Source organism: Faecalibacterium sp. Marseille-P9590, assembly GCF_017377665.1.
Taxonomy (GTDB): Bacteria; Bacillota; Clostridia; order Oscillospirales; family Ruminococcaceae; genus Faecalibacterium.
Window position 1 is genome coordinate 1 of the sequence record NZ_JAFREF010000001.1, and the last position, 57,126, is coordinate 57,126.

At 58.1% G+C, this 57,126-nt stretch carries 55 protein-coding genes and 1 other annotated feature (1 of these 56 only partly in view); of the genes, 42 read left to right on the forward strand and 13 right to left on the reverse strand.

The features are described from left to right. From J3349_RS00005 to nrdR, 3 genes are all read left to right on the forward strand, one after another. Positions 1–935: PLP-dependent aminotransferase family protein (locus tag J3349_RS00005; protein WP_207675895.1), on the forward strand; the 935-nt coding region annotated here is incomplete at its 5' end. 156 nt (positions 936–1,091) lie between these two features. Continuing rightward, a complete protein-coding gene (secF, locus tag J3349_RS00010) occupies positions 1,092–3,425 on the forward strand; it encodes a protein translocase subunit SecF (protein ID WP_207675896.1) in 2,334 nt (777 codons plus the stop codon). Between the two features lie 46 nt (positions 3,426–3,471). After that, the gene (nrdR, locus tag J3349_RS00015; protein WP_149793336.1) at positions 3,472–3,933 is read left to right on the forward strand and encodes a transcriptional regulator NrdR; all 462 of its coding nucleotides are present in this window, start codon (positions 3,472–3,474) and stop codon (positions 3,931–3,933) included. Between the two features lie 408 nt (positions 3,934–4,341). Here the strand turns inward: nrdR and J3349_RS00020 are convergent, their stop codons facing one another. Further along, positions 4,342–4,710 carry a DUF4363 family protein gene (locus J3349_RS00020; protein WP_158394472.1) on the reverse strand — a complete coding sequence of 123 codons (369 nt, stop codon included), beginning with the start codon at positions 4,708–4,710 and terminating at the stop codon, positions 4,342–4,344. Between the two features lie 10 nt (positions 4,711–4,720). Continuing rightward, positions 4,721–5,413, reverse strand: coding sequence for a DUF421 domain-containing protein (locus J3349_RS00025; RefSeq protein ID WP_158394473.1), 693 nt, complete (start codon positions 5,411–5,413; stop codon positions 4,721–4,723). Between the two features lie 72 nt (positions 5,414–5,485). On the opposite strand from J3349_RS00025, the gene J3349_RS00030 reads away from it, so the two are divergent. From J3349_RS00030 to J3349_RS00040, 3 genes are read left to right on the forward strand one after another with little or no spacing between them, the layout of a single operon-like run. Continuing rightward, positions 5,486–6,931, forward strand: coding sequence for a spore germination protein (locus J3349_RS00030; RefSeq protein ID WP_207675897.1), 1,446 nt, complete (start codon positions 5,486–5,488; stop codon positions 6,929–6,931). Continuing rightward, positions 6,932–7,774 (forward strand): hypothetical protein, encoded by an 843-nt coding sequence (locus J3349_RS00035; protein ID WP_207675898.1) that lies wholly within the window; start codon positions 6,932–6,934, stop codon positions 7,772–7,774. Next, positions 7,771–8,745 carry a hypothetical protein gene (locus tag J3349_RS00040; protein WP_207675899.1) on the forward strand — a complete coding sequence of 325 codons (975 nt, stop codon included), beginning with the start codon at positions 7,771–7,773 and terminating at the stop codon, positions 8,743–8,745. The genes J3349_RS00035 and J3349_RS00040 overlap by 4 nt, the downstream gene beginning before the upstream one ends. Here J3349_RS00040 and J3349_RS00045 read toward each other — a convergent pair. From J3349_RS00045 to J3349_RS00055, 3 genes are read right to left on the reverse strand one after another with little or no spacing between them, the layout of a single operon-like run. Beyond that, on the reverse strand, positions 8,742–10,091 hold the full coding sequence (locus J3349_RS00045; RefSeq protein ID WP_207675900.1) for an ATP-binding protein: 1,350 nt from the start codon (positions 10,089–10,091) through the stop codon (positions 8,742–8,744). The genes J3349_RS00040 and J3349_RS00045 overlap by 4 nt on opposite strands. Beyond that, entirely contained in the window at positions 10,088–10,777 is a 690-nt protein-coding gene (locus J3349_RS00050; RefSeq protein ID WP_149793343.1) for a response regulator transcription factor, read from the reverse strand. The genes J3349_RS00045 and J3349_RS00050 overlap by 4 nt, the downstream gene beginning before the upstream one ends. Further along, complete coding sequence (locus tag J3349_RS00055; protein ID WP_158400666.1) at positions 10,774–12,570, reverse strand: Na/Pi cotransporter family protein; 1,797 nt, start codon at positions 12,568–12,570, stop codon at positions 10,774–10,776. Before J3349_RS00055 ends, J3349_RS00050 begins: the two co-directional genes overlap by 4 nt. A 369-nt stretch (positions 12,571–12,939) precedes the next feature. On the opposite strand from J3349_RS00055, the gene hprK reads away from it, so the two are divergent. From hprK to tyrS, 28 genes are all read left to right on the forward strand, one after another. Beyond that, on the forward strand, positions 12,940–13,875 hold the full coding sequence (gene hprK, locus J3349_RS00060) for an HPr(Ser) kinase/phosphatase (RefSeq protein WP_158394480.1): 936 nt from the start codon (positions 12,940–12,942) through the stop codon (positions 13,873–13,875). 25 nt (positions 13,876–13,900) lie between these two features. Then, positions 13,901–14,839 carry a UDP-N-acetylmuramate dehydrogenase gene (murB, locus tag J3349_RS00065; protein ID WP_207675901.1) on the forward strand — a complete coding sequence of 313 codons (939 nt, stop codon included), beginning with the start codon at positions 13,901–13,903 and terminating at the stop codon, positions 14,837–14,839. Positions 14,840–14,857: 18 nt separating this feature from the next. Continuing rightward, the gene (gene rapZ, locus J3349_RS00070) at positions 14,858–15,721 is read left to right on the forward strand and encodes an RNase adapter RapZ (RefSeq protein ID WP_158394482.1); all 864 of its coding nucleotides are present in this window, start codon (positions 14,858–14,860) and stop codon (positions 15,719–15,721) included. A gap of 15 nt (positions 15,722–15,736) precedes the next feature. Next, positions 15,737–16,678, forward strand: a complete 942-nt coding sequence (gene whiA / locus J3349_RS00075) for a DNA-binding protein WhiA (RefSeq protein WP_207675902.1) — start codon at positions 15,737–15,739, stop codon at positions 16,676–16,678. Further along, positions 16,675–20,187: a DNA polymerase III subunit alpha gene (locus J3349_RS00080; protein ID WP_207675903.1), complete on the forward strand. Its 3,513-nt coding sequence runs from the start codon at positions 16,675–16,677 to the stop codon at positions 20,185–20,187. Before whiA ends, J3349_RS00080 begins: the two co-directional genes overlap by 4 nt. Positions 20,188–20,364: 177 nt before the next feature. After that, positions 20,365–21,339, forward strand: coding sequence for a 6-phosphofructokinase (gene pfkA / locus J3349_RS00085; protein WP_015564104.1), 975 nt, complete (start codon positions 20,365–20,367; stop codon positions 21,337–21,339). 153 nt (positions 21,340–21,492) lie between these two features. Continuing rightward, complete coding sequence (gene ligA, locus J3349_RS00090; protein WP_207675904.1) at positions 21,493–23,487, forward strand: NAD-dependent DNA ligase LigA; 1,995 nt, start codon at positions 21,493–21,495, stop codon at positions 23,485–23,487. Between the two features lie 130 nt (positions 23,488–23,617). Further along, on the forward strand, positions 23,618–24,499 hold the full coding sequence (locus J3349_RS00095; RefSeq protein WP_207675905.1) for an ATPase, T2SS/T4P/T4SS family: 882 nt from the start codon (positions 23,618–23,620) through the stop codon (positions 24,497–24,499). After that, positions 24,496–24,948, forward strand: a complete 453-nt coding sequence (locus J3349_RS00100; RefSeq protein ID WP_207675906.1) for a hypothetical protein — start codon at positions 24,496–24,498, stop codon at positions 24,946–24,948. Before J3349_RS00095 ends, J3349_RS00100 begins: the two co-directional genes overlap by 4 nt. A gap of 21 nt (positions 24,949–24,969) precedes the next feature. Then, positions 24,970–25,164, forward strand: a complete 195-nt coding sequence (gene spoIIIAC, locus J3349_RS00105) for a stage III sporulation protein AC (protein ID WP_015564106.1) — start codon at positions 24,970–24,972, stop codon at positions 25,162–25,164. Positions 25,165–25,175: 11 nt separating this feature from the next. After that, positions 25,176–25,541 carry a SpoIIIAC/SpoIIIAD family protein gene (locus J3349_RS00110; protein WP_207675907.1) on the forward strand — a complete coding sequence of 122 codons (366 nt, stop codon included), beginning with the start codon at positions 25,176–25,178 and terminating at the stop codon, positions 25,539–25,541. Further along, entirely contained in the window at positions 25,538–26,626 is a 1,089-nt protein-coding gene (locus J3349_RS00115; protein WP_207675908.1) for a stage III sporulation protein AE, read from the forward strand. The genes J3349_RS00110 and J3349_RS00115 overlap by 4 nt, the downstream gene beginning before the upstream one ends. After that, positions 26,623–27,111, forward strand: a complete 489-nt coding sequence (locus J3349_RS00120) for a hypothetical protein (protein ID WP_207675909.1) — start codon at positions 26,623–26,625, stop codon at positions 27,109–27,111. Before J3349_RS00115 ends, J3349_RS00120 begins: the two co-directional genes overlap by 4 nt. Beyond that, positions 27,108–27,611, forward strand: a complete 504-nt coding sequence (locus J3349_RS00125; protein WP_207675910.1) for a stage III sporulation protein AG — start codon at positions 27,108–27,110, stop codon at positions 27,609–27,611. The genes J3349_RS00120 and J3349_RS00125 overlap by 4 nt, the downstream gene beginning before the upstream one ends. Positions 27,612–27,656: 45 nt before the next feature. Further along, positions 27,657–28,277: a SpoIIIAH-like family protein gene (locus tag J3349_RS00130; RefSeq protein WP_207675911.1), complete on the forward strand. Its 621-nt coding sequence runs from the start codon at positions 27,657–27,659 to the stop codon at positions 28,275–28,277. Between the two features lie 109 nt (positions 28,278–28,386). Then, on the forward strand, positions 28,387–28,773 hold the full coding sequence (locus J3349_RS00135; RefSeq protein ID WP_149793355.1) for an Asp23/Gls24 family envelope stress response protein: 387 nt from the start codon (positions 28,387–28,389) through the stop codon (positions 28,771–28,773). Between the two features lie 80 nt (positions 28,774–28,853). After that, positions 28,854–29,288, forward strand: coding sequence for a transcription antitermination factor NusB (gene nusB / locus J3349_RS00140; RefSeq protein ID WP_015564113.1), 435 nt, complete (start codon positions 28,854–28,856; stop codon positions 29,286–29,288). Beyond that, positions 29,285–30,226 carry a glycoprotease gene (locus tag J3349_RS00145; protein ID WP_158403100.1) on the forward strand — a complete coding sequence of 314 codons (942 nt, stop codon included), beginning with the start codon at positions 29,285–29,287 and terminating at the stop codon, positions 30,224–30,226. The genes nusB and J3349_RS00145 overlap by 4 nt, the downstream gene beginning before the upstream one ends. Beyond that, on the forward strand, positions 30,214–31,437 hold the full coding sequence (gene xseA / locus J3349_RS00150) for an exodeoxyribonuclease VII large subunit (RefSeq protein ID WP_207675912.1): 1,224 nt from the start codon (positions 30,214–30,216) through the stop codon (positions 31,435–31,437). Before J3349_RS00145 ends, xseA begins: the two co-directional genes overlap by 13 nt. Continuing rightward, positions 31,415–31,636, forward strand: coding sequence for an exodeoxyribonuclease VII small subunit (gene xseB / locus J3349_RS00155; protein WP_242699438.1), 222 nt, complete (start codon positions 31,415–31,417; stop codon positions 31,634–31,636). The genes xseA and xseB overlap by 23 nt, the downstream gene beginning before the upstream one ends. Before the next feature lie 29 nt (positions 31,637–31,665). Next, on the forward strand, positions 31,666–32,556 hold the full coding sequence (locus J3349_RS00160; RefSeq protein WP_207675913.1) for a polyprenyl synthetase family protein: 891 nt from the start codon (positions 31,666–31,668) through the stop codon (positions 32,554–32,556). Between the two features lie 121 nt (positions 32,557–32,677). Beyond that, positions 32,678–33,151, forward strand: a complete 474-nt coding sequence (locus tag J3349_RS00165) for a divergent PAP2 family protein (RefSeq protein ID WP_158394496.1) — start codon at positions 32,678–32,680, stop codon at positions 33,149–33,151. Positions 33,152–33,196: 45 nt separating this feature from the next. After that, positions 33,197–35,080, forward strand: a complete 1,884-nt coding sequence (gene dxs / locus J3349_RS00170) for a 1-deoxy-D-xylulose-5-phosphate synthase (RefSeq protein ID WP_207675914.1) — start codon at positions 33,197–33,199, stop codon at positions 35,078–35,080. Next, on the forward strand, positions 35,077–35,880 hold the full coding sequence (locus J3349_RS00175; protein ID WP_207675915.1) for a TlyA family RNA methyltransferase: 804 nt from the start codon (positions 35,077–35,079) through the stop codon (positions 35,878–35,880). The genes dxs and J3349_RS00175 overlap by 4 nt, the downstream gene beginning before the upstream one ends. A 32-nt stretch (positions 35,881–35,912) precedes the next feature. Beyond that, on the forward strand, positions 35,913–36,764 hold the full coding sequence (locus J3349_RS00180; RefSeq protein WP_207675916.1) for an NAD(+)/NADH kinase: 852 nt from the start codon (positions 35,913–35,915) through the stop codon (positions 36,762–36,764). A 21-nt stretch (positions 36,765–36,785) separates the two neighbouring features. Next, positions 36,786–37,274 (forward strand): arginine repressor, encoded by a 489-nt coding sequence (locus J3349_RS00185; protein ID WP_149793363.1) that lies wholly within the window; start codon positions 36,786–36,788, stop codon positions 37,272–37,274. A 16-nt stretch (positions 37,275–37,290) separates the two neighbouring features. Beyond that, positions 37,291–38,958, forward strand: coding sequence for a DNA repair protein RecN (gene recN / locus J3349_RS00190; protein WP_207675917.1), 1,668 nt, complete (start codon positions 37,291–37,293; stop codon positions 38,956–38,958). A gap of 52 nt (positions 38,959–39,010) precedes the next feature. Next, positions 39,011–39,259 (forward strand) — a binding site (T-box leader). Positions 39,260–39,322: 63 nt separating this feature from the next. Further along, positions 39,323–40,543 (forward strand): tyrosine--tRNA ligase, encoded by a 1,221-nt coding sequence (gene tyrS, locus J3349_RS00195; RefSeq protein WP_158394501.1) that lies wholly within the window; start codon positions 39,323–39,325, stop codon positions 40,541–40,543. 123 nt (positions 40,544–40,666) lie between these two features. On the opposite strand, the gene J3349_RS00200 is transcribed toward tyrS, so the two are convergent. The 5 genes from J3349_RS00200 to asd form a co-directional block, all read right to left on the reverse strand. After that, the gene (locus J3349_RS00200; RefSeq protein WP_158394502.1) at positions 40,667–41,134 is read right to left on the reverse strand and encodes an ACT domain-containing protein; all 468 of its coding nucleotides are present in this window, start codon (positions 41,132–41,134) and stop codon (positions 40,667–40,669) included. A gap of 43 nt (positions 41,135–41,177) precedes the next feature. Then, the gene (locus J3349_RS00205) at positions 41,178–42,455 is read right to left on the reverse strand and encodes a CapA family protein (RefSeq protein ID WP_158394503.1); all 1,278 of its coding nucleotides are present in this window, start codon (positions 42,453–42,455) and stop codon (positions 41,178–41,180) included. A gap of 55 nt (positions 42,456–42,510) precedes the next feature. Beyond that, a complete protein-coding gene (gene dapB, locus J3349_RS00210; protein WP_015564124.1) occupies positions 42,511–43,269 on the reverse strand; it encodes a 4-hydroxy-tetrahydrodipicolinate reductase in 759 nt (252 codons plus the stop codon). A 75-nt stretch (positions 43,270–43,344) separates the two neighbouring features. After that, positions 43,345–44,238 (reverse strand): 4-hydroxy-tetrahydrodipicolinate synthase, encoded by an 894-nt coding sequence (gene dapA, locus J3349_RS00215; RefSeq protein WP_149793369.1) that lies wholly within the window; start codon positions 44,236–44,238, stop codon positions 43,345–43,347. A 47-nt stretch (positions 44,239–44,285) separates the two neighbouring features. Further along, entirely contained in the window at positions 44,286–45,368 is a 1,083-nt protein-coding gene (gene asd, locus J3349_RS00220; protein WP_149793370.1) for an aspartate-semialdehyde dehydrogenase, read from the reverse strand. Between the two features lie 152 nt (positions 45,369–45,520). On the opposite strand from asd, the gene queA reads away from it, so the two are divergent. The 8 genes from queA (at position 45,521) to J3349_RS00260 (ending at position 52,848) form a co-directional block, all read left to right on the forward strand. Continuing rightward, positions 45,521–46,549, forward strand: a complete 1,029-nt coding sequence (queA, locus tag J3349_RS00225; RefSeq protein WP_207675918.1) for a tRNA preQ1(34) S-adenosylmethionine ribosyltransferase-isomerase QueA — start codon at positions 45,521–45,523, stop codon at positions 46,547–46,549. A gap of 111 nt (positions 46,550–46,660) precedes the next feature. Next, the gene (gene tgt / locus J3349_RS00230; RefSeq protein WP_207675919.1) at positions 46,661–47,806 is read left to right on the forward strand and encodes a tRNA guanosine(34) transglycosylase Tgt; all 1,146 of its coding nucleotides are present in this window, start codon (positions 46,661–46,663) and stop codon (positions 47,804–47,806) included. A 72-nt stretch (positions 47,807–47,878) separates the two neighbouring features. Next, positions 47,879–48,187, forward strand: coding sequence for a preprotein translocase subunit YajC (gene yajC / locus J3349_RS00235; RefSeq protein WP_149793373.1), 309 nt, complete (start codon positions 47,879–47,881; stop codon positions 48,185–48,187). Between the two features lie 67 nt (positions 48,188–48,254). After that, complete coding sequence (locus J3349_RS00240; protein ID WP_207675920.1) at positions 48,255–48,641, forward strand: TIGR04086 family membrane protein; 387 nt, start codon at positions 48,255–48,257, stop codon at positions 48,639–48,641. A 57-nt stretch (positions 48,642–48,698) separates the two neighbouring features. Then, positions 48,699–49,454 (forward strand): hypothetical protein, encoded by a 756-nt coding sequence (locus J3349_RS00245; RefSeq protein WP_207675921.1) that lies wholly within the window; start codon positions 48,699–48,701, stop codon positions 49,452–49,454. Positions 49,455–49,537: 83 nt separating this feature from the next. Next, entirely contained in the window at positions 49,538–50,950 is a 1,413-nt protein-coding gene (radA, locus tag J3349_RS00250) for a DNA repair protein RadA (RefSeq protein ID WP_207675922.1), read from the forward strand. Between the two features lie 18 nt (positions 50,951–50,968). Next, positions 50,969–52,162: a tyrosine-type recombinase/integrase gene (locus J3349_RS00255; protein WP_207675923.1), complete on the forward strand. Its 1,194-nt coding sequence runs from the start codon at positions 50,969–50,971 to the stop codon at positions 52,160–52,162. Continuing rightward, positions 52,159–52,848: a hypothetical protein gene (locus J3349_RS00260; RefSeq protein WP_158400625.1), complete on the forward strand. Its 690-nt coding sequence runs from the start codon at positions 52,159–52,161 to the stop codon at positions 52,846–52,848. The genes J3349_RS00255 and J3349_RS00260 overlap by 4 nt, the downstream gene beginning before the upstream one ends. Positions 52,849–53,207: 359 nt before the next feature. On the opposite strand, the gene J3349_RS00265 is transcribed toward J3349_RS00260, so the two are convergent. The 3 genes in view from J3349_RS00265 to recO are tightly spaced (at most 33 nt apart) and all read right to left on the reverse strand, a layout consistent with a single transcriptional unit that may run on beyond the window. Continuing rightward, positions 53,208–54,041 (reverse strand): N-acetylmuramoyl-L-alanine amidase, encoded by an 834-nt coding sequence (locus J3349_RS00265; protein ID WP_207675924.1) that lies wholly within the window; start codon positions 54,039–54,041, stop codon positions 53,208–53,210. Between the two features lie 4 nt (positions 54,042–54,045). Beyond that, positions 54,046–56,457, reverse strand: coding sequence for an endonuclease MutS2 (locus tag J3349_RS00270; RefSeq protein WP_207675925.1), 2,412 nt, complete (start codon positions 56,455–56,457; stop codon positions 54,046–54,048). 33 nt (positions 56,458–56,490) lie between these two features. Then, positions 56,491–57,126 carry the 3' portion of a DNA repair protein RecO gene (recO, locus tag J3349_RS00275; protein ID WP_207675926.1) on the reverse strand. Its footprint extends 111 nt past the window's final position, so the window shows 636 of its 747 coding nt (coding positions 112–747); the start codon falls outside the window, past its right edge; its stop codon occupies positions 56,491–56,493.

Below are 57,126 nucleotides of genomic sequence, written 5' to 3' on the forward strand. Positions count from 1 at the left end.
CCGAGTCTCCCTGTCCCTGGTCTCAGGTAGAGAAGCGCAAGTTCCTCTGCCCGGTACCCGGCTATGACCGCCACTTCGCCATCACCGAGGAGTTCGGTTTTGAGCTCATCAGCGTTCCCATGACCCCGACCGGCCCTGATATGGACGTTGTTGAGAAGCTGGTAGCTGAGGATGATACCATCAAGGGCATCTGGTGTGTGCCTCAGTATTCCAACCCCGACGGCTACACCTACAGCGACGAGACCATCGACCGCTTCGCCAAGATGAAGACTGCTGCTCCCGACTTCAAAATTTTCTGGGATGAGGCTTACATCGTCCACCACCTGACGGACGAGATCATCGAGACTCCTGTCCTGCTGAACGAGTGCAAGAAGTACGGCACTGAGGACCGCGTCTTCATGTTCACCTCTACCAGCAAGATCACCTTCCCGGGCGCAGGCGTTTCTGCGCTGGCCTGCAGCGAAGCTATGATGAAGTACATCTGCAAGCGCTTCTCGGTCATGATCATCAGCTATGATAAGATGAACCAGCTGCGCCATGTCCGCTTCCTCAAGAACAAGGAAGGCGTTCTGGCCCACATGGCAAAGCACCGCCGCCGTCTGGTACCCTGCTTTGATGCCGTCAAGACGGCCTTCAACGAGGAGCTGACTCCCTGCGGAGACATCGCCCACTGGACGAACCCCAAGGGCGGCTACTTCATCAGCCTCTACGTCATGCCCGGCTGCGCCAAGCGTGTGGCCCAGCTGTGCAAGGACTGCGGCCTGACCCTCACCGGCGCAGGTTCCGCTTACCCCTATCACAAGGACCCGGACGATGCCCATCTGCGCATCGCGCCCACTTATCCCAGCCTGGACGAAGTGGAGACTGCGTCCGACCTGCTCTGTGTCTGCGTCCGTCTGGCCGCAGTCGAGAAGCTGCTGGCTGAGAACGCCTGATTCATCGCACAAGATCCCCGCTGTGCTGCCGTTCTGACGGCGCAGCGGGGATTTGGAAGTTGTTTTCATAGCCAGAGTGCGCCAAAAGGCAGTTCAGGCGGTGTGCAATGGTTATGAAAACAGCTTCTTATTATATTTGGAGGTTTCCCGATTCATATGAAAACTAAAGGCAAAGCATGGCAACTTGTCCTCACTGTGCTTTTGATCGCGGCGTTCGTCTATACGGCATTCTTTGGCGTCGCAGTCAAGTACGGTGATGTGACCACCACCTACATCAAGGGCGCGAAAGACATCCGCTTCGGTGTGGACATCAAGGGAGGCGTCAACGTCACCTTCGTCCCCTCTGACGGCTACGACGCCACCGACGACCAGCTCGAGGCAGCTCAGCTGGTCATCGAGAACCGTCTGGTCGCCCTCAACGTGACCGACTATGAGCTGTATGTGGACAATAACTCCGACAGCCTCATCCTCGAGTTCCCGTGGCAGTCGGGCGAGACGGAGTTCGACCCCGAAGCCGCCATTGAGGAGATCGGCACCACCGCCTATCTGACCTTCCGCGAGGGGAGCAGTGCAGACGGTGAGCTCGTCCTCGATGGCTCGATGGTGGAGAGCGCAGCTGCCCAGTATGGCCCCGTCAACGGCAGCAGCTCCGAGTACTATGTGGCGCTCAAGTTTACCGATGAGGGCGCCAAGGCATTCGGCGACGCGACCACCCGCCTGTATCAGACGGGCGGCACCATCAGCATCTGGCTGGATGACGAGAATGTCAGCACCGCCAGCGTCAACGCCGCCATCACCGACGGCTCTGCCATCATCACCAGTTCTGCGTCGAACCCCTTCACGCAGGAGGACGTCGTCAAGATGGCCCGCCAGATCAACTCCGGCTCTCTGCCCTTTGCGCTGACGGTGGACAGCTACTCCACCATCAGCCCGAGTCTGGGCGAGAACAGCCTGAGCGCCATGGTGCTGGCCGGCGTCATCGCCTTCGCCCTCATCGTGGTTCTGATGACGGCTCTGTACCGTCTGCCCGGCTTTCTGGCCTGCATCGCTCTGGCTGGTCAGGTGGCGGCTACGCTGGCCTTCGTCTCCGGTTACTTTCCGGTGTTTGAGAGCTTCACCCTGACCCTGCCCGGCATCGCCGGCATCATCCTTGCCATCGGCATGGGCGTTGACGCCAATGTTATCACTGCCGAGCGCATCAAGGAAGAGCTGCGCAGCGGCAAGAGCCTCGACGGCGCCCTCAAGAGCGGCTTCGCCCGCGGCCTGACTCCCATCATCGACGGCAACGTGACCATCGTCATCGTCGCCATCGTGCTGATGGGTGCCTTCGGCCCATCTGACGGCTTCTTCGCCAAGGCTCTGCACTTCGTCTTTTTCGCCTTTGGCCCCTCGACCGCAGGCACCATCTACGCCTTCGGTTACACGCTGCTCACCGGCGTGCTGCTCAACTTCGTGTTCGGTATCTTCGCTACCCGTACCATGATCCGGGGCGCTGCCGCTATCAAGGCTCTGCGTGACCCCCGCCTCTACGGTGCCGATGCTCCCGGCAAGACCCCGGCAGAGAAGAAGCAGGTCAACTTCGTTGGCCTGCGCAAGCGCTTCCTGACCTTCTCCGCCTGTCTGATGGCAGCTATCGTCCTCTGCGCTGTGGTGCTGGGCGTCCATCTGGACACCGAGTTCACCGGCGGTGCGATGATCACTCTGAGCTACGAGAACAGCTTTGAGATGTCTGCCGTCCAGAAGACCGCCTCCGAAGCGCTGGGCAGCAACGGCCTGACCCTGCAGACCGGCGAGAACGTCGCGACAGGGGAGCAGACTCTGAAAATTTCGATGCCCGGCACCGAGACTGTCACCACCGACGAAGTGCAGACCCTGCTGGACTCCCTGAATGAGAGCTACCCGGATAACTCCTTTGCACAGCTCTCTCTGAGCAATGTCAGCGCCGCAATGGGTACCAAATTCCTCCAGAAGAGTCTGGTGGCCGTGGTGTTCGCACTGGTCCTCATCCTTGCCTACATCGCCTACCGCTTCAAGAATATCGGCGGCCTCACCGGCGGCATGATGGCTGTTCTGGCCCTGCTCAATGACCTGATGGTGGTGTTCGGCACCTTCGTGCTGCTGCGCGCCCCGCTGGACGGCAACTTCATCGCCGCCATGCTCACCATCCTCGGCTACTCCATCAACGATACCGTCGTCGTCTACGACCGTATCCGTGAGAACCGCGGCCTGCTGGGCAAGAAGGCCAGCTTCGAAGAGCTGGTCAACCATTCCGTCAACCAGTCTGCCCGCCGCACGATCATCACCACCGTCACCACGGTGATGGCTCTGGGTGTGATGTGCATCGTCTCCAAGCTGTACGGTCTGGACAGCATCTTCACCTTTGCCTTCCCCCTGATGATGGGTATGCTCAGCGGCGTGTATACTTCGCTGTGTATCTCCACTTCCGCATGGGTGGCTTGGAGCGAGCGCAAGGGCGCAAAGAAAAACTGAGCTTCTATCCTGACGCAAATCTGTCCTGAATCTAGGAGGAACGACCATGAAATGCCCCTATTGTGGCGCTGAGGAATCCAAAGTCATCGACTCCCGCCCTACCGAAGACAGCGAGCGCATCCGCCGCCGCCGGGAGTGCCTGAACTGCCATATGCGGTTCACGACCTACGAGGTCGTGGAAACGGTGCCGCTCATCGTCATCAAAAAGGATAACTCCCGTGAGCCGTTCGACCGGCAGAAGCTGCTCAACGCGATGCTTCGGGCCTGCGCCAAGCGTCCGGTGAGCTACGAGTCTCTGGAACGCGCCGTCAGCAGCATCGAACAGACCCTGATGAGCACCTATGACCGCGAGGTGACGAGTGTGCGCATCGGTGAGCTGACCATGCAGGAACTGAAGAAAATCGACGAGGTGGCCTATGTCCGCTTTGCCTCGGTCTATCAGCAGTTCGCGGACGTCGAGAGCTTCTTCAATGAGCTGAAAAAGCTGATGGGCGACCGTAAGAAATAAAGTGTAAAAAGCACGAGCACCCCATTCTCTGCCGCAGGGCAGGGGATGGGGTGATTTTTTGTGCCTTCATGCCTGGCGGGCTTCATCGATGTGGCATGGCCGAACAGCGTGAAACAACTGTTGTGGATGGTCCTTTGCCAGCTTGGAGGCATGTGCTTTTTATCGTGGCAGGAGGCAAACGAGGGGGCATGATTTCGCGCTATATAAAAAATCATATAGTCTGGAACCACCGATGTAAATTTGCACAAGGCAAAATTATTACACTATAAAATATCGGTGATAAAGCAAAAAACACGAAATAGCTATAAATAAAATCCTTCTTATAAGACTGGTTTCGGACTAGAACAGAATGAATGCATTTCGAATAATATAGATTACACGAAATATAATCACGTTTGAACGATTTAATTATACAAGCCTCCGCGACAGCCATTCCAGGGTCTCCACCTGAACCTGCGCCCGGCGCAGTTCACCAAATGCTTCCTCGGGGGCGCTCAGTTCGAGATGTCCGTCCGCGGCGCGAAGGGCGGCTTCCAGTTCCGTGAAGTCCTGTGTGCGGAGCAGGTGATTCATCCCTTCCCGCATTTTGTCGCAGAGTTCAGCACCCTCGGCCAGTGCCTGCCGCGCGGAAGGGAGGTCCTCGTCCCGGATAGCCTCCATGGCGTCGTCGATGTCGTCCGAAATATCCTCTGCAAACTTCTGCACCCGCCAACTGCTGTAAAAGGCCACACCCAGCAGCACTGCCACGATGCACAGACACGCATAAATTCGCTTCATCCCACACCTCTCACCGGGAGCTGCCCTTGCGGCGGCTCTCTTTTTTCAGCAGAAAATAGTCTTCCGTCTCGTTGCCCACTAAAAGCAGGATTTCTTCCGGCAGCAGGGTGTTGGCCTGCGCCGTCCGTTCGAGCCAGTCCTGGTCTTTGCCGCACCAGTGCAGATTTTCTTCGAGCACCTGTCCGTCCAGCACGAAAGGGATGGTCGCATGGCTGTGCTCCACTTTCAGCTGTAAGTCGGCGAGGGTAGCGGTCTCTTTTTCGGGGCGCAGTGCCGCCGAAAGACTGCCATTCGTCTCCACTACGGCGTAGGAGACGTCCCGGGGATCGAAGATGTTTTTGCCACGCAGCGCTTCCATCAAATCAGCAGTCGTCAGCCGGAGAGTGCGCAGAGCGTTCTGGTCGATTTGTCCGTCTAAGATGACCGTCTTGGGGCGGCCCGACATCAGGTTGAAAAATTTCTGGCTGCGGAAGCTCAGCGCCGACCCCAGCAGCTCCAAAGCCGCGATGAGGAAGAGGGGAATGAGGCTGGCCGTCACCGGCACTTCTTCTGACTCGATGGAGATGGACGCCAGATTTGAGATGAGGATAGTAGATACCAGCTCTTCGGGCTGCAGTTCGCCCAGCTGACGCTTGCCCATCAGCCGCATGGCGAACAGAACGCAGAGATAGATGAGCAAAGTACGGAAAATCAGAAGCTTCACGAGAAGGCCCTCCTTGTGGGTTGAATAAGCGCCGCCGGCGAGGGAATACTGGCAGGCAAAGGGGGATACCGTATGCTGCAGCTTTCCTCGTCGCTGGAAAAAAATCTGGCGGCGCTTAACGCTAGGTTTGGCGCTTCGGCGGATTTTTATGCCAAGCGCATTGAGCTTTATCACTGCCCGGGGGCCATCGTCCTTTTCGACAATATGGCCAGCCTCGAGTCACTCTGGTCGCTTTTACTGGACGCCGCTACCCGGCATACGCCCAGCCTCGAGCCGGAGCGGATGCCTCACAGCGGTACGCAGGTGTATGAGCTTCTGATGCATCACTCCGGTCTGCCCGCCGAGGACGGCCCGGTCAAGGACATGGACGACCTCATCCGCCGCATGACCGCCGGCATGGCCGTGCTTCTGCTGGACGGGTGCAAAAAGGGGCTTGTCTTCTCAGTTCAGGGGCTGAAATCGCGCTCGGTGGAAGAGCCCTCCGGGGAAGGAAACCTCCGTGGTTCCCGGGAGGGCTTTGCCGACCTGCTGCGGGTCAACCTGAGTTTACTGCGCCGCCTCATCCGTACCGACACCCTTGTAATGGAGACCGCACAGGCCGACTGTGCCATGAAGACCGAATATGCCATCTGCTACTGCAAAGACAAGGCCAGCAAGACGGCGGTGGCGCGGGTGCGCCGGACGCTCCAGGAGGCAAAGCCGGAGGTTCTGCTGGATTCCAGCTACTTTGTACCGTGGCTTTTCCCCGCCAGATGGCGGCTGTTCGCCCCGGTGAGCTATACCGAGCGCCCGGCTTCCGCCGCCGCAAAGCTCTGTGAGGGGAAAATCATCATCCTTGTCAACGGCAGCCCCTCGGCGCTGGTGCTGCCGTCCCTTTTCTGCGAGAACTTCGACTGCCTCGACGACTACGCCACCACGGCAGTTTTTTCGTCGTTCCTGCGTGTCCTGAAATATGGCTCATTTTATCTCAGCATCTTTCTGCCGGGTGTTTTTGTCTGTCTGGCGGTCTATCTGCCCGAGCTCATCCCACCGCAGTTATTATTCAAAATCGCGGCGGCAGAAAAGGCGACGCCTCTGCCGCTCTTTGCCGAGATGCTGCTGGTCATCATCTTGTTGGAGATCATCCGGGAGGCCGGGCTTCGGATGCCCCAGACGCTGGGCCACTCGGTGAGCCTTGTGGCAGCGCTCATCATCGGTGACGCCGCCATCGGGGCCGGATTGCTGAGCACGCCGGTCATCCTCGTAGCCAGCATCACAGCCATCTCAGTTTTTGTGACGCCATCGCTGTACGAACCGGCCACATTGCTGCGATTGGGCGTTACGCTGGCCGCCGGCCTGGCCGGGCCGGTAGGTCTGGTGTGTGCGGCCTTGGGCGTGTTGGCCGCACTGACGTCCATCTCCGCGATGGGTGTACCCTATCTTTCGGGCGCAGTCTTTTCGGGTGACGGCGTCGTCCGCCGCAACTATCGGGCGCTGTCCCGCCGCCCATTCACCATCTGGCAAAGGAGGGGTTCCTGAATGCAGCAAAAACAGACATTCTCGGCCCAGACGCTGACACTCAGCGTCGCGGCGGCAGAGCTGGGTCGCGCCATCTTCGGGGCAGGGCAGACCGGCTCCGTCCGCGCCGTCCTGCTGAGCAATGTGCTGGCGGCAGCGGCCTTCGTACTCCTTGCCGCGCTCGTCTCTGCCAACGCCTCCCGTCTGAACCGCCCGGGCTTTGCAGGAAAGTGCATCTGTGCCGTCTTTCTGCTCTGGTATCTCTTCGAACTTGTCCGGACGGCTGCAATGCTCCAACAAGCCTGCTGGGAACAGTTTGCGTCTATGGCCTTCATCGGTCTGCTGCCGTTCTTTCTCTGGGCAGGGTGGAGCCTCGGCTGTGAGCTGTACGACCGGATGGCCTCCGTCCTCGGGTGGCTCGTAGTGCTGGGCATCGTGTTCTGTGTGCTGGGGCTGGCCGGACAGCTGCAATGGCAGGTGCTCGTGACAGGTGAGACGGCACATTCGTTTGTTCTTCCGGATGCCACTTTTTACCCGGAATATTTCTCCTTTCCGCTTCTCTGTATGAGTAAAAATAATGCGAAAATCAGTAAAAAGACTATCGTATGGCTTCCAATCATCGCTGCCGTCATTTCGTCAGGTTATGCGCTGGGGCTGGCCCTTCTTTTCGGCGCACCGCAGGCTTACCCGGGCTATGAGCTGCTGCGGGCGTGGAGCTTCGGCGGCATCTCCCGCTTTGATGCCGCGTTCCTGCTCCTCTGGCTGGCTGCGGCGATCTTTCGCTTCGGCTTTATCGTCCGTGCCGTCCGGCTGCTCTGTGAGCGCCTTACCGAAGGGCCTGTGAATGCGGAGGCTGCACGATGACCCGCCGGGGCTGGCTGCGGCTGATGGCCGCAGGCGTCCTCGTCGTCTGGCTCTGCCTCTTTTTGCATTGGGACAACACCGAAAAAAGCATGATACGCGCCCTTCTCGTCGAGACGAACGGTGACAGCTGGACGGTGGGCCTGCTGTACCAGTTCCCGGAAGCTTCCGCCGATTCCTCCGAGGCCAAAGCCGCTATCCGCCTCTGTATTGGCCGAGGCCCCGAGCTTTCTTCTGCCATTTCTGCCGCTGAGGAAGCCCTGCCCCAGCGGGCGGACTGGCGGCTCTGCGAATATCTTCTGGCCGGGCAGGATTCCGTACAGCGAACGCTGTCTGCCTGTGAAGAACTGTTTCTCCATCGACCCTACGGGCGGCTGGCGTCCCGTGTGTTTGGGAGAAGTTTTTCGGTAGAGATACTGAAAGAGCGGGCCGATGAAACAGACGTCCTGCCTGAAAATCTCCTGCAATGCATCAAAAACGCTGCCCCGGCCGCGCCCCGGCTCTATCAGCAGAGCAGCGGCTTCATCCTGCCTGTCGTGGAGCTGGAAGACGAGAATGCACATTACAGGCCCGAAGCCCTCGTTGTTACCCCTGAACAGACCGGCCAGCTGACCGAGTCCCAGACGGAAATGGCGCTCTTATTGCAGGGCAAAAGCTGGACGGATACAGGGGAGCATCGCTTTGCGCTGGAAGCCGGGCCGCTTCGCCTGCGCCGGACTTTCTGCGGCGTGGAGCGGGAAGGGGAGCGCTTTCTTCTCCGGGTGAACGCGCTCTCACGCAATAATGCCCTGCCCGCAGACGCCGAAGCAGAACTGGAAGCCCTCTGTGCGGACACCGTCCGCCGCTGCTGGACGCTGGGGCTGGACATTTCCGGACTCGGTGCGCATCAGGCACTGCGTGACGGTCACTTTGCGCTCACAACAAAAAACGTCTGCCCGGAAATTCGGGCAGACGTGAAGCTCATGAAATTTTAAGAAGCCGTTTCGAAGATCACGGTGATGGTGGTACCCTCGTCCACAACGCTGTCCAGCTTGATGCGGGCGTTGTGGATGCGGGCGATGTGTTTGACGATAGCCAGACCCAGACCGGTGCCGCCAGTGGCTTTGCTGCGGCTCTTGTCCACTCGGTAGAAGCGCTCGAACACGCTGGTCTGCGCCTCTTTCGGGATACCGATGCCGTTGTCCTTCACGGTCAGGGTGCAGTGACCGTCCCGGGTGCAGGCCGTGATGATCTGGACTTTTCCGCCAGGGCGGTTGTAGCGGATGGCGTTGTCGCAGAGGTTCTGGCACAGCTCATCCAGCAGGACGCGGCTGCCTGTCACAGGGGCGCTTTCGCCGAGGTAGGTCAGGGAGATATAGGAGTGCCTGGCGTTGACCTTCTGGCGCTCCACGCACTCGCGGGCCACATCCAACAGATCGACCGTTTCCATTGCAGGCGCAGCACCCGTCTCGCTCACATTGTCGAGGTGGGAGAGCTGCAGAATATCGTTGACCAGCTGGATCATCCGGCTGGCCTCTACATGGATCTTGCGGGCAAAACCCGGCGTATCCTCGGGTTTTGCAATGCCGGTCTCGATGAGCTCTGCATAACCGGAGATGCTGGTCAGAGGCGTTTTTAGCTCGTGACTGACATTGGCCGTGAACTCCTGCCGCATTTTCTCGTTATTTTCCCGCAGCATCCGGTCGGAGTGGATACTCTCGGCAAAGGGGATAAGCTCCTTGTAGGGGACATTCTCCTGGATGTGGTCGAGGTCATCGGTCATCTTGAGCACAGGCTGGACAAGGCTCTTGGTCAGCAGTCCGGCAATGATAGCGGCTGCGCCCATCATCAGGAAACAGCTCAGCACGATGGCAGGCAGAGCGGCGTCATAAATCGACCAGATAGTCTCAGAGTCCTGCGCCACCCGGAGGATGTCTCCGTTCGTCAGCAGCATGGCATAATAATAAGTCTCATAGCCCAGAGTCTGGGAGTCGCGGCAGTCGCGGCCCACACCGCTCTTCATGGCCTGCTGTATCTCGGGGCGGCTCAGATGGTTCTCCATCGGCTGGTTGGTGGCCGACTCAAAAAGCACACTGCCGTCCGAGGCGATGAGAGTGATGCGCAGCGAGCCGTCCACATAAGTTTCCAGCTGGCTGGGGGCGTCCACCTGCGCACAGCCGGCAGCCACAAGGTCGGCTTCCCGCTCAAGGGCTGTCCAAGCCTGCTCCCGGAACGCCTTGTGGAACACAAAGATGCAGAGTGCAGCGGTACACACCAGCCCCGCAAATCCCATCAGAAATAGCAGATAGCTTATTTTTTCTTCCATGCTGCGTGGTTTCATTGCTCGAGCTCCTCCTCGCTGTCCGTCAGCTTGTAGCCCACTTTCCGTACTGTGCAGATGTACTTTCCGGCGTCGCCCAGCTTTTTGCGCAGGGTGCGGATGTGCATATCCACGGTCCGGCTCTCCACCGAGATGTCAGTACCCCACACCACCTGCAAAATAGTCTCGCGGGTGACGACAAGGTTGGTGTTTTCCAGCAGCAGGCGGAGCAGGCTGTATTCTTTGTAAGTCAGCTCCACCGGTGCGCCGCTGACAGTGACGCTGTGGCGGGCATTGTCCAGCAGGATCTCCCGGAAGCTGTAGACGTTGGGCCGTGCCTCGGGCTCTGCCCGGCGGAGGGCTGCCCGCACCCGGCTCAGGAACTCCATGATGCCAAAGGGCTTGGTAATGTAGTCGTCTGCGCCGCAGTCGAGGCCGCGCACGGTGTCCAGCTCGCTGGACTTGGCTGTTATCATGATGATGGGCAGACGCCGCAGGGAAGGGGCGGCGCGGAGCTTTTTCAGGATGGAGAAGCCGTCCTCACCGGGGAGCATCACGTCCAGGATGACCAGTTCCGGCGGCGTAGTGTGGACGGCCTGCCAGAAGGGTTCTGAGGACTCGAAGCCCACGGCCTCGTAGCCGTTGGACTGCAATGCATACTGTTCTAATTCACGGATGGCTGAATCGTCTTCTACGATATAGATCATGCCTGTTTGTCCTCCGTTTCGGTGACGTTTTCGTCGGGGAAGAGATAGCGCTCACGGTAGCGGTTCAGACGGCGCTGGAACTGCTCGCTCTCCTTGGTGGAGGCATGGCCGCTGCGCAGATCGTTGAGGTAGGCGTGGGTGTCGAAGCTGTCCTGTGCCACCTCGATCTGGGCAACTGCCACGTTGCTGCAGTGGTCGCAGACGCGCTCGTAGTTGGTCAGCAGGTCTTCCAGCACGAAGCCATACTCGATGGAACAGCTGCCGGCCTGCAGGCGGGCGACGTGCCGTGCCTTGATGGCACGCACCAGCTCGTCCACGACGGTCTCCAGAGGTTCGACCTTGCTTGCCAGATGCAGGTCATCCTTGCGGAAGGCGTCAGTGGTGCGGTTCAGCACGTCCTGCACGGCGTCCTCAAGCACCTGCAGCTCTTCGCGGGCGTCGGTGGAGAAGTTGATCTCCTTGGTGTGCATCTCCTGTGCGGATTCCAGAAGGTTCACGGAGTGGTCGCTGATGCGCTCGAAATCGCTGATGGTGTGGAGCAGAGTATTCACACTCTGGCTGTCCGCATGGTTCAGCTCACGGCTGGACAGCTTGACCAGATAGGTGCCAAGAGCATCTTCGTACTGGTCAACTTTGCTCTCCTCATCCCGGACTTTCTGGGCCAGCGTATCATCCCAGGTGTGGGTCAGGCTCATGGCCTGCATGACGCCCACACGGGCCAGCTCGGCCATGTCAGCTGTAGCAGAGTGGGCGCGGGCCACGGCCACAGCCGGGGTGTTCAGCAGACGCTCATCCAGCAGAGCAAAGCTCTCTTTTTCGGCGTCGTCGGGGATGGTAAGGATGGCCAGCTTTTCCAGACCATTTGCGAAGGGGAGAAGGATGAGGGTGGCTGCGATGTTGAAGGCGGAGTGGACCACAGCAATGCCCCAGGCGGCGATGGTCTCGTTCACAAAATCAAAGTGGACCACGGCGTTCAGACCGTAGAAACCGGCCAGAAAGACCGTGACTCCGATGATGTTGAAGTAGAGGTGAACCATGGCGGCACGGCGGGCATTCTTATTTGCGCCCACAGAAGAAATCAGCGCGGTGACACAGGTGCCGATATTCTGACCCATGATGATGGGGATAGCGCTGCCGTAGGTGATGACGCCGGTAGCGCTCAGCGCCTGCAGGATGCCAACGCTGGCGCTGGAACTCTGGATGATGCCGGTGACCAGTGCGCCCACCAGAACGCCGAGGATGGGATTGGAGAAACGGACGAAGAGGTTGGTGAACCATGCCTCACCCTGCAGGGGCTCGACGGCATTGGACATGGTAGTCATGCCGGTCATCAGGATGGCAAAGCCAATGAGGATAGTGCCGATGCCCTTTTTCTTCTCATTCTTGCCCATATAGAGCAGGATGCCGATGAAGGCGAGTATGGGGCTGAAAGAGGTGGGCTTGAGCATCTGGATCCAGATGCTGTCGCCCTGCAGGCCGGAAAGGCTCAGCAGCCAGCTGGTGACAGTGGTACCCACATTGCTGCCCATAATGATGCCGATGGCCTGATGCAGCTCCATGATGCCGCTGTTGACGAAGCCGACCACCATGACGGTGGTAGCACTGGAACTCTGGATGATGGCGGTCACGCACAGACCGAGGAAGAAGCCCTTGAGGGGGTTATCCGTCAGTTTGCTCAGGATCTTCTGCAGATGGCCGCCGGCCTGTTTCTCAAGGGCTTTGCCCATGATGTCCATGCCGAACAGGAACAGAGCCAGACCGCCCAGCAGAGAAAAGACATTGAATAGAGTCATGTTTTACTCCTCACTTGTTGAAGCTTGCGTTTATACATCGACAGCGGCCGTAGAGGACCCGTGCAGGATCACGTCTTAATTTTTTACACGACCTGCACTGGATTTCACCGGTCCTATCCCTGATTATGAGTATACGAGCAGAATGTAAAATCGGAAACCGGCGAAATGTAAAACTCATGTAAAGTAAACTCTATCCCTGCCTCCTATTATATGGTTTTGGCCCCCGGATGCAAGCGCTGGCGCAAAACCAGAAAAGATTCCTGAAAGAATTGTTGTTTTTGCCGCCCGTCTCGATTATAATATAAAGAAGGATAAACTGTGCTGCCTTTTGGTATGGCAGAGCACAGAGGATGCAGGAGGAAAAAACGAATGGGGAATTTCGCCGTTTCGCTCAAGCGGCTGGTCGAGAAGGTCAGCCTCGAGGTTATCTATACGCCCTGCGATTTGGATAAGATCAGCGTCGAGATCGCAGAGGTCAACCGTCCCGGTCTGTTTCTGGCCGGTTACTATGATTATTTCGATAAGCTGCGCTTACAGATCATGGGCCTTGCGGAGATGAACTTTCTGGCCGGTCTTACGGCGGAAAAGCGCCGTGAGCGCCTTGACCAGCTGTTCCGCCAGCAGCCTCCGGCCGTCATCCTCTGCCGCAACGAGGAATTGGAACCCTTCCCGGAGATGCAGGAGCTTGCAAAGCAGCACGGGGTAGCCCTGCTGCGCTCCAACGAGACGACCTGCACCATGATGGGCAGCCTCATCAGCGTGCTGAACCTTGAACTGGCTCCCCGAATCACCCGCCACGGCGTGCTGGTGGAAGTTTACGGTGAAGGCATCCTCATTCTCGGCGACAGCGGCATCGGCAAGAGCGAGCTGGCCATCGAGCTGGTCAAGCGCGGTCACCGCCTCGTCGCCGACGATGCCGTGGAGCTGCGCAAGGTCTCCAACCGTCAGATCATGGGTACTGCGCCGGAAAACATCCGCCACTTCATTGAGCTGCGCGGCATCGGCATTGTCAACGTGGCCCGCGTGTTCGGTGTGGGCGCGGTCAAGGTGAGTGAAAGCCTCGACCTCGTCGTCCAGCTGGAAGCATGGGACCCCACCAAAAACTATCAGCGCACCGGCTTGGAAAGCGAGTATTATGACATTCTGGGCGTCAACATCCCCAGCACCATCATCCCCGTTTCGCCCGGACGCAACCTCGCAGTCGTGCTGGAAACGGCGGCTATCAATAACCGCCAGAAGAAGATGGGTTATAACGCCGCCAAGGAGCTGCTCATCCGTCTGGGCCTGAACGACACGATGGACTGATTTTCTACCGATAGAGGGAGAACGAATGGAACGATTGAAACAGGCTTTGTCCGCTGCGGGCATTGCATACAAAGAAAATGAGCCGCTCAGCGCACACTGCACTTTCCGCATCGGCGGCCCGGCAGATGTCTTTATCCTGCCGGAAAATGAGGCGCAGCTCTGCGCCGCCATCAAGCTGGCGAAGGAAGCGAATATCAAATATTATCTACTGGGCAACGGCAGCAACATCCTGTTTGAGGATGCAGGCTACCGGGGAGCTGTCATCAATGTATCGGCCATGAAGAGCGCAATCGGTATTCTTGAAAACATCTGTTTCCCGGGCAAAGATCCGGCCCTGACTTACGATGCTGTCGTTGTCGGTGCAGACAAGATGCTCTCGTCGCTCTGCATGACGGCGCTGGAAAACAGCCTCACCGGTCTTGAGTTCGCCTACGGCATCCCGGGTACGGTGGGCGGTGCTGTCTACATGAACGCCGGAGCTTACGGCGGCGAGATGAAGGACGTGCTGGTCTCCGTGCGGTATCTGACCGCAGAAGGGGAGACCGTTGAGATACCGGCAGAACAGCTCGACCTCAGATACCGCCACAGCATTTTCGAAGAAAACGGCGGCTGCATCCTCGCGGCAAAGTTCCACCTTGCAAGAGGCAATGCCGCCGACATCCGCGCCAGGATGAACGACCTGATGGCCCGTCGCAAAGACAAACAGCCTCTCGACAAGCCCAGCGCCGGCAGCACCTTCAAGCGGCCGGTGGGCGCATTTGCGGCAGCCCTCATCGACCAGTGCGGTCTGCGGGGCTACCGCCATGGCGGCGCAGCCGTCAGTGACAAGCACTGCGGCTTTGTGGTCAATCTGGGTGGAGCGACCTGTGCAGATGTGCTGGCTCTGTGCGATGAGGTGCGTGCCATCGTGAAAGAAAAGACCGGCTACGACCTCGAAAAAGAAATTCGTGTGGTGGAAGCATAAAAGAAAGAGGCGTGCAAAATGAATCTTCTCATCGTCAGCGGCCTTTCCGGTGCAGGCAAATCTGTCGCCATGAATGCACTGGAAGACATCGGCTTTTTCTGCATTGATAACATCCCGGCGGCACTGCTGCCCAGCATCACGGCGTTTTCGAAAGCGGGTGACAACCAGCTCAAGCGGGTGGCTCTCTGTATGGACATCCGCGGCTGCCGCACGCCGGAAGAAATCGAAGAAGCTCTTTCTCAGTTGGACGCGCAGAGGATAGAATATGAGATCTTGTTCCTTGATGCCCCGGACGATGTGCTGATGCGCCGCTACAGTGAGACGCGCCGCCGCCATCCGATGAGCATTTCCGACGGCCTTTCCACCCGGGAAGCCTTCCGCAGGGAGCGCGAGATCTTGCAGCCCCTCAAAGACCGGGCAGATTATACCATCAATACCGGCCTGCTCTCCACCTCGCAGAACAAAGAGCGCATCTGCGACCTGTTCAACCAGAACGGCGGCGCGAAGAGCGCCATGCGTCTGACAGTCATGTCCTTCGGCTTCAAGTTCGGCATCCCACCGGAGGCGGATCTTGTTTTGGATGTCCGCTGTCTGCCCAACCCTTTTTATGTCCCGGAACTGAAGCATAAAACAGGTCTTGATGAAGAGGTCGTCGATTTTGTCATGAGCCACCCGGAGGCGCAGGAGCTTTTGAAGCGCTATGAATCGTTTCTGGAATATGCTCTTCCGCTCTACGTCAAGGAAGGCAAAAGCCAGCTCACCATCGCAGTGGGCTGCACCGGCGGCAAGCATCGCTCCATCACATTTGCGCGGAAAATCGCGGAATACTGCGAAAAGCTTGGCTACAAGCCCGGCATCCAGCACCGCGATTCTGTCCGTTGAAAGGATAAACATATCATGAGTTTTGCATCCCAGGCAAGGGAGGAGATCGCCCGGCGCAGTCTGCAGAAGGACTGCTGCGTCCGCGCTGCTGCCTATGGAATTGCCTGCTTCGCCAAGTACTTCGACGCCAGCGGGCTGGTGCTGCAGACGGAACAGGAGCTGACGACGCAGGTGGCTTCCCAGCTGTTTGCGCGCTGCGGCGTACAGGGCGACATCATCGAGAAGCAGCGTCCCAGCGGGGTGGTCTATGAATTCAGCATCCGCGCACCGGAGCAGGTGGCGCGGATGCACGAGCTTTTCGGCACCACTGGCACCGAGACGAGCCTGCAGATAGACCCCAGACTGATTCGCTGCCAGACGTGCGTCAGCGCGTACATCGGGGCAGCTTTTTTGTGCAGCGGCACGGTCACTGACCCGCAAAAGGAGTATAACATCGAGTTTCTCACCAGCCGCACGAACCTTGCGCGCGACTTCGAAGCCCTGCTGGCGGAGCACGAGTTTGCACCCCACCGCACCCGCCGCAACGGCGTGAACCTTGTTTACGTCAAGAGCTGCGACAACGTGGAGCGCATCCTTTCCTTTATGGGAGCGGCGGAGGCATCGGCCCAGCTCAGCGCTCAGAAGGCTGTCAAGCAGATGCGCAACCAAATCAACCGCCACACAAACTGCGATACCGCAAACCTGGGCAAGACGGCCCGTGCCAACGCCCAGACTCTCAAAGCCATCCGCTTTCTGGAAGAGCAGGGAGCGCTGAAAACGCTGCCCGAGGCGCTGCAGCAGGCAGCAGCCCGGCGACTGGAATATCCTGATTTATCGCTGGCGGCGCTCTGCGGATGCTTTGACCCGCCCATGAGCAAATCGGGCCTTTCTCACCGGATGAAAAAGCTGGAAGCGCTGGCCGACGCCCTGCGTCAGCGGCTCGAAGAACACACTGAAACAGAGGAGGAAGGAGCATGAGCGATGTGACCGAAGGGAACCGTCAGGGGAGAGACTTCGTTCATCTCCACATCCATACCGAATACAGCCTGCTGGACGGTGCCTGCCGTATCGACCAGCTTATGGACCGCGTCAAGGAGTGTGGTCAGAGCGCCATCGCCATCACGGACCACGGCGTCATGTACGGCTGTGTCCAGTTCTATAAGGCCGCAAAAAAGGCAGGCATCAAGCCTATCATCGGCTGTGAGGTCTATGTGGCCACCCGTACCCGCTTCGATAAAGTCAACAAAATCGACGGCAACAACCATCTTATCCTGCTCTGCAAGAATGAGACAGGCTATAAGAACCTCATCAAGATGGTGTCCGCTGCCTTCGTGGAGGGCTTTTATTCCAAGCCTCGTGTAGATAAGCAGCTTCTTGAACAGTATCATGAGGGGCTTATCTGCCTGTCTGCCTGCCTCGCAGGCGAGATCCCGCAAGCCATTCTGGCGGGAGACTACGAGAGGGCAAAGTCCACGGCTCTGTGGTATCAGGAGCTGTTCGGCAAGGGCAATTACTACATCGAACTGCAGGACCACGGCCTCGAAGAGGATACTATCGTCCTGCCCCAGCTCATCAAACTGGCGCGGGAGACCGGCATCCCGATGGCAGCCACCAACGACTCCCACTATCTGCGGAAGGATGACGCCAAGATGCAGAGCATCCTGCTCTGCATCCAGACCGGCAAGACCATTCAGGATGCCGACCGGATGGAGTTCCAGACCGACGAATTTTACGTCAAAACGACGGATGAAATGTATGATTTGTTCGCAATGGTGCCGGAAGCCTGTGCCAACACCCAGAAAATTGCGGACCAGTGCAATTTTGACTTCGACTTTGGACACACCAAAATTCCATATTACAAAGCCCCGAACGGGATGGACAATCAGGAGTTTTTCGAGAAACTCTGCTGGGACGGCCTCGAGCGCCGCTACGGCTCGGACGTCCCACAGTCCAATAAGGACCGCCTGACCTATGAGATCGGCGTGGTCAAGTCGATGGGCTATACCAACTACTACCTCATTGTCTGGGATTATATCAACTACGCCAAGAGTCAGGGCATTCCGGTAGGCCCGGGCCGTGGCTCAGGCGCGGGCAGCATCGCGGCTTACTGTGTAGGCATCACCGACATCGACCCCATCCGCTACAACCTCATCTTCGAGCGATTCCTGAACCCCGAGCGCGTCAGTATGCCCGATTTTGACGTCGATTTCTGCTATGAGCGCCGTCAGGAGGTCATCGACTACGTCAACCGGAAGTACGGCGCAGACCATGTGGCCCAGATCGTCACCTTTGGCACCATGGCCGCCCGCAACGCCATCCGCGATGTGGGCCGTGTGATGGGTATGCCCTACCAGAGCGTGGATGTGGTGGCAAAGCAGGTGCCGATGGAGCTGAAAATGACGCTGAAACGCGCCTTGGAGGTCTCACCGGAGCTCAAGCGGATGTACGACAGCGACCCGCAGGTCACAGAACTCATCGACACTGCGCTAAAAGTTGAAGGTATGCCCCGCCACGCCTCCACCCATGCGGCCGGCGTCGTCATTACCCCGGAACCGACAGACTATTATCTGCCCCTGGCCACCAACGACGGCCTGCCTGTCACCCAGTTCAATATGACCGAGATCGAAGAGCTGGGCCTGCTGAAAATGGACTTCCTCGGCCTGCGTACCCTGACGGTCATCCGGGACGCGGAGGCGGCCATCCAAAAAAAAGACCCGTCCTTCTCCATCCGAAAGCTGGATTATGACGATGCAGCGACTTATAAGATGCTGGGTCAGGGTGAAACGGAGGGCGTGTTCCAGCTCGAATCCTCGGGTATGAAACAGGTCCTCGTGGGTCTGCAGCCGCAGAACCTTGAAGACGTCATCGCTCTTATCAGTCTCTACCGCCCCGGCCCGATGGATTCCATCCCGACCTACCTGCGCAACCGCCACGAGCCGGATAAAATCAGCTATAAGACCCCTCAGCTGGCCCACATCCTCGACGTCACCAACGGCTGCATCGTCTACCAGGAACAGGTCATGCAGATATTCCGTGAGCTGGCCGGTTTCTCGTTCGGACAGGCAGATAACGTCCGCCGTGCCATGAGTAAAAAGAAGCACGCGGTGATGGAGGCAGAACGCGAGCATTTTGTCCATGGCTGCACCGAGCCGGGCCACGAATGCCCGGGCTGTGTCGCCAATGGCATCTCCGAGGAAGTCGCCAACGAAATTTACGATGAAATGTCAAGTTTTGCGTCCTACGCCTTCAATAAAAGCCATGCGGCCTGCTACGCTTACGTCGCATTCCAGACGGCTTATCTCAAGTGTCATTACCCCAGCGAGTTTATGGCCGCATTGCTCACCAGTGTGCTTGACAATACCGACAAAGTCATCGAATATTCGGGCGAGTGCGCCCGCCTGGGCATCAAGGTGCTTCCGCCGGACGTCAATATCTCGAACGGCGGCTTCACGGCGGACAACGGCAAGATTCGTTTCGGCCTGAATGCGGTCAAGAATGTGGGCCGCAACCTCATCGAGCGAGTCGTGGAAGAGAGAAAAGAGAAGCCTTATTCGAGCCTCTATGATTTCTGTAAGCGGATGCACGGCACTGAGCTGAACCGCCGGGCTGTGGAATGTCTTATCAAGGCGGGTGCCTTCGACAGTATGGGCGTCAACCGCCACAGCCTTGTAGAAGCTGTGGACGGCATCATCAAGAGCGTGGAGAGCGACTCCCGCCGCAATCTTGAGGGACAGCTGGACCTGTTCTCGGTGATGAGCGGCGAATCTCAGACCGCCGACACCGACAGCTACGAGATAAAGCCCTTCCCGGAGTACAGCCACACCGAACTGCTCCAGCAGGAGAAAGAGGTCAGCGGCCTCTATCTGTCCGGCCACCCGCTGGACGCCTATCGGGAACAGTCGGCACACTTTGCGTCCAACAGCATCAAGGAGCTCACCTGCGAGGACGCTCACAAGCTGGACGGCAATCATGTCCGTATCGTGTGTACCATCGTCAAAAACCGGATGATGACCACCAAATCCAACACGATGATGGCCTTCACCAGCGTGGAGGACCTGACCGGTACGATGGAGGTCATCGTCTTCCCACGGGTGCTGGATACTTTCCGCGATGCGCTCAAGGAGAATGCCGTCGTGGTCATCGAGGGACGCCTCTCCGTGCGTGAAGATGAGCCTTCCAAGCTGATGGCTGAGAGCATCTCGCCCATCGAGGGCTACGACCCCAAGCACCCGCAGACCAACCGCCCCAACCTCATGCGGGATGCCGCCCAGCGGCTCTATGTCCGCCTGCCGTCCCGCAGCTGCCCCGAGTATGCAAAGGTCATCAATCTCCTTGAGATATTCGACGGCGATATGCCCGTCATTTTCTATCTCGAGGATGTCAAGCAGAAGCTCGCCGCGCCCCGGAGACTCTATGCTTCGGGCCATCCACTGTTGTTTCAGGAGCTGAAACGTCTGCTTGGTGAACGCAATGTTGCAACAAAATGACATTTCTGTGCATCAATCATTATGCCCGCGCTGTTTTCAAATGATTAACTTTGTGATATACTTGTCTAAGGCAAGCCATAGCAAATATGTTGCATCGAGTCGGGCCGCATCTGTGGAAGAAGGGGATGCGCGCACCCCGAGTGGTATGTGAAGAAACAAATTGGAGGGAATCTCTCTATGGAAAAGCAAATCAAGACGATCGGTGTTCTCACCAGCGGCGGCGACGCCCCTGGCATGAACGCAGCTGTCCGTGCCGTGGTCCGTACCGGCCTGCACAAGGGCTTCCGCATGATCGGCATCCAGCGCGGCTATAACGGTCTGCTGAACGGCGAGTGCTTCGAAATGAACCTGCGCAGTGTCTCGAACATCATCTCTGCCGGCGGCACCATCCTTTACACCGCACGCTGCCTTGAGTTCAAGACCAAAGAGGGCCAGGATAAAGGCGCAGCCAAGTGCCGTGAGCTGGGCATCGACGCGCTGGTGGTCATTGGCGGCGACGGTTCTTACCGCGGCGCCCGTGAGCTGGCACACCGCGGCATCCCGATGATCGGCCTGCCCGGCACCATCGACAACGATATTGCCTGCACCGACTACACCATCGGTTACGATACCGCTATGAACACCGCTCTGGAGATGATCGACAAGCTGCGCGACACCACCCAGAGCCATGACCGCTGCAGCGTCGTCGAGGTCATGGGCCGCAACGCTGGTTACATTGCCCTGAACGTCGCCATCGCCTCCGGCGCTATGGCCGTGCTGCTGCCCGAGAAGGAATTCGATATGCAGCGCGACATCCTCGATAAGATCGTCGAGACCCAGCGCACCGGCAAGCGTCACTTCATCGTCATCGTCGCAGAGGGCATCGGCCACTCTCAGGAGATCGCCAACGAGATCCAGGCCCGCACCGGTATCGACACCCGTGCCACCATTCTGGGCCACGTCCAGCGCGGCGGCTCTCCCACGCTGCGTGACCGTGTGAACGCTTCTGCTATGGGTTACCACGCCGTCTGCCTGCTCGAGCAGGGCAAGTATAACCGCATCGTCGGCATGAAGGGTGAGGAGCTGGTGGATTACCCCGTAGATGAGGCCCTCGAGATGACCAAGAGCATCGACCCGGTCCTCGTGGACGTGTGCAATACGATCTCGATTTGATTTTTTTGAACATACGACGGAGCTGTGTTTTCCATGACATCGGAAAGTGCAGCTCCGCTTTTTATATTTACGCAACCCGAAGTTTTGTGGTATACTATCGCAAGAGAATCAAGACGCGGCGCTCTGTCCCGCGTCAGGCAGGAGAGTGGAACTGTGGAACTGGAACAAGCCAAGAAGCGCGTAGAGGAACTGCGTGCTGTTATCGAGAAGAATAACCGCCTTTATTACGACCAGGACGCCCCCGAACTCGAGGACTTTGAATACGACGCCCTGACGCGGGAATTGAAGGGGCTGGAAGCGCAGTACCCAGAGCTGGTCACTCCGGCTTCGCCCACCCAGCATGTCGGCGGCACCCCCAGTGGGCGTTTCGCAAAAGTGACACATGCTGTCAAGATGGAAAGTTTGCTGGATGCATTTTCCTACGATGAACTGCGTGATTTCGACCGCAGAGTGCGTGACGCGGGTATCGAGCCGGAGTATGTAGTTGAAATCAAGATCGACGGTCTTTCTTGCAGCCTTGAGTACGAGAACGGTGAACTGGTCCGTGCTTCTACCCGCGGCGACGGTGTCGTAGGCGAGGACGTCACCGCCAATGTCCGGGCTATCAAAAAGATACCGAAAAAGCTGAAAAATGCCCCTGAGTTTCTCGAGGTGCGCGGCGAGGTTTATATGCCCCATGAGGCGTTCCAGCACCTCTGCGCCGAGCAGGAATTGCAGGGCGCGGCACCCTTCAAGAATCCCCGCAACGCCGCTGCCGGTTCGCTGCGCCAGAAGGACGCCAAGATCACCGGGAGCCGCGGCCTTTCGATTTTTGTTTTCAACGTCCAGCAGGTGCATGGCAAGGAGCTGACTACCCACGCGGAAAGCCTCGATTACCTCAAAAGTCTCGGCCTGCCGGTCTCGCCCCGCTACCACATCGTCCACGACATTGAGGACGCGATCAAGGAAATCGAGCAGATCGGGCAGAACCGCTCAAAGCTCGATTTCGACATGGATGGTGCGGTCATCAAGATCAATCACTTCGCCCAGCGCGACCTGATGGGCTCTACCAACAAGTTCCCCCGCTGGGCCATCGCGTTCAAGTATCCGCCCGAAGTCAAGGAGACGACCTTGCGCAACATCGAGGTCGCTGTGGGCCGCACAGGCGTATTGACCCCGACCGCCTGCTTCGACCCGGTCTTCCTCGCCGGTACGACGGTGGCCCGCGCGACCCTCCACAACGAGGATTTCATCCGCCAGTTCGGCCTCTGCATCGGCGATACCATTCAGGTGCGAAAAGCCGGCGACATCATCCCGGAGGTCATCGGCGTCGTCCATCACCCGGAGAACGCAGAGCCTTACCGGATGCCGACAGTCTGTCCGTCCTGCGGCGCACCGGTCGTCCATCTCGAAGACGAAGCCGCCCTGCGCTGTGTCAACCCGGAATGTCCGGCCCAGTCTCTGCGCAACATCATCCATTTTGCCTCCCGCGATGCGATGGACATCGACGGCTTGGGAACTGCCGTAGCGACACAGCTGGTGGAAAAGGACCTCGTCCACTCGGCGGCAGACCTTTATGATTTGACGCTCGAGCAGCTGCTGACACTGGAAAAGTTCAAGGAGAAGAGCGCAACGAATCTTCTCCACGCCATCGAAAATTCCAAGCAGAACAATCTTGACAAGCTGCTGTTCGGCTTCGGCATCCGCAACATCGGCGACAAGGCCGCTGCATTGCTGGCTGAGTACTTCGGCACACTGGAAGCCATCCGGGAGGCAGATATTGAAAAAATCAGCGAGATCGACGGTTTCGGAGGCGTGATGGGCCAGAGCGTGGTAGAGTTCTTCGCCAAGGACGGCACCACAGACCTTATCCATCGTCTGGCTGACGCCGGGGTGAACATGACCTGGAAGGGCGAACCGAAGGGCGACAAGCTGGCGGGAATGACGCTGGTCGTCACCGGCACCCTCGAGACGCTCTCCCGCAATGAGGCAGAGGCTCTCATCGTCAAAAACGGCGGCAAAGCCAGCGGCTCAGTCTCCAAAAAGACGGCTTACGTTGTGGCTGGCACAGCAGCAGGCTCCAAACTGACCAAGGCACAGGCCCTCGGCGTACCTGTGCTGACGGAGGAAGAATTCCTTGCCATGCTGCGGGATGAACCGGAAGCTTAAATAGAATAGACTCAAAAGGCTCATGCAGTGGGTGTCCCCGCTGTGTGGGCCTTTTTTACGTTCTAAAAACTCTGCCGCCGCATACAGTAGGAGCAAGAAGCCAAAATGACGAGACCGAAGGAGAAACAAGATGGACGAGTATTACCGCGCTGTTCGGGCTTTGCCCGCATGGCTGGCACGGCCTTTGAGCGCCCTGCCGCCGGGCATTGCAGAACAGGTACATGAGATACGCCTCCGGGTCGGCTGTGGAGTACAGTTGACCATTGGCGGAAAGCCCTGCTGCCCGGCGGAGCTGCCTGCTTTGCAGAAGCTCCGGCTGACGCCCTTGCAGATGGAAGAGATATTCGTCACCCTCTGCGGCGGGTCGGTACACAGCCACGAGACAGAAATTGCGGTGGGCTATGTCACGCTCAGCTGTGGGTGCCGCGCCGGGCTGGCCGGACAGTTTTACTGCGCACCGGGGCAGAGCGCCGTCTTGCAGGAGCTGCGCTCGGTGAATGTCCGCGTTGCCCGGAACCGGGAATTTCCTCTGCCACAGAAACTCCGGGATATTCTACAGCAGCGATTTATCGGGATGCTCCTGATGGGGGAACCCGACAGCGGCAAAACGACCCTTCTGCGAGGTGTCGCCCGGGAACTTGCAAAACAGAATAGGGCCGTGGCCGTCATCGACGAGCGGAGAGAGATATTCCCCTCGGAGGAAAGCGCGGCGCTTCCGCTCGACATCCTCAGCGGCATACCCAAGGGACAGGCGGTGCAGATGGCTCTGCGTACCCTCTCGCCGCAGGTCATCTTGTTGGACGAGCTGGGCGGGATGGACGAGCTTTATGCGCTGGAGCAGGGGCTTTTCAGCGGGGTGGAATTTATCGCGACACTTCATGCCGCCAGCTGGGAAGAGGCTGCCCGCCGCCCGCAGGTGCAGTATCTGCAAAAGTGCGGTGCGCTCCATGTGGCAGTGCTTCTGAAAGGCCGCACTGCGCCGGGGCAGCTGAAAGAGGTGCGTGTTTCGTGAAAACGCTTCGAGTCGTCTGTGCGCTGTTCTGGCTGGGCTGCGGCTGGTGCGCAGGGGATGCGGCCAGCCAGAATACGCGGCGGCATCTGGCGGCGCTGGAAAAGACGCTTTTGCTTTTGCAGCGCGTCCGGCAGGAGATCAGCTATCGTCACACGGACCTCACCTTGCTTTTCCGCAGACTAAAACAGGAGGGGCTTGTCACGGGCGAAAGCTTCCGGGGCCTTTGTCCGCTGCCCGGTCTGACGCGCCCGGAACGCGACTGTTTCATCGAGTGCTTCTCGAGCCTTGGCCGGATGGAGGCAGAGCAGGAGTGTCAGCAGCTGGCATTTTATCAAGAGCGGTTCACGCTGTTTTTGCAGCAGGCGCAGGAACACGCCCGCCCGCAGCTGGAATTGAGTCACAAGCTGGGATTTGCTGTCGGACTGGCGGCGGCCATCCTCTGCCTCTGATGAAAGATAGGGGGAATGTGTATGGACATCGACCTGATTTTCAAGATCGCGGCCATCGGCATCATCGTGGCGGTACTCAACCAGCTGCTCATCCGCTCAGGCCGGGAAGACCAGGCCATGATGACCACACTGGCGGGGCTGGTGGTGGTGCTGTCCATCCTGGTCAAGCAGATCAGCGTGCTTTTTGTCACCATCAAGTCCCTCTTTGCGCTATGAGCGCCCTCACGATGCTGGGACTTGCGGTGATGGGGGCTGTGCTGTACACCCTGTTCCAGAAAAGCGCCCCGGCTTTCGGGCTGTTCATCTCAATGGGAACCGTTGTCCTTGTGCTGTGGAAAATCAGCGCAGCGGCGCAGACCGTGCTTTCCGGGCTGACAAAACTGGAACAGCGGGCAGGCGGCGACGCCTTTTCCTGTCTGCTGCGGTGTACAGGCATCATCCTGCTGGCCGATTACGCCCACTCGCTCTGCGAGGAGGCGGGGGCTGAATCGCTGGCGTGGTGTACGGCACTGGCCGGCCGGGTGCTGGTGCTTGCGGCAGCGTGGCCCCTGCTGGAAGAGATCGGCCAGAAGATAGGGAGCATCGCAGGATGAAAAGAGACAAGCTTTTCCGTTTGAGTCTGGCAATACTGTTCTTGTGGACGAGCTTTGCACTCGCGGCCCCGGCGGCGATGGCCGCTTCGAGCACAGCTCTGCCGGGCAGTTCTCTCTGGGAGCCCTATTTGCAGCAGAGCCGCATCGACCTTGAAAAGGCGGCATCCTCACCGTGGGAAACACTGAAAAGCTTTCTGCCCCGATCCTTCGGCGCACTGGTGCGCCAGACGGCAAGTCGCTATACGTCAGTGCTCCTGTTCCTGACGCTGACAGCGGTGCTGGGGCTTCTTGCCGGGGAATGCACCGATGGGGCCTTGCTGGATCTGGTGGCGGCAGGCGGCTGCGGCGTCCTGCTCTGGGGGAGTCTGCTGGAAGAAGCCCAGAAGCTTTGTGAACAGGTGGAGAGCTGGCGCAGCTTTCTGTTGGGGTTCCTTCCCGTCTATGCCGGTGTCCTCACGATGGGAGGGGAAGGAGCAGCAGGCAGTGCAGCCAGTGGAGCGCTGCTGACGGCACTCTGCTTTCTGGCTCAGCTGGCAGCGACCTTCGTTCAGCCGCTGCTCCACTGCTATCTGATGCTCAGCATGGCCTGCTGCGTCAGCTCTGAACCAGCCCTCGGCGTTTTCTGCAAGGGCGTCGGCAGTGCGCTCCGTCAGGCGCTGGGCTGGGCCGGAAAAATTCTGGTGGCTCTGCTGGGCCTGCAGAGGGCTGCAGCATTCCAGCTGGACCGCTTTTCGCTCCGTACCGGCCAGCTTTTGGCGGGGAGCGTTCCCATCATCGGGCAGACTCTCAGCAGTGCATCGGAATCCATCCTCGCGGGGATACAGCTCCTCAAGAGCGGGCTGGGGCTGGCAGCTCTGTCGGTGCTGGGCGCGGAGTTTGTGCCGCTCTATCTGGGGCTGATGATACAGCTGGCTCTTCTGATGGGCTGCAGTCTGCTTTGCAGTCTCACTGGCATCTCCCGTTGCCGCGCATTATTCGACTGTTTTGCCGAGGCGGTGCGCTGTATGGCAGCGGTGGTGGCGCTTTTCTTCGGGCTGGCGGCGGCAGGGGTAACACTGCTGTTCATCGTAGGAGGTGGTTCATGATGCAGGCACTGGAACGGGCAGCGGCGGTCTTCTGTACGGCCTGTATCTGCGCCGAGCTGCTCTCCCGCTTTGTCGGACAGGGTTGGGGGCAGAAGTGCATAAAAGCAGTGGCAGGGCTATATATTCTAGTAGTCTTTGCGGATGCTCTGCCCGGCGCAAAGGCGCAGTTTGCCGCATTGGAACTGCCGCAGGTGCCGGCGGTCTCGGTAGGCAGTCTGGAGGATGCTGTTCTGGCACAGACGGCAGAAGAACTCTCCCGTACGCTCGAAGAACGCTGTCTCAGCGAGGCGGGTGTTTTGCTCAGGCTGAATATCATTCTGAGCCAGACCGCTGAGGGCGTGGAAGCGGATGAGGTACAGATCGTCCCTCAGGACGCCGTCACTGCCTCGCAGAAGCGGGCAATAGAAGCGCTGCTGGAAGGACAGCTTCAGCTGGGACCGGAATGCATCAAATGGAACAGCCCCAGCGGGGAGGATGTGCTATGAACAACGAGCTTTTTTCGCGGCTGAAGGACCTCGCACAGAAGGAAAACCGCACCCGGCTGGCGGTTTTGCTGGGCGCGGCGGCCATGCTGCTCATCCTGCTGTCGGAGCTGTTCACCCCTTCAGAGAAGACCGCCGCAGCAAGCGCCGCCCCGGCGGATGACAACGTCTACCGCCAGCAGCTCGAGCAGCAGCTTTCCGACCTCATCGCGCAGGTAGAGGGCGCGGGAAAGACCACCGTGATGATAACACTGGAAAGCGGAGAGGAGACCATCTATGCTCTGGACACGCTCTCGGGACAGACCCAGGAACAGCAGACCCATGTGCTGCTGGACGACGGGACCGCGCTGGCACAGACAGTCTGCACCCCCAGAGTGTGCGGGGTGGCCGTGGTGTGCGAGGGCGGGGGAGATGTCCGGGTCGCCGCCCGAATCACCGAGCTGGTGGGGGCGCTGCTGGATGTTCCGTCCAACCGCATCTGCGTAGAGCAGCGCCGGGAATGATTTTTTGCAGCGATGAAATATAAGTTATGCAAGGAGGAGACACAAATGAGAGCTATCACCAAAAACACACGCAGGGTCACAGCGCTGACCCTTGCGGCCGCGCTGGTCGTGGCGGTATACCTTAACTGGCAGTATGCCCGCACCGGCATCGGTGTGGATGAAGAGGCTGTCAACGTCTCAGCGGTGGCTGTGGAGGGTGAGCCTGTGGCAGCACCCGTTACCGATGGGCTGATGACGGAGGCCGAAGCAATATCCAGTGCCAACAAGAATTATGGGGAGGCCCAGCTCGTCAGCGTGGCCAACGACGCAGGCGCAAAATTCTTTGAGGAAGCCCGTCTCAAGCGCCAGAAAGCTCACGATGAAGCGATGGACACGATCCAGAAGACCCTCAAGACCTCGGGCCTTTCCGCCGAGGAGAAAAAAGGTTATACCCAGCAGCTGACTTCCAACCTCGAAGACCTCAACGCAGAAAATGAGATAGAAACGCTGGTCAAGGCGAAAGGCTTTGCCGACTGCCTCTGCTTTTTGCAGTCCGGCCGGGCTGACCTGACCGTGATGACCTCCGGCGACGCGCTGACGGCGGCACAGGTGGCCCAGATACGGGACATCGTGCTCAGCAAGAGCGAGGTGACTGCGCAGAATATTACTGTGGTGGAAGTGAAGTAAGGTGTTGTATAAAACCGGAGAAAATGGTATAATGACATCAAAGGTTTTGCAAAGGGGTACTCTCTTTGCATGGAACGCATAAAATAAAATGGGCATTCGCTCATTTTGGATGGAGGGCCATAGAATGGATTTACAGAACATGGATCTTAAAGGCGGCAGTCTGCAGATCTCCACAGAGGTCATCGGCAAGATCGCCCGCTGTGCAGCGCTGGAGATCGAGGGCGTGGCAGAAGTGTCCTGCGGCAAGCAGAACCGGAAGGTGAAAGACCTTCTCGAGCGCGCCAACGTCCAGTCGCCCGTTACCGTAGAGATGCGGGACGGCACGGCAGAGATCACTCTGGAAATTGTAGCAGCCTTTGGCGCACGCATCCCGGCTGTGGCTGAAAAGGTGCAGGAAAACGTCAAGTCTGCCGTCCAGAACATGACCAATGTCACGGTCAGCCGCGTTGACCTCGTCATTGCCGGTCTGGCCCCGGCGGCTGAGCCGCAGGCCTGAGCCGAGAAACAAAACGTAAAAGAGAATTGCGGTCGGCCTTCCCGCAAAAGGGAGGGCCTTGCCGCTGTGAGAGGAACATTATGGAAAATATTTTGCCCCGTCGTGAAGCACGCGAAAATGCATTTCTTCTGGCATTTTCTCAGACCTTTGGTGACATTCCCCTGCAGGAGGCTCTGGACAACCACCACGAGTGCGATGAAGAGCATCCGGTGGATGTTTTTGGCCAGCGCCTGCTGCGGGCTTATTATGAGCATTCCGCAGAGGTGGACGACCTCATCAGCGCCCATCTGCGCAACTGGACGATGGAGCGTCTGCCCCGCGTGAGCCTGACGGTGCTCCGTCTGGGTCTGGCCGAGATGCTGTACGGCGACGAGAAAAAGCCTGGCGTCGTCATCAATGAGGCAGTCGAGCTGACCAAAAAGTATGGCGCAGACGAGGATTATCAGTTCGTCAACGGTCTGCTGGGTACGGTGGCACGCGAGCAGGGTCTGGACGCAGAGCCTGAGCAGCTGTGAGCAGCTATACGCTGGGCATCGACACCAGCAATTATGCAACCTCTCTGGCTGTCTTTGATACAGCCGGAGAGGTTGTTTGCGCAAAAAAGCGTTTCCTTCCGGTGAAGGAGGGCCAGCTTGGGCTGCGCCAGAGCGACGCCCTTTTTCACCACACAGCCGCTCTGCCTGAGATGCTGAAAGAACTGAGCGGTGAATTCGATTTGACCAAAATCAGTGCCGTAGGCGTGTCGGAAAAGCCCCGTCCGGTAGAGGGCAGTTATATGCCCTGTTTTCTGGCGGGCGTCAGCGCTGCCGAGGCGTTCGCGCTGGCCCGGGGCATCCCGCTCGTCCGCACGACCCATCAGCAGGGCCATGCGGCGGCGGCACTGTTTGCGGCCAAGGGTGAAGAGTTCTTCCGCGAGAAAACACTGCTGTTCCATATTTCCGGCGGCACGACTGACCTGCTCCTTTGCGATGAAGTGAAGCATATCGAGACGCTGGGGACCAGCTCCGACCTCTACGCCGGACAGGCTGTGGACCGTGTGGGCGTCAAGCTGGGCTTTGGATTCCCGGCTGGCGTCGAAGTCTCTCGTCTGGCTGCGGAATGTGATGTGACGATAAAACCGAAATCCAGTGTCCGAGGCATGGAATGCAGCCTTTCCGGGCTGGAAAACCAGTGCAATGCTTTGTTGACAGCTGGCAAAAGCCCTGCCTATGTCTGTAAGTACTGCCTGCTCTGCGTGGCAGATACCGTGGTCAAGATGACCAAAGCGGCTCAGAAGGAATATCCCGGGCTTGCTGTGGTCTGTGCAGGCGGCGTGATGAGCAGTGACATCATTCGCAGCTGGGTGCAGCAGCGCCTCCCGCAGGTGTATTTCGTACCCGGCCAGTATTCCAGTGACAACGCCATCGGCGTATCTATCCTCGCCGCACGGGAGGCCGGGCTATGGCTGAAGTGATCACCGTCTCGGCCCTGAACCAGTATGTCAAGACGCTGCTGGATGCAAACGACATCCTGTTCGATTTGGCGCTGCGGGGCGAGATTGCAAACTTCGTACAGAACGCCCGCAGCGGCCACTGTTATTTTTCTCTCCGGGACGCCAGCGCCAGTGTCAAAGCGGTGATGTTCCGCTCAGATGCGCGGCGGCTGGGCTTCCGCCCGGAAGAGGGCATGAAGGTAGTCGTGCGATGCCGTGCTACTCTTTATGAGCGGGACGGCGCGTTCCAGATCTATGTCAACGAAATGTTCCCGGACGGCATTGGTGCGGCGCAGCTTGCTTTTGAGCAGCTGAAAGCCAAACTCGAGCAGGAGGGGCTTTTTGCGGTAGAGCACAAAAAGCCGCTGCCCACGTATCCCAAATGCATCGGCGTCGTCACCAGCAAGACCGGCGCGGCATTGCAGGACATTCGCAATGTCATTGGTCGGCGCTGGCCTGCGGCGAAACTCCTGCTCTGCCCGGTCAATGTGCAGGGCTTCGAGGCGGCGCAGCAGGTCGCAGATGCCATCGGAAAGCTGGACAAAAGCGGCCGGGTAGACGAAATTATCGTAGCCCGGGGCGGCGGCAGCAGGGAAGACCTCTGGGTCTTCAACGCCGAGGTCATCGCCCGGGCAGCTTACCGCTGCAAAGTGCCGCTTATCAGTGCTATTGGGCATGAGATAGACTTTACTATTTTAGACTTTGTGGCGGACCGCCGTGCGCCGACCCCGTCGGCTGCGGCAGAACTAGCCGTGCCAGATCGTGCAGAGCTTCTGCGGGCGCTGTCCCAGCTGGAACAGGGCTGTCAGAGCGCGATGCAGCGCCGTCTGGATGCAGCATCTGGCCGTCTGATGATGGCCAAGCAGCAGCTTTCCTATGATTTGACCCGCCGGAAACTGACCGGTGGGCAGGCAGAGCTTGCCGCAGTGCAGAAAGAACTCGAGGCGGCTGCGCAGAGCTGTATTCAGAAGCGACAGGCGCAGCTGCGCCACGCCGCAGCACTGACCGATTCTCTCAGCCCCTATCGGGTACTGGGGCGCGGCTATGCGATGGTATATGACAGCAAAGGCAGGCTGTGTAGTGCAGATGTTCTTGCAACCGGTGATAAGCTTACCCTGCGCGGTGCAGCGCACACAGCAGAATGTACGGTCACGTCCGTGGAGGAACTGAATGAGAGCACCCAAAAGCTTTGAAGACGGCATGGTCCGTCTGGAAACCATCCTGAGCCAGATGCAGAGCGAAGAGACGACCCTTTCTGAGTCGGTCAAGCTCTATGCAGAAGCGGCTTCACTGATGGAATACTGCCATGCTGCGCTGGAAAAAGCATCGCTTCAAATGGAGGAGATCGATGCTTCCCGCAGCGAAAAGGCAGGATCCGAAACAGAAGAATAAAAGCAAACAGTTTGCAGGGAGGAACCATTATGGAGAGCGCAGAGTATAAAAAGCAGTATGACGAATATCTGGCCCGTGCTGAAAAGGCATTGAGCCAGGCGTGTGAACGCTATCTGCCTGAGGAATCTGACGTCTGCCGCGCAGCGCGCTACAGCCTGCTGGGCGGCGGCAAGCGCATTCGCGCTGTGCTGGTGCTGGCCGTGTGTGATATGCTCCACGGCAATGCCGAGGCAGCTGAGCAGTTTGCAGCCGCAGTCGAGATGCTGCACTGCTATTCGCTCATCCATGATGACCTGCCCTGCATGGATAACGACGATATGCGCCGCGGCAAGCCCTCCTGCCACAAGGCATTCGGCGAATCCACCGCGATGCTGGCCGGTGACGTCCTGCTGACCGAGGCTTTCGAGGCAGTCGCCGGTGCGCCTGCTCCCGCTTCTGTCTGTGTCCACGCGGCACAGGCGCTGGGCGCAGGTGCAGGCAGCCGAGGCATGGTGTACGGTCAGGAACTCGATTTGAAATATGAGGCGCTTGCCGCTACCGAGGAACAACTCCGTCTCATCCACCGCCACAAGACTGGCGCACTCATCAATGCAGCCATCCAGATGGGCGGTGCTGCAGCACAGGCCGATGAGATTCAGCGTAAGGCGCTGGAAGCATATGCTTATGGCATCGGTCTCGTGTTCCAGGTCGTGGACGATGTGCTGGACGTGACCGGAACCGCCGAGCAGCTGGGCAAACCCATTGGCAGCGACAGCGAAAATGGCAAAACGACTTTTGTCACCCTGTTCGGCGTTGACGGTGCCATGCAGCTGGCGGAAAAGCTGAATGACGAGACCTGCACAGCGCTGCGCGACGCATTCGGCGAAAAGAGTGCGTTTTTGGAGCAGCTGGCCCGCACACTGCTGAACCGCCGCAGCTGAGCCGGTCGCATTCTGCGCCGAAATCGTCTCAGAAATCGCACAGGACTACATATCGCAAATGCGCTGCTTTTTGAGACGTCGGCTGTGGGATTGCGATAAAATTCAAGAAGGTGAACAAACTATGCAATTTATCAAAGAATTGTTCTCGGTCAACGAGATATTGACTGTTTCCATCGTGGGCTGGTTCGTTGCACAGGTGCTCAAGACCATCATCAACTTTATCCTGCTGGGCAAGTTCCAGCTCGAGAGGATGTGGGGCGACGGCGGTATGCCCAGTGCCCACAGCGCGACAGTCTGCGCGATGGTCATTGCCGCAGCCCGCAGCGAGGGAGTCAGCTCGGCTATTTTTGCTGTGGCCAGTGTGGTCGCTATCATCACCATGCACGATGCAATGGGTGTGCGCCACGAGACGGGCGAGCAGGCCAAAGTGCTCAACCAGATGATCGAAGAGTGGATCGACATCAGCGAAAAGAACTCTCCGTTTTTGCAGAATATGCATCTGAAGGAGATGGTCGGCCATACGCCCTTGCAGGTCATGGCCGGCATGGTCGTCGGCATCGTGGTCGGCTGCCTGTATCCCATGCACCTTGTCTAAATAAAAAACATCAGGAATTTGAAATGTGAGGAGGACGGTCATTTTATGCATCCTTCATTGCTTCAGAATATTTCACAGCCTCGTGACCTGAAGCGCTTGAACAGCGCGCAGATCCAGCAGCTCTGCGGCGAGATCCGTCAGTTTCTGCTGGACAGCGTATCCAAAACAGGCGGACATCTTGCTTCCAATCTCGGCGCGGTCGAGTTGACGGTAGCACTTCATCGTGTCTTTGAGACCCCTCAGGACGCTTTCGTGTTTGACGTAGGACATCAGTGCTACACCCATAAGCTCCTGACCGGGAGGTATAAGCGCTTTGGCACCTTGCGGCAGCTGGACGGACTTTCAGGCTTTCCGAATCCCAATGAGAGCGCCCATGACGCTTTTATCGCCGGACATGGCAATACAGCTCTTTCTGTTGCCATCGGCATTGCATGGGCCAAAAAGCTGAAAGGGGAGCCGGGCCATGTGGTGGCCATCATCGGCGACGGTGCGTTCACCGGCGGCATGGTCTACGAGGGGATGAACAATATCGGAAAGCTGGACAATCTCCTGGTCATCCTTAACGATAATAAAATGTCCATTTCCCATAATGTCGGTGCGTTGGCAAGCTATCTGGGCCATCTGCGCACCACAAACGGCTATTTTACGGCCAAGGAAAATGTCAACAGCTTCCTGAACGGTGTGCCTGTCATCGGAGCGCCCATCAAAAGCGCTCTTCAGAACAGCAAAAAAGCAATTCGCCGGGCCATGTACCATTCCACGATGTTCGAGGATATGGGGTTTCACTATTTTGGACTCATCGACGGCCACGACGAGCCGGAACTGGAACGCATTTTCCAGACTGTCTGTGCTCAGCCCGGGCCGACATTGCTCCATGTCGTGACGAAAAAGGGCAAGGGCTATGCGCCCGCTGAGTCGAACCCCGGCAATTACCATGGCGTTTCCAAGTTCGACCTGACCGGCATCCCTGACCCCGAGGTCGCTCCGGCAGAGTCGTTCTCGAATGCCTTTGGCCGGACGCTCAGCGCCGCCGGAAACACCGACAAGACCCTCTGTGCCATTACTGCCGCCATGAAATACGGCACAGGTCTGCAGTTTTTCAGTCATGCCCATCCGGAACGCTTCTTCGATGTCGGCATGGCCGAACAGCATGCCGTGACCTTTGCAGCTGGTCTGGCCAGCAAGGGGATGCTGCCGGTGGTCTGCATTTATTCGACCTTCCTGCAGCGCAGCTACGACCAGATCATCCATGACGTCAACCTTCTGCATGAAAATGTCGTCTTCGCGGTGGACCGTGCAGGTTTCGTCCCCGGAGACGGTGAGACACATCAGGGCATCTACGACCCGGCTTTTCTCAGCCAGACCGGAATGCCCATCTATTCGCCTTCGAACTACGAAGAACTGCGGCATTGGCTTCCCATCCTGCTGGGCCATGAGATGCAGGGTCCCCGGGCCATCCGTTACCCCCGCGGCGGAGAGAGCAAAGCTCTGGCAAAATACGGCTGCTCGGGCAAGGAATACGATAAACTCATTTTCACACCGGGTGCAAAGGCCGCACTGGTGAGCTACGCCGATGAGGTGGAAGATGTTCTCGCTGCCGCAGAGCTGCTGGCTAAAGAGGGCATCCCCTGCGATGTTTATAAGCTGGTGCGCATCTTCCCGTTTGAGGAAGAACTGATTCGTGACCTTTCAGCCTATCCCGTCGTTCTGATGGCCGAAGAGTGCGTGGCCTGCGGCGGCATCGGCGAACACCTTGCCCGCGCCCTGCAGGATGCTGGCTGGCAGGGCCGGTACATCCACCGTGCTGTGAAGAAGCTGTGCCTGCCTCACGCGACGGTGCCTCAAATTAAACAGGCAACCGGGCTGGATGCCGCACATCTGGCCGAGGCTGTGCGGGAAGCAGACCCGAAAGGAGAGGAAACACTTTGAAAATTCGTTTGGATCAATATCTGGTGCAGCACGGCATGATCCAGAGCCGTGAGCGTGCCAAAGCCCTCATCATGGCCGGTGTCGTTTTTGTCAACGAGCAGAAGGTGGACAAGGCCGGCGAGATGATAAAGGAAGACGCCAAGGTCGAGGTGCGCGGCCATGACATCGGCTATGTCAGCCGCGGCGGCCTCAAACTGGAAAAGGCAATGCAGTGCTTTCCTCTGACGCCGAACGGCAAGGTCTGTATGGACATTGGTGCGTCCACCGGCGGCTTTACCGATTGTATGCTGCAGAACGGTGCAGTCAAGGTCTATGCTGTGGATGTCGGCTACGGTCAGCTGGCATGGAGCCTGCGCACCGACGAGCGCGTCGTCAACATGGAGCGCACCAATATCCGCAATGTCACGCTGGACATGCTGGCAGAGCCTATTGAGTTTTTCAGCGTGGACGTATCGTTTATCTCGCTGCATCATATCTTCCCGGTGGCGCAGGCTATCACGACGCCCGACGCAATGGGTGTCTGCCTCGTCAAGCCTCAGTTTGAGGCTGGCCGCGAGAAGGTGGGCAAAAACGGTGTCGTCCGCGACCCTGCCACCCACCGCGAAGTTCTCCACAATGCGATGGGCTATGCCGCTGCAAACGGTTTCGTCGTGCGCGGACTGGATTTCAGCCCCGTCAAAGGCCCTGAGGGCAACATTGAGTACCTGATGTTCGTCCAGAAGAGCGAACAGCCCGGTGTGCTGGATGATTCTGTTGCCGAGCAGGTCGTAGCGGCAAGCCACAGCTCTCTGGACAAGTAAATCTGCTGGGAGACGGAGGAATAAACCGCCCTATGACTGTTTACATTTCGCCAAACCCCGGAAAGGAACAGGCTGCCGACACTGCCCGCCGGGCAGCGCAGCTCCTGCTGATGCAGGGGGCTGTCGTCCTGATGCGGGATGACCTGAAAGAGTCCTGCTACGTGGAAGGTGTACAGTACCTTCCTTTGGAAGAATGCCTTCCGCGCACCGATGTCATCCTGACCATCGGTGGTGATGGAACCATCCTGCACGAGGCAAATTTTACGCTGCAATATCAAAAACCCATCCTCGGCATTAACATCGGACGCTGCGGCTTCCTCGCTACCTGTGAGGTGGATGAAATGGAAGAAAAACTCGCTGCTCTGGTGCGGGGAGAGTATCTTCTGGACAGCCGGATGCTGCTCTATGTGCGGGTGCTGGGCGAGGATGGCTGGGAAGGCCATGCCCTCAACGATGTGGTCGTGACGAAAGGCCGCCTGCAGCAGGCCATCGACTTCAGCATCTACTGCGACGACATCCTCGTAGAGCATTACCGTGGTGACGGCGTCATCGTGGCGACCCCTACAGGCTCCACAGCCTATTCTCTGGCAGCCGGCGGGCCGATCTTGGACTCGCAGACCAAGGGCATCGTCGTCACTCCCATCTGTCCCCACAGTCTGACCAGCCCTGCGATGGTCTTTGCTCAGGAGCGCAAAATAAACATCTGTGTGGGGCAGGTCATCGACAACGAAGTGTTCCTGAGCTGCGACGGCGCAGCGGAATATCCGCTCAGTGCCGGCTCAACGGCGGAGATACGCCTCTCCGACCAGATCGTACAGCTCGTCACCTTCAGCAGGGCGGACCAGTTTCAGGCCATCGACCAGAAGCTGCGCAGCCGGAGATAATAACAAGAGGAGGCAAGGAATATGGGCCGAAACAATCCAGCTGAGGCAAAAGGCAAGACGGAACGTCAGCAGACGATCCTCCGCCTCATTCAGGAACATCCCATCAGCCGACAGGAGGTACTTCTCGAGCATCTGCGCCAGGAGGGCTTCGAGGTGACACAGGCTACCATTTCCAGGGACATCCGGGAGCTGTGCCTCGTCAAAGCTGCCACCGCCGACGGCTACCGTTATGTTTCCAGCCACAACGAAAGCCTCAACCCCAAGATGCAGGGCCGATTTGAGACGATATTCCACGAGTCTGTGCTGGGGGTGGATTTTGCCGGACATGTCGTGCTGGTGAAGTGCTACTCCGGCATGGCGAACGCTGCCTGTGAGGTATTCGACGCCTTGAAATGGAAGAATGTCGTCGGTACGCTTTCCGGCGACGATACATTCCTTATCGTAGCCCGTTCGGAGCGGGACGCAAAGACCATCTGTTCGGAACTGACCCGTCATATCGGGCAGAAATAAACGCGGGAGTGAAACTATGCTGAGCAGCCTGCAAATCGAAAATGTTGCAGTTATCCAGAAAGCAAACGTCCATTTCGAAAAGGGCCTCAACGTCCTGACCGGTGAGACGGGCGCAGGTAAATCCATCCTCATCGACTCCATCAACGCCATTCTGGGCAACCGCACTTCCAAGGATCTTGTGCGCACCGGCGCGGCTAAGGCCGTCATCCGGGCCGCGTTCGAGGACGTGCCGCCTGCTGTTCTCGACAGTCTCGAAAAGGCAGGCTATGAGCGCTCGGAGGCCCTGCTGCTCAGTCGTGAGATCACCGCCGAGGGCAAGAGCACCTGCCGTATCAACGGGATGCCGGCTACTGCCGCCGTCCTGCGGGAGCTGTGCGGCGGGCTTATCAACATCAACGGTCAGCACGACTCCGTGGGCCTGCTGAACCCGGCCCGTCATGAGGGCATTCTGGATGCTTACGCCCAGAACAGTGCTGAGTATCAGGCGTATTATGCTATCTACCGGGAACTGGTCAGCGTCAAAAAGGCGCTGGACGCCATGATAACCGACGAGAGCGAAAAGCAGCGCCGTATCGACCTGCTGAGCTATCAGGTGCAGGAGATCGACGATGCCGGCCTGACGGCAGGGGAGGAGCAGACGCTGGAAAGCCGCCGCAAAGTGCTGGCAAATGCGTCCACCATCCGAGACCGTATCGCACAGTGTTATGCGTTGCTCTCCGGCGGCGACGAGGCCCCGGGGGCTGTTGACCTTCTGGGCGAAGCCTCCAACGCTGTGGACGCAGCGGCACAGCTCGACGGAGAGCTGTCTGCCGGTGCGGGCCGGCTGCTTGACCTTTATTACACCGCGAAGGACGTCGCCGCAGACCTCGTTGGCCGTCTGGACGCCTACGACACCAACGACGCAGAGCTGGACGAGATCGAGCAGCGCATCGACCTTATCTATAAGCTCCGGCGGAAGTACGGAGACACCGTAGAGGACATCCTCGCTTTCGGGGAGAGGGCGCGGAAAGAACTTGAGATGATACAGTCCTCGCAGGAGAGGGTAGAGCACTTGCAGAAAGAGCAGCGCCGCCTTTACACCCTCGCGCGGGAAAAGGCCGAAGCTCTGACCCAGACCCGTCTGAAAGCTTTTGATGAGCTGAACAAGCGTATCTCTGGCACGCTGGACTTCCTGAACATGCCGGGCGTGCGGATGACGCTTCGCCATTCGCGCGGCCCGCTGGCCAGCCATGGGCAGGACAGCATCGAGTTCTATATCTCCACAAACCCCGGCGAAGCTCCGAAGCCTCTGGCAAAGATCGCCTCGGGCGGTGAGTTGAGCCGTATTACCCTTGCCATTAAAAATGCAATGGCTGATAAAGACGCCGTTCCAACGGTCATCTATGACGAGATCGACAGCGGTGTATCGGGCAAAGCAGCCAGCCGTATCGGCGAGGTACTGCGTCAGAGCGCCGAGGGCCATCAGATCCTCTGCATCACTCATACGGCGCAGATTGCTGCACTGGCCGACTGCCATCTGCTTATTCAGAAAAATATCACGAACGAGCGTACCTATACTGAGATACACCCGCTGGACGAGAATGGCCGTGTAGAGGCGCTGGCCCGCCTCATCTCCGGCGACCATGTCACAGAGCTTTCGCTGGCCAATGCCCGGGAAATGCTGGGCCGGAACGCAGAAAAATAAGAAAAAGCCAGCGCTTGACATTCCGGCAGGGATGTGCTAAACTGAATCTCGTTGAAAGGCGAAGATGGGAACCGAGTACCCTGATGCGCTCTGCCCAGAGAGGCCCCGGCTGGTGAAAGGGGCTGCGGAGACGCAGGTGAAATACGTCCCTGAGCTGCAGGCTGAACGAATAGTAGGCTGTGCCGCGTGCGAGCGTTACAAACGCAGGAGTGTCACTCTACTCTGGGGTGCGCACTCGTGAGGCCGTTTCTGTGAAGAGGCGGCAAACAGAGGTGGTACCGCGAATTTTATCGCCCTCTGCCAAATTTATTTTGGCAGGGGGTGTTTTATTTTCCCTCTGCCCGACAAACAGGAGGAAATTTTTATGACTCTGTACGAAGAACTCAAGGCCCGCGGCCTCGTGGCTCAGATCACCGATGACGAGATCATCGACCTCATCAACAACGGCAAGGCCACCTTCTACATCGGCTTTGACTGCACCGCCGACAGCCTGACTGCCGGCCACTTCATGGCCCTGACCCTGATGAAGCGTCTGCAGATGGCAGGCAACAAGCCCATCGCCCTCATCGGCGGCGGCACCACCATGATCGGCGACCCCTCCGGCCGCACCGATATGCGCAAGATGCTGACCAAGGAGGACATCGCCCACAACGCCGCCTGCTTCAAGAAGCAGATGGAGAAGTTCATCGACTTCTCCGACGGCAAGGCTTTGATGCTGAATAACGCCGACTGGCTGCTGAATCTGAACTACGTCGAGCTGCTGCGCGACGTGGGCGCCTGCTTCTCCGTCAACAACATGCTGCGCGCCAAGTGCTATGAGCAGCGCATGGAGAAGGGCCTGTCCTTCCTCGAGTTCAACTACATGATCATGCAGAGCTACGACTTCTACTACATGTTCCAGCATTACGGCTGCAACATGCAGTTCGGCGGCGATGACCAGTGGAGCAATATGCTGGGCGGCACCGAGCTTATCCGCCGCAAGCTGGGCAAGGATGCTTATGCTATGACCATCACCCTGCTGACCGACTCTCAGGGCAAGAAGATGGGCAAGACCGCTGGCAACGCCGTCTGGCTCGACCCCAACAAAACCAGCCCCTTCGAGTTCTACCAGTACTGGCGCAACGTCGGCGATTCGGATGTCATGAAGTGCATCCGTATGCTGACCTTCCTGCCGTTGGAGCAGATCGACGAGATGAGCACCTGGAAGGACCAGCGCCTCAACGAGGCCAAGGAGATCCTCGCTTTCGAGCTGACCAAGATGGTCCACGGCGAAGAAGAGGCCGCCAAGGCCCAGAATGCAGCCCGCGCCCTGTTCAGCGGTGCTTCCGGTGATGCTGAGCATATGCCCAACACTCAGCTGACCGAGGCTGACCTGACCGACGGCTCCATCGGCATCCTGACCCTGATGGTCAAGGCTGGTCTGGCTGCTTCCAACGGTGAGGCCCGCCGTCTCGTCGTGCAGGGCGGTGTTCTGGTGGACGGCGAGAAGGTCGCTGCTCCCACGGTCAGCTTCACTGCTGAGCAGCTGTCCAAGGGCATCGTCATCAAGAAAGGCAAGAAGGTCTACCACAAGGTGAGCCTGTAAATCTTCTGATAAAATAAAAAGGCCCGGCTGGTTTCTCTCCGCAGAGGGGAGACCCGCCGGGTCTTTTGTTGCAACAGCACCCATGCCTGTTTTATCAGACACGGGTGCTGCTTAATATCGTTGTTACAGTTCGTAAGCCTTTTTCAGGGCCTCATAGGCTGCGTCCTCGTTCTCCGAACGGACCAGAAGGGAAATGTCCAAATCGCTGGTGGTGATGAGCAGAACTTCGATGCCTGCCATCGCCAGAGCATTCAAGGCGCGGGCTGCGACGCCGCAGCTGGTGACCATCTCCTCACCGAAGAGATTCAGCTTGGAGTAGCCCACGCTGATGAGGGGAGAAGCCTTGGCGTCCTTGTCCAGATTTGCCGCAGAGATGGCCTTCATGACCAGCGGCAGGTCGCTGCTGTATGCCGTGAAGCTGAAGTCCATGCTGGTGCCGTGGGGAGCGCTCTGGCTGATCATATCCACCACGACGCCAGTGTCGGCGAAGATCTGCAGATAACGTGCCATCGTGTTGCCCTTGAACTCGGCATCCTGCACACTGATCATCATCAGGCTCGGCTCAATATTGATTTTGGATACACCGTACATAGTAAACACTCCATTCTGCCCATCGGGCGTTCTGATACAAGCTTTATGCAAGCTTCAAAAATTCGCTGTTGATGTAGGTCTGTGCCGTCTGGCGGATGTAATCGTACCCAAAAGAAGGATACGCGGCGCGGACGCCATGGGCCTGTGCAAGCTCCGGCGTGTAATCCCGGAACAGATACGTGCGGACGTTAGACTTTCCGGCGTCATAGTGGGTCACTGTCACATGGAGCTTCGGGCCGCGCACTGCGCAATGGACGCTGCCGTCCGGCTCGGTGGTCTGCTCCAGATCCAACGTCAAGACCGCGCCGATGAGCTGGTCAGGCTTGCTTTGGGTACTCAGGAAATTTCCCAGCGAATAGGCCACAAATACGTTCCGTCCATCGGCTGCGGTGCGCCATTCGGCGTCCTGCAGGACGTGCGGGTGGGTTCCGATGATCACATCCGCGCCCCAGTCGGCCAGAGACTGAGCTAAGGTGCGCTGCGCCTGTGTGATGTTGTGACTGTCCTCGACGCCCCAGTGTACGCCGACTACCACAAAATCGGCCTCCTGCCGGGCCGCCCGCACCTGCTGTTCCATGACATCCTGCTGGCTGGTGTAGATGATGTTTGCGGTCATCTTGCTGTTCCGGGGAATGCCGTTGGTGTGCTCGGTGTAGGAAAGGTACGCGATCTTTACGCCGTCTACTGTCTGGATGGGGATGCGGCCATAGTCCGCCTCGCCCTTCCACAGGCCGGTGGTGATCACATCCTCAGGCATCGTCTCCCAGAATCGGAGGGTGGCGGCAATGCCCGCAGCTCCCTTATCGTAGGTGTGATTGTTCGAGAGACTGAACACCCGGAAGCCTGCCCGGTAAAGCGCTTCGGCGCACTCGCCGGGGGTCGAGAAGCAGGGATAGGTAGAGGGCGCAAGCTCTTTGCTGCAGAGCGTCTCCTGATTGATCCAGTTGATGTCCTGCTGTGCATAGAAATCGAGCAGATTCCTATAGCAGTAATCGAAGCTGTATCCTTCGCCCTCTGCAGCCCGCCGGGCGGCCTGCGAATAGATGGGCTTATGAATGAGGTTGTCCCCTGTAGCCGAGAAGCGCAATGTCGTGACGACAGGCTGCGGCTCAGGCACAGCAAGCTCCTCCGAAACAGCAGGGGACTCCACCTCCGCTGCCGGAGGAACTGCATCCACGATGCGGCGGGGCCAGAAGCGCAGAGAGAGCAGCACCGATACAGCTACCAGCAGGACCCCCAGTGTGTACAGGGTGACGCCCTTATGCGAGGCGTGCTTTTGCGCGGAATGCCGACGGCGGGGAGGGGCTGCGTGCTTGGCCATAGGCTCGTCTCCTGACGCACGATACCGTGCCTTATGATGCCATGCGCAGAAAAGCTTACATCTCTGCGATCATGTTACTCATATTGTACAGGCCGGGCTCCTTTTTTGCAAGATAAACGGCGGCATTTATTGCGCCATTTGCAAAAATATTGCGGGAATATGCTGTATGGCGGAGGGTGATGACCTCATCCGGGCCGCAGAACAGTACCTCATGGTCGCCCACGATGCTGCCGCCGCGCACGGCGCTGATGCCGATCTCCTTGGGGTCGCGCTTCTGGCGGACAGCGGAACGGTCATAAACATAGTGGTATGCGCCATCGTTCTCTTCGTTGATGGCGTCAGCCAGCATCAGAGCCGTGCCGCTGGGAGCGTCCAGTTTGTTGTGATGGTGCTGCTCAACGATCTCGATGTCGTAGTTTGCGCCCAGAATGGCCGATGCACGCTTGCACAGCTCGGACAGGACGTTGATGCCCATGGACATATTGGCGCTCTTGAACACCGGGATGCTGCGGGAGAGCTGGACGATCTTCAGCTGCAGTTCCTCGGAAAGGCCGGTGGTGCAGACCACGATGGGCAGCTTGTGAGCCTCACAGTAGGGCAGAGCCTTCTCGACCGCTGCCGGAGCGCTGAAGTCGATGACGACGTCGCCCTTGCCGTCCAGCTTGTCCAGACTGTCGTACACGGGAATGCCGTTCATCTCGCCGTCCTTCATGTCGATGCCGGCCACGACGCGGCAATCCTCACGCTGGGCGATCATCTCGCACAGCACATGGCCCATCCTGCCGCCAATGCCCTGAATGATAATATCCGTCATTGTTATTATCCTCTTTTTTATCATACGGCAAATGCCCGGAGACCTGTCTCGCCGGGCATTTGCACATAAAATCGTTTATTCCTTGATAAGACCTGCAGCCTGCAGAGCCTGCTCGATCTGCTCCTTGTGAGCGTCGCCGGGCTCCACGAGGGGCAGCCGGCACTCACCAGCCTCCCAGCCCAGCACGTTCATGGCGTACTTGACCGGGATGGGGTTGACCTCGCAGAAGAGCGCATCGCACAGGGGCAGCATCTCCAGCTGCAGCTCGCGGGCCTTGGCGGTATCACCGTCGAACCATGCCTTGCAGCAGTTGTGAACAAGCTCAGGCTTGACATTGGAGACGACGCTGATGACGCCCTTGCCGCCCAGAGACAGCAGGGGGACCACCTGGTCATCGTTGCCGGAGTAGATGTTCAGCTCGTCGCCGCAGAGGGCCGCGATCTTTGCCACCTGACCGATATTGCCGGAGGCTTCCTTGATGCCGTTGATGAGCGGGTGCTTGCTCAGCTCCTTGGCCGTCTCGGGGGCGATGTTCAGGCCGGTGCGGGAAGGCACATTATACAGGATGACCGGAATGCCGCCGGCCTCTGCCATTGCGGTGAAGTGGGCGACAAGGCCAGCCTGAGAGGTCTTGTTGTAGTAGGGGGTCACCAGCAGCAGAGCGTCTGCGCCGCAGGCGGCAGACTTTGCAGCCAGAGCACAGCCGTGGTCGGTGTCGTTGGAACCGGCACCGGCGATGACAGGCACACGATGGTTCACGAGGTCCACGGTATACTTGATGGCAGCCAGCTGTTCCTCGTCGGTCATGGTAGAGCACTCGCCGGTGGTGCCACAGATGACGATGGCGTCGGTGCCGCGGGCGATCTGATCCTCAACGATGCGGCCCAGCTCATCGAAATTGATGCTGCCGTCCTCGTACATCGGGGTGATGATGGCAACACCCGCACCAGTAAAAACAGGATTCTTCATAGCAAAAAACTCCTTTGCAGCGCGTTGAAGTTCAAAAAGTGCGCAGATCAGTCAAAATAGCCCTTGGCTGCCAGCAGCTCAGCCAGCAGCACTGCGCCGCCGGCAGCGCCACGCAGGGTGTTGTGGCTCATGCAGGCGAACTTGTAATCAAACAGGGTGTCCTCACGCAGACGGCCGATGCAGACGGCCATGCCGTGCTCGGTGTTGCGGTCCAGCTTGGGCTGGGGACGGTCGTTCTCCTCGAAGTAGTGGAGGAACTGCTTGGGTGCGCTGGGCAGGTCCAGCTCCTGTGCGGGGCCGCGGAACTCGGCCCAAGCCTTGAGGATCTCTTCCTTGCTGGGCTTCTTATCAAAGCTCACGAAGACAGCGGCGGTGTGACCGTCAGAGACAGGCACACGGAAGCACTGGGCAGTGATGACAGGCTTCTCGGCGTTGACAATGTGGTCGCCCTCAATATGACCCCACAGCTTGAGAGGCTCACGCTCGCTCTTTTCCTCCTCGCCGCCGATGTAGGGGATGACGTTGTCGATGATCTCAGGCATCCGGTCGAAGGTCTTACCGGCACCGGAAATGGCCTGATAGGTGCAGACCAGAGCCTTGCTGACGCCGAAATCCTTCATCAGGGGGTGCAGGGCAGGGACATAGCTCTGCAGGCTGCAGTTGGACTTGACGGCGATGAAGCCGCGCTTGGTACCCAGGCGCTTGCGCTGAGCGGGGATGATGTCGATGTGGTCGGCGTTGATCTCAGGCACGACCATCGGCACATCCGGAGTGAAGCGGTTTGCGCTGTTGTTGGAGACGACGGGGCATTCTGCCTTGGCGTAAGCCTCTTCCAGAGCCTTGATCTCGTCCTTCGGCATATTGACGGCGCAGAAGATAAAGTCCACCTGAGAGGCGACCTCCTCCACCTTGGATGCATCCAGCACTACCATCTTCTTGACACTCTCCGGCATCGGGGTGGTCATGGCCCAGCGAGAACCGACAGCCTCCTCATAGGTCTTGCCGGCGCTCCGGCCGGAAGCGGCCAGAGTCGTCAGCTTGAACCAGGGATGATTTTCGAGCAGAGTAACAAAACGCTGGCCTACCATACCGGTGGCACCGACGACGCCCACTTTATACTGTTTATCCATTTCCAGCACCTTTCCTTTCAAAAAAAGCCAATTCGCATAAGACTCCGCTTGCAAAGCAGACGTCTATGCAATATAATAGATACCGCTATACAGATTTTATGATAACATTGATACGGCATTCGTGTCAATCATCGGAAAGGCAAATGCTAACTATGTTAAAAAAAGATTTTTGGTATGATTTACCCAAAGAACTCATTGCACAGGAGCCTGCATCCCCCCGTGATGCGGCCCGTCTGATGGTCCTGAGCCAGAAAGACGACAGCATCCAGCACCGCATCTTCCACGACCTGCCCGAATACCTCGAGCCGGGCGACCTGCTGGTAGTCAACAACTCCAAGGTCCTGCCCGCCCGCATCGTGGGCATCAAGCAGCCCACGGGTGCCGTCTGCGAGCTGCTGCTCCTGCGGCAGGTGAAGGGCGACCAGTGGGAGTGCCTTGCAAAGCCCGGCAAGCGGATGCAGCCCGGTACCAAGGTCAGCTTTGGCGACGGCAGCCTGACGGCCATCGTGGACGAGACGCTGGAAGACGGCAATAAGTTCGTCACCTTCTACTACGACACCAAGACCCTCTACGAGAAGCTGGATGAGTTCGGCAAGATGCCTCTGCCGCCCTATATCACCAAGCAGCTGGAGGACCAGAGCCAGTATCAGACCGTTTATGCCAAGGAGCTGGGCAGCGCTGCCGCTCCCACAGCCGGCCTCCACTTCACGCCAGAGCTGATGGATACCATCCGCGCCAAGGGCGTCAACATCACCGAGGTGACGCTCCATGTCGGCCTCGGCACCTTCCGCCCCGTGCAGGAAGACGAGATCTCCGACCACAAGATGCACAGCGAGTGGTACTCCGTCAGCGAGGAGACTGCAAAACTCATCCATGACACCAAGGCCGCAGGCCATCGTGTCATCGCCGTGGGCACCACCAGCTGCCGCACGCTGGAAGCCGTCGCCGCCAAGTACGGCGAGATCAAAGCCTGCAGCGGCAACACCGACATCTTCCTCTATCCTGGTGTCAAGTTCAACTGCATCGACGGCCTTATCACCAACTTCCATCTGCCCGAAAGCACCCTCATCATGCTGGTGTCGGCGCTGTATGGCTACGAAAAGACGATGGCCGCCTATAAGGTGGCTGTCGAGCAGAAATATCGGTTCTTCAGCTTTGGCGATGCGATGCTGATCTTGTAACTATTATAGCGCTTCGCCGCTGTAATATCCCGACTCTGTATCCGCAGCGAGAGCATACGCCCCCTGCGGCAGGATGCACGGCTGTTTTCCGTGCGCAGAAAGGAAAAATTTATGCCTTCTTTGACGACCTACAAGCTGCTCAAGCAGGAGCACAACGCCCGGCGGGGCGAGTTCAAGACTGTACACGGCACGGTGCAGACCCCCGCATTCCAGAATGTTGCCACCGCCGGCGCCATCAAGGGCGGCCTGTCTGCCCATGACCTGAAGGACATCGGTGCGCAGGTCATGCTCTGCAACACCTACCATCTGCATCTGCGTCCTGGCGACAAGCTGGTGGCAGAGATGGGCGGTCTGCACAAGTTTACCCGCTGGAACGGCCCCATCCTCACCGACAGCGGCGGATTTCAGGTGTTCAGCCTCGCAAAGCTGCGCAAGATCACCGAGGAGGGCGTGACCTTTGCCTCTCACCTCGACGGCCACCGCATCTTCATGGGTCCCGAGGAAAGTATGCAGATCCAGGCAAATCTCGGTTCCACCATCGCCATGGCCTTTGACGAGTGTGTCGAGAACCCCGCCCAGCACGATTACTCCAAAGCCAGCTGCGAGCGCACCACCCGCTGGCTCAAGCGCTGCAAGGATGAGATGGCCCGCCTGAAGCATGAAGGCATCTCCGTCAACCCCGACCAGTTGCTCTTCGGCATCAATCAGGGCTGCACCTTCGCCGACCTGCGCGTGGAGCACATGAAGCAGATCGCTGACCTGGACCTGGACGGCTACGCCATCGGCGGCCTCGCTGTGGGTGAGCCCACTGAGGTGATGTACGAGATGATCAGCGCGGCCGAGCCCTATATGCCCAAGGATAAGATCCGTTACCTGATGGGCGTCGGCACTCCCGGCAACATCATCGAGGCCGTCTCCCGCGGCGTGGACCTCTTCGATTGCGTCATGCCCAGCCGCAATGCCCGCCACGGCCACCTGAACACCTGGGGAGGCATCATCAACATCAAGAACGCCAAGTACGAGCGTGACGAGCGCCCCATCGACCCCGCCTGCGGCTGCCCGGCCTGCCGGAACTACTCCCGCGCCTATATCCGCCACCTGTTCAAGGCAGAGGAACTGCTGGGTATGCGTCTGGCCGTCATGCACAACCTCTGGTTCTACAATCACCTGATGGAGCGCATCCGCGATGAGCTGGATGCAGGCACCTTTACCGCCTTCCATGACCGCTATGTCAAGCTGCTCGACACACGAATTTGAGATTTAGCCTTGAAACATGCCGGATAAGCGCGTATAATAAGGTCATATGAATTTGAGAGGAGATTTTGCCCCATGCAATTTCTGACTACGACCGAAAGCTACATCAGCCTTTTCTTTACTCTGGCTCTGATGCTGGTGATGCTCTACTTCATGATCTACCGTCCCCAGAAGAAGCAGGAGAAGAAGGACGCTGCAATGCGCTCTTCTCTGGAGATCGGCGATCAGGTCACCACCATCGGCGGCGTCATCGGCCGTGTGGTCGCCATCAAGGACGACACCTTTGTGCTGGAGACTGGCGCTGACCGTGTGAAGATCCGCTTCACCAAGAATGCCATCAGCTCTGTCGAGAAGCTGAACATGGACAACGCCCCCAAGAAGTAATATTTTTCCGGATTCGTGCTTTGAACGCGTCTCCCTGCATACAGTAGGTGCAGGGAGGCGCGTTTTTATGTCTGATACCAAGAAATTCCCGGCGATAGGGCTGCTGGTCGTTTTCGGAGTGGGCAGTGCGGCAGCAGCAGTGAGCCTGACAGGGTTCGGCTGGCTGATGGTCAAACAGGGCCTGACGCAGGAGGCCGCTGCTCCGCTGGCCACGGCGGCAGTCTGTCTCGGCAGCTTTCTCAGCGGTCTGCTGATGGCCATTCTGCAAAAGGGCAAAGGGCTCGTCTGGGGTGCAGCGGAAGGAGCACTCTTTGCAGGGCTGCTTTTTATTCTGGGTACACTGTACCAGAGCGAGTGGGAAACGATGCAGTTCGTCCGGGCAGGGCTTGTCCTGCTGATGGGGGTTCTGGGCGGGATCCTCGGAATGCTGCGCGCGGAGCGAAAGCGGCGCTGAATGCTCAGTCCACGCTACAGCGGCCATACACAACAAAAGCAGGAGGGAAAAAGCACGATGTGGGTCTATCAGGAAACGAAAACAAATGCAGCGGCGCTTGTGCCGAGGCTGCCGGAAGATACAGCGGGCGAGTCTCTGGCAGAAAAAGAAGCCATGACGCCTGCTTCCGGGCAGCTGACGGAAATGCCGCCTCAGAAAGAAGCTCCCCGGCGGAAGCCATTCCAAGCCAGCCGGGACTGCATCCTGCTGGCGGCGGCCTATCTCTTCGGTACGCTGATGGCGGGCGTCCTGCAGGCGCTGTGCGACGCTGAAGAAATGGAAACGCTGGCCTATTATCTGGACTGCTGGCGCGGAGTGTTCGCGGCGTCCAGTACAGCACAGGCGGTGGGACTGTTTGGGGCAGAGCTGGCTGTCGTCCTCGGGGCGGCGGCAGTGTTTCTTCTGCTGGGGCTCTCGGCAGTGGGGCCGCTGCCTATCTTTCTGTTTGCGATGTTATACGGGACAGGCTCCGGCCTGCTCTCGGCGCAGCTCCTGAATAGCCTCGGGGCAAAACAGCTCGTTCTCTTTTTGCTCACCGCCAGCCTGCCGACGGCACTGGCGGCGGGTGCGCTCTGTTTGTTCGGTGCCTCGGCTCTGCAGGTCAGCAGCCGAATCCATGCGTTCTCTTTCGGCAGAGGGGATAAGGGAAGCCATCCGGCAGGAGCACGGCTCCTGGTGGGGCAATTCGCCTTACTGGCAGTCTGTCTCTGCCCGCTCTGCGGTGCGGCCACCGGCCTTGTGTGTCTTGCAAATCGTCTGATGCAGGCCGGATAAGCGCCCGGCTTTCTTGCGGCCTCGGGCCGGATGTGGTATGATAGAGAAAATGATTTTCATGAAATGAAAACAGGGAGTCCAGAATGAAAGAACCGAAGCTGAAAACCGTATACGTCTGCTCCAACTGCGGAGAGACAAGCCCCCGCTGGATGGGCCGCTGCCCCAGCTGCGGCAGTTGGAACACCATGAATGAGGATGTGGTCGCCGAAGCGCCCAAGGCCGGGCTTTCCGGCGGCAAAGCCGCTGCGCCTGTCCGGCAGGAGGGCGTCACCTCGCTGACGGCAAGGCGTCTGGCCGACATCAGCACGACCGAGGAAAAGAGCCGCATCCTGACGGGCATTTCCGAGCTTGACCGCGTTTTAGGCGGCGGCATCGTGTTGGGCGGCGTCGTACTGCTGAGCGGTGAGCCGGGCGTGGGCAAATCTACGATGCTTTTGCAGCTCTGCGGTGCCATCTCCAACCAGCACACGGTGCTGTATATCACGGGCGAAGAGTCCGTCCGTCAGGTCAAACTGCGTGCGGCCCGCCTGAAAGTCCCGCAGGATAACATCTATCTGGCGGCAGAAAACGACGTAGACGAGATTTGCGGCCTCATCGAGAAAGAAAAGCCGGAACTGGTCGTCATCGACTCCATCCAGACCATGCGGTGTATGGACATCTCGTCTTCGTCCGGCACGGTCAGTCAGGTGAAAGAGAGTGCGGCCCGCCTGCTGGCCGTCGCCAAGAAGCAGGAGATTCCGATGTTTATCGTGGGCCATGTCAACAAGGATGGCGCTATCGCAGGCCCGAAGGTCATGGAGCACATCGTGGATACGGTTCTTTACTTTGAGGGAGACAAAATGCTGCCATACCGCATTCTGCGTGCGGCTAAGAACCGCTATGGCTCCACCAATGAGCTTGGTATGTTTGATATGACAGGGCAGGGCCTTGAGGAAATCGAAAATCCGTCCCAGATGCTCCTGGAAGGCCGTCCGCTGGGCGTTTCCGGGAACTGCGTCGCCTGTACCATGGAAGGCAGCCGCCCCATTCTCAGCGAGATACAGGCCCTTGCGACCAAGACGAATTTCCCGGCACCCCGGCGGGCCTGCAGCGGCTACGACTACAACCGCATGAACCTGCTCATCGCCGTGCTTGAAAAGCGTGCAGGCTATTTCTTCGGCAATCTGGACGTGTATGTCAACATCGTCAGCGGCATCACCCTGCGGGATACCGCCTGCGACCTTGCCGTCTGTCTGAGCATGGTGTCTTCGCTTCTGGACTGCCCCGTGAGCGATAAGCTCATTGCCATCGGTGAAGTCGGCCTTGGCGGCGAGGTGCGCAGTGTACCGAATCTGGAGCAGCGTCTGCGGGAAGCGGAACGTATCGGCTTTGAGCGTGCCGTCGTACCCAAGCACAGCCTTGCACATCTGAACGCCGCCGATTATCCCGGCATGAAGCTTGTCGGTGCCGCCTATATCTCGGACGCCATCCATGCCCTGAAATCCGACCGTCTGTGACCATAAAAAGAGGAAACCATGTCGATTTATCTGGACGAGAAAAATCCCGAAAAACATAAGCCTTTTGATGATGCCTCGCCGGACATCGTCGCGTATGTGCGCTATCTGGAAGTCATCGCAGGCAAAAGCCCCAACACGGCCTTCAGCTATTACTGCGACCTGCGCAATTTCAGCCGCTTTATGAAGCGTCGGCGTGGCCTTGTAACAGACGATACCGAGATAAAGGACATCGACCCCAAGGGGCTCGATACGGCTTTCTGGGGCAGTGTGACCAAGGAAGACGTTTATGAGTATCTGTACTTTCTGAACAGCGAGTGCGGCAACAAAAAGTCTTCGACGGCCCGGCGGCTGGCAAGTCTCCACGGCTTTTATGATTATCTGGTCAATCAGGTAGATTTGCTCAAAGAGAATCCGACGGCATCCATCAAGCCACCCAAACAAGATAAAGTCCTTCCCAAGTACCTGACAGCAGAGCAATCCATGGACCTTCTGGAAAGCACCCAGACCCAGAGCGATTTCCCGGAGCGGGATTATTGCATGGTCGTACTGTTTCTGAACTGCGGGATGCGTCTTTCGGAGCTTGTCGGCATGGACCTCGGCGACATCGACATGGAACAGCGGCAGATCCGTTTGTTCGGCAAAGGCCATAAAGAGCGGATGGTCTACCTGAATGATGCCTGCAAGGAGGCATTGCAGATCTATCTGAACAAGCGCAACACGATGGAGGGTCTGAGCCCCAAAGAGAGAGCTGTCTTTATCACCCGGCGGCGCAAGGAGCGAATCTCAAACCGCAGGGTAGAGCAGCTGGTCACTGGCGCCATGAAAGCAGCGGGTCTGCGCGGTTTTTCCACCCATAAGCTCCGCCATACTGCCGCGACGCTGATGTATCAGACTGGCAACGTGGATATTCTGACCCTCAAACAGCTTCTGGGCCACAGCAGCGTCGGCACGACACAAATTTATACACACCTGCAGGAATTTCAGGTGCGTGCAGCGATTGAGCAGAATCCGCTGGGTGAAGTTAAGAAGGCAAGCTTGGATACAACGTCAAAGGAGACAGGGGAGAGCAAGGGGGAATTTGCCGATTCTCCGTCGGATGAGCCTGAAAATGATGCACCGGACGGCCCGATGGAAGCCTTTGAGGGTGCCGCGCAGGAGGGTTTCCGGGTGGATGTGTCGAGCCTTGCCGATATGGAGAACGCCGACAAATGATGACATGGGTACAAACGCAGAAGCTTCGGCGTGATGAGGCCTCGCTGATGACAGAATGGCAGACACGCTGGGCGCAGTCTGCCTGTTTTAATGCCGACGGTGTTGTGGACTATGAGCGCTGGTCAGCACTTCCGGACAGAAAACATATCGTTGTACTGTTAAAAGAAACGAATGGGCTGCACGGAAGCCTCGTGGAGTTTCTTTATCATGGAGGCAGCAAAACCTACTACAGGACGTGGAATAATGTCGCACGCTGGGCAAATATGATTTTGAACGGCACATACTGGAAATTTGTTCCAAAATCTTCGCTGGACGATATGGTGCGGAATATCGCTGTGGTAAACCTGAAAAAGTGTCCGGGCGGTGCCATCGCAAGCTCAAAAGCGGTACGGCAGGCCGCCCGGCAAGATGCGGACCTGTTAAAGTGTCAGATACAGCTTTATGAGCCGGATATTATCCTGACCGGCGGCTGGGGGCTGGTATCGAACATTTTACATGATGAGATATTTGCAGATGATGCTGAATGGATCAGACCCCATGAAGAGACTGCATTGTGGTATTACAAAAGCAGTTTGGTCTGCACAGGTAAAGAAACGCTTGTTGTAAGTATGCCGCACCCGAATCGAGCGGCAAAGAACTGGACATTAGAGTTAGAAAAGGTTTTACGAGCAACCGGACGATCGTAAAACAAAAAAGCTGACCAAACATACAAAGCAATGCATTCAAATAACACAACTGTTGTACAAAACGCGAAAACCGGCCCAGCCAGCCCAAAAGGCTCAGAAACCGCCGGAAAGGCCTGAAACCCGAAAAAGAGGGCTTTTTCGCTTCCCTATATTTCGTATAACCTGCATTATACGAAATATTATAAAAATCAAAAACAGAGGCCCCCTTCTCCTGCGTTCCGTCATCAGTGCAGGTTTTGGGAGCCTCTGCTGTTCTTTTATACCATTTCGTTTGGGACGCGTGGGTCGCCTGCCAAGCAGGCATCATAAAATACAGCTGGACAAGACTGCTTTCATGCGAGCGTCCATTGCATCAGACTTTACAGCGGTGTATCCAGCGGATGTGTTCCGAAGTACGCGCAGATTGCTTCATAGTAAGTGCGCGCCACTGTTTTACAGCCTTCTTCGCTGCCAAACTGTGCAACGTCCTCTTCGCTGGTCACAAAGCACTGTTCTGCCAGAACCGCCGGACAGTTTACATCTTCCAACAAGGTAAAGCTTCGCTCGTCCCTTACTTCGGTATGGGTGCTCTCTACAAGCTGCTTTACCTCGCCCTGATAATAAATGTACCGGATGCCGCCGTGGCCGCGGAGCTTTGCGCCTGCGGCCTGCATTCCCTGCGCCAGCTGCTGCGCGAAGTAATAGCTCTCCTGATGCCATGTACGGCCCGGAACGGACGGATAACACTCAAAGCCTGCAGCGGTAGAGCCTTCCGGCGCGGAGTTGCCGTGGATGGACAGCAGCAGCTGCGGGCTCTGGGCATTGATGGCCTCTGCCCGCTCGCCGGGCTTTGCGGTGACATCATAGCTTTCACGGGAACGCAGCGGGATGTAATTAGGGTCGGCCTCCAGCAGCGCAAGCAGAGCCTCGGAGGTCTGGGCCGTCATCTCTTTTTCTTCGACGACTCCCCTTGCGCCCGGGTCGCTCCCGCCGTGGCCGGCATCAATGCAGACCCGGTAGGGCGGGTCGCCCACCACAGGCCGGAAAGGTTCTTCCCCGCTCTCATTTCGCCTGGAGCTGAACAGCGCTGCTTTCCAAAGGAAAAATGCTGCACTGAAGCAGACGACGCACACCAAAAGGCCGATGACCGTCGCAGTGGACAGGCCGCACTGTTTTCTCCGGCGTGCGTGTCTTGGATTTGAACGTCCTGCCATCGGCTTACTTCAGCTCGACGACGGTCACGCCGCTCTCGCCCTCGCCGTAACGGCCCAGACGGAAGCTCTTGACCATTCGGTTTCCCCGCAGATGCTTATGGATAGCAGTACGCAGTGCGCCGGTACCATTGCCGTGGATGAGATATACCACAGTCTGGCCGTTCAAAATCGCACGGTCGATGAAGGAATCCACCTCCGGCAGCGCCTCGTCTACGGTAAGACCCAGCAGGTTGCATTCCATCTTTGCCGTGCGCTGCACGCGCTCTACCCTGCCATTGGGCCGGTTAGCATCGCCGGTCAGGCGGGAGTAACGCTGCTGTGCCTTGGTCTGAGGCTTCGTCTCCTTGACCAGCTTTTCCGGCTGCTTGAGGCCTTTGAGCGGCACTTTCGTCTTGATGATGCCGGCCCGTACGAGAACATCGCCGTTTTTATCCGGCAGAGAGAGCACGGTAGCCAGCTGGTTCAGCTCTGCGATGCAGACCTCCTGCCCTACCTTGACTTCCTTCAGCGAAACGAACTCCTTGACCGGGTTGTGTACCACTTCAGTCCCCATAAAGAGCTTTTCGGACTCTTTCTTGGCGATCTCACGGGCGCGCTGGGCCTTCTGCTGGGTGCTCATCCGCTCGTCTTTCTGGATCTGGCGCAGCTCATCCGTCAGAGCGTAAGCCTTGCTCTCGACCTCCTGCGCCAGTGCGCGGGCCTTGGCGCGGGCAGCTTCCAGCTCATTCTCGCCCTGCTGGATAAGCTCATCGCGCTTCTGACGGGCTGCATCCAGCTGGTGGGCGGCCTCGTTTTTCAGGCCTTCCACCTCGTCCTGACTGGCTTTGAGCTGGAGCTTCAAATCATCCAGCTGGCCCAGAACGGCGTCCAGACGCTTGTCTTCTGCGGACAGATGCTGCTGTGCCGCCTCAATGACCCGCTCCGGGATGCCGAGCTTTTCGCTGATAAGGAAAGCGTTGGACTTGCCCGGAACGCCGACGCTGAGCTTATAGGTGGGACGCAGCGTCTCCAAATCGAACTCGCAGCTGGCGTTGACGACGCCCTTTGTCTCGAGAGCGAACACCTTCAATTCTGCATAGTGCGTTGTGGCCATCAGGAGCACACCGCGGCGGCGCAGCTCTTCGATGATGGCAACAGCCAGTGCCGCACCCTCCGCCGGGTCGGTACCGGCGCCAAGCTCATCCAGAAGCACCAGCGTGTGGGGCATGGCAAGCTCAAGGATGCCGGTGATCTTCTTCATATGACCGGAAAAGGTGGACAGGCTCTGCTCAATGCTCTGCTCATCGCCGATGTCCACGAGGAATTCGTCAAAGACACAGATCTCACTGCGCTCATCCGCCGGGATGAGGAAGCCGCACTGTGCCATCGCGCAAAGCAGACCGGCCGTTTTCAGAGTGACGGTCTTACCGCCGGTGTTGGGGCCAGTGATGATGAGCGAATCATATTCCCTGCCCAGCGAAATATCGACAGGAACGCACTTCTTTGCGTCGATGAGCGGATGACGCGCCCGGATGAGCGAGAACGACGTATCCGTCCGGACAGTGGGTTTGAACGCCTTCATATCCAGTGCAAGGCGGGCTTTTGCAAGCAGGACGTCGATTTCCAGCATGGCCTTATAGCTGTACTGGAACTGCGGCTCAATGGCTGCGACCTGACCGGTAAATGCTACCAGAATACGCTCGATCTCCTGGGCTTCCTGTGCGCGGTACTGAAGGATGCGTGCGTTTGCCTCCACAACAGCCTGAGGCTCGACGAAGACGGTCGCACCGGTAGACGAGACGTCATGGATGATACCGCTCACCTCTCCGCGATACTCGCTTTTGACAGGAACGACATACCGGCCATTTCGGATGGAGACGACGCTCTCCTGTAAGTACTTGGAGGTGTCCATATTCCGGACCATGCTTTCCAGACGGTCGCGGATGCTGTTTTCAGTCGCACGGATCTTCTTGCGCAGGTCGTTCAGGGTGTGCGATGCCGTATCTGCCATCGCATCCGGTGCAAGGATGGCACTCGAAATTTGCTGCTCAAGGCCCGGCTGAGGAGCCAGCGCATAGAATAAGTCGTCCGTCGGAAGTGCATCGTGTTCCGAAGAGCCATACCAGCTGACGAGGTTCTGAAAGTTGCGAAGCGCACCGGCCACCATCAGCAGTTCACCCATTGAAAGGACACCGCCCTTGACGGCGCGGGCGGCCAGCTGACTGACGCCCTCTACTCCACCGAAGCGGGGCGAGCCGTTCTTGATGAGCAGTGAATTGATGGCATCGGTCTGTTCCAGCGCATACCGCACTTCATCGGGGTCGCACTGAGGCTCGATGGCAAGGAGCTTTTCGCGGGACTCCCTGCACACACAGCCCTCCGCCGCCCGGGCAATGATCTTGTCCAGTTCCAGCGTTTTCAAATAACTTGTTTCCATAGTAATTCCTTATATCAAATCGATTTCAAATGGTTATGGCAGGACAGATTTCAAAAAGTCGTAGCTTTTCAACGGCTTGTCCAGATGGGTCAGCGCATACTGCTCTGCTGCTGTAGAGAGTTTCGCCAGACTGCCGACGGAAATACGGAAGCCGAATATCTTTTTATCTTCTACCAGACAGATATGCCGCAGCGCAAACAGCGCTCCGGCGTCCAGATTGCACTTTTTCCCCGCCTTTTGGGCGCATGATTCGCAGAGCAGACAGCCCTCCGCCGGGTCGAGATAAAAGGCCGGGCCGTCGTAGGTGCCGCAGTCGCGGCAGTAGACCAGCTGCGGCAGAAATCCGCACTCACTCATGGTACGCAGCTCAAATACGGCCTTGATGACCCGAAGGTCGGCCTTTTTCTCGCTTATCATGTAAAAGCAATTAAGAAGGAGCCTCAATCCTTTTGCGGCTTCGTCTCCTGTGGGCGAAAGCGCCGAGGCCATTTCCGCCATATACATGGCAAGGCTCATCCCTTCGATGGAGGACGAGATGCCATGGAAGACGTTTTTGACATCCGCCTCTCGCACTGTATACATATTCCGCCCGGGGACAAGCACGAACTCCGAGTAACAAAAAAGCCCGCAGGCGCTGAACAGTTTGCTTTTCAGCCGCAGGCTGCTCTG

What these genes read in the sequence shown, in the direction of transcription:
- J3349_RS00270 (WP_207675925.1), bottom strand. Translation starts at nt 56,457, where the DNA reads ATGGAAACAAGTTATTTGAAAACGCTGGAACTGGACAAGATCATTGCC.
- murB (WP_207675901.1), top strand. Translation starts at nt 13,901, where the DNA reads ATGGAACGATTGAAACAGGCTTTGTCCGCTGCGGGCATTGCATACAAA.
- J3349_RS00130 (WP_207675911.1), top strand. Translation starts at nt 27,657, where the DNA reads ATGAGAGCTATCACCAAAAACACACGCAGGGTCACAGCGCTGACCCTT.
- yajC (WP_149793373.1), top strand. Translation starts at nt 47,879, where the DNA reads ATGCAATTTCTGACTACGACCGAAAGCTACATCAGCCTTTTCTTTACT.
- tgt (WP_207675919.1), top strand. Translation starts at nt 46,661, where the DNA reads ATGCCTTCTTTGACGACCTACAAGCTGCTCAAGCAGGAGCACAACGCC.
- queA (WP_207675918.1), top strand. Translation starts at nt 45,521, where the DNA reads ATGTTAAAAAAAGATTTTTGGTATGATTTACCCAAAGAACTCATTGCA.
- J3349_RS00045 (WP_207675900.1), bottom strand. Translation starts at nt 10,091, where the DNA reads ATGAAACCACGCAGCATGGAAGAAAAAATAAGCTATCTGCTATTTCTG.
- secF (WP_207675896.1), top strand. Translation starts at nt 1,092, where the DNA reads ATGAAAACTAAAGGCAAAGCATGGCAACTTGTCCTCACTGTGCTTTTG.
- J3349_RS00205 (WP_158394503.1), bottom strand. Translation starts at nt 42,455, where the DNA reads ATGGCCAAGCACGCAGCCCCTCCCCGCCGTCGGCATTCCGCGCAAAAG.
- J3349_RS00020 (WP_158394472.1), bottom strand. Translation starts at nt 4,710, where the DNA reads ATGAAGCGAATTTATGCGTGTCTGTGCATCGTGGCAGTGCTGCTGGGT.
- J3349_RS00245 (WP_207675921.1), top strand. Translation starts at nt 48,699, where the DNA reads ATGTGGGTCTATCAGGAAACGAAAACAAATGCAGCGGCGCTTGTGCCG.
- J3349_RS00080 (WP_207675903.1), top strand. Translation starts at nt 16,675, where the DNA reads ATGAGCGATGTGACCGAAGGGAACCGTCAGGGGAGAGACTTCGTTCAT.
- J3349_RS00115 (WP_207675908.1), top strand. Translation starts at nt 25,538, where the DNA reads ATGAAAAGAGACAAGCTTTTCCGTTTGAGTCTGGCAATACTGTTCTTG.
- dxs (WP_207675914.1), top strand. Translation starts at nt 33,197, where the DNA reads ATGCATCCTTCATTGCTTCAGAATATTTCACAGCCTCGTGACCTGAAG.
- J3349_RS00165 (WP_158394496.1), top strand. Translation starts at nt 32,678, where the DNA reads ATGCAATTTATCAAAGAATTGTTCTCGGTCAACGAGATATTGACTGTT.
- J3349_RS00200 (WP_158394502.1), bottom strand. Translation starts at nt 41,134, where the DNA reads ATGTACGGTGTATCCAAAATCAATATTGAGCCGAGCCTGATGATGATC.
- J3349_RS00180 (WP_207675916.1), top strand. Translation starts at nt 35,913, where the DNA reads ATGACTGTTTACATTTCGCCAAACCCCGGAAAGGAACAGGCTGCCGAC.
- J3349_RS00120 (WP_207675909.1), top strand. Translation starts at nt 26,623, where the DNA reads ATGATGCAGGCACTGGAACGGGCAGCGGCGGTCTTCTGTACGGCCTGT.
- J3349_RS00265 (WP_207675924.1), bottom strand. Translation starts at nt 54,041, where the DNA reads ATGGCAGGACGTTCAAATCCAAGACACGCACGCCGGAGAAAACAGTGC.
- dapB (WP_015564124.1), bottom strand. Translation starts at nt 43,269, where the DNA reads ATGACGGATATTATCATTCAGGGCATTGGCGGCAGGATGGGCCATGTG.
- J3349_RS00030 (WP_207675897.1), top strand. Translation starts at nt 5,486, where the DNA reads ATGCTGCAGCTTTCCTCGTCGCTGGAAAAAAATCTGGCGGCGCTTAAC.
- J3349_RS00035 (WP_207675898.1), top strand. Translation starts at nt 6,932, where the DNA reads ATGCAGCAAAAACAGACATTCTCGGCCCAGACGCTGACACTCAGCGTC.
- radA (WP_207675922.1), top strand. Translation starts at nt 49,538, where the DNA reads ATGAAAGAACCGAAGCTGAAAACCGTATACGTCTGCTCCAACTGCGGA.
- rapZ (WP_158394482.1), top strand. Translation starts at nt 14,858, where the DNA reads ATGAATCTTCTCATCGTCAGCGGCCTTTCCGGTGCAGGCAAATCTGTC.
- J3349_RS00040 (WP_207675899.1), top strand. Translation starts at nt 7,771, where the DNA reads ATGACCCGCCGGGGCTGGCTGCGGCTGATGGCCGCAGGCGTCCTCGTC.
- J3349_RS00255 (WP_207675923.1), top strand. Translation starts at nt 50,969, where the DNA reads ATGTCGATTTATCTGGACGAGAAAAATCCCGAAAAACATAAGCCTTTT.
- xseA (WP_207675912.1), top strand. Translation starts at nt 30,214, where the DNA reads ATGGCTGAAGTGATCACCGTCTCGGCCCTGAACCAGTATGTCAAGACG.
- J3349_RS00055 (WP_158400666.1), bottom strand. Translation starts at nt 12,570, where the DNA reads ATGACTCTATTCAATGTCTTTTCTCTGCTGGGCGGTCTGGCTCTGTTC.
- asd (WP_149793370.1), bottom strand. Translation starts at nt 45,368, where the DNA reads ATGGATAAACAGTATAAAGTGGGCGTCGTCGGTGCCACCGGTATGGTA.
- recN (WP_207675917.1), top strand. Translation starts at nt 37,291, where the DNA reads ATGCTGAGCAGCCTGCAAATCGAAAATGTTGCAGTTATCCAGAAAGCA.
- J3349_RS00260 (WP_158400625.1), top strand. Translation starts at nt 52,159, where the DNA reads ATGATGACATGGGTACAAACGCAGAAGCTTCGGCGTGATGAGGCCTCG.
- J3349_RS00240 (WP_207675920.1), top strand. Translation starts at nt 48,255, where the DNA reads ATGTCTGATACCAAGAAATTCCCGGCGATAGGGCTGCTGGTCGTTTTC.
- J3349_RS00125 (WP_207675910.1), top strand. Translation starts at nt 27,108, where the DNA reads ATGAACAACGAGCTTTTTTCGCGGCTGAAGGACCTCGCACAGAAGGAA.
- J3349_RS00185 (WP_149793363.1), top strand. Translation starts at nt 36,786, where the DNA reads ATGGGCCGAAACAATCCAGCTGAGGCAAAAGGCAAGACGGAACGTCAG.
- hprK (WP_158394480.1), top strand. Translation starts at nt 12,940, where the DNA reads ATGGGGAATTTCGCCGTTTCGCTCAAGCGGCTGGTCGAGAAGGTCAGC.
- J3349_RS00050 (WP_149793343.1), bottom strand. Translation starts at nt 10,777, where the DNA reads ATGATCTATATCGTAGAAGACGATTCAGCCATCCGTGAATTAGAACAG.
- J3349_RS00095 (WP_207675905.1), top strand. Translation starts at nt 23,618, where the DNA reads ATGGACGAGTATTACCGCGCTGTTCGGGCTTTGCCCGCATGGCTGGCA.
- pfkA (WP_015564104.1), top strand. Translation starts at nt 20,365, where the DNA reads ATGGAAAAGCAAATCAAGACGATCGGTGTTCTCACCAGCGGCGGCGAC.
- nusB (WP_015564113.1), top strand. Translation starts at nt 28,854, where the DNA reads ATGGAAAATATTTTGCCCCGTCGTGAAGCACGCGAAAATGCATTTCTT.
- J3349_RS00135 (WP_149793355.1), top strand. Translation starts at nt 28,387, where the DNA reads ATGGAGGGCCATAGAATGGATTTACAGAACATGGATCTTAAAGGCGGC.
- xseB (WP_242699438.1), top strand. Translation starts at nt 31,415, where the DNA reads ATGAGAGCACCCAAAAGCTTTGAAGACGGCATGGTCCGTCTGGAAACC.
- J3349_RS00160 (WP_207675913.1), top strand. Translation starts at nt 31,666, where the DNA reads ATGGAGAGCGCAGAGTATAAAAAGCAGTATGACGAATATCTGGCCCGT.
- spoIIIAC (WP_015564106.1), top strand. Translation starts at nt 24,970, where the DNA reads ATGGACATCGACCTGATTTTCAAGATCGCGGCCATCGGCATCATCGTG.
- J3349_RS00110 (WP_207675907.1), top strand. Translation starts at nt 25,176, where the DNA reads ATGCTGGGACTTGCGGTGATGGGGGCTGTGCTGTACACCCTGTTCCAG.
- dapA (WP_149793369.1), bottom strand. Translation starts at nt 44,238, where the DNA reads ATGAAGAATCCTGTTTTTACTGGTGCGGGTGTTGCCATCATCACCCCG.
- tyrS (WP_158394501.1), top strand. Translation starts at nt 39,323, where the DNA reads ATGACTCTGTACGAAGAACTCAAGGCCCGCGGCCTCGTGGCTCAGATC.
- whiA (WP_207675902.1), top strand. Translation starts at nt 15,737, where the DNA reads ATGAGTTTTGCATCCCAGGCAAGGGAGGAGATCGCCCGGCGCAGTCTG.
- nrdR (WP_149793336.1), top strand. Translation starts at nt 3,472, where the DNA reads ATGAAATGCCCCTATTGTGGCGCTGAGGAATCCAAAGTCATCGACTCC.